53 protein-coding genes (1 of these 53 only partly in view) are annotated in these 56151 nt (G+C 67.7%); 15 read left to right on the top strand and 38 right to left on the bottom strand.

The features are described 5' to 3' along the window. Both MRBLST15_RS17180 and mgtE read right to left on the bottom strand, forming a co-directional pair. Positions 1–1875: the 5' portion of a bifunctional acetate--CoA ligase family protein/GNAT family N-acetyltransferase gene (locus MRBLST15_RS17180; protein WP_367786979.1), read on the bottom strand. The gene continues 852 nt to the left of window position 1, outside the view; the window shows 1875 of its 2727 coding nt (coding positions 1–1875); its start codon is at positions 1873–1875; its stop codon lies beyond the left edge, outside the window. 72 nt (positions 1876–1947) lie between these two features. Continuing rightward, positions 1948–3318 carry a magnesium transporter gene (mgtE, locus tag MRBLST15_RS17175; protein ID WP_265951655.1) on the bottom strand — a complete coding sequence of 457 codons (1371 nt, stop codon included), beginning with the start codon at positions 3316–3318 and terminating at the stop codon, positions 1948–1950. 345 nt (positions 3319–3663) lie between these two features. On the opposite strand from mgtE, the gene MRBLST15_RS17170 reads away from it, so the two are divergent. Next, a complete protein-coding gene (locus tag MRBLST15_RS17170; protein ID WP_180164995.1) occupies positions 3664–5442 on the top strand; it encodes a monovalent cation:proton antiporter-2 (CPA2) family protein in 1779 nt (592 codons plus the stop codon). A gap of 121 nt (positions 5443–5563) precedes the next feature. On the opposite strand, the gene MRBLST15_RS17165 is transcribed toward MRBLST15_RS17170, so the two are convergent. The 24 genes from MRBLST15_RS17165 to MRBLST15_RS17050 all read right to left on the bottom strand — a co-directional run bounded on the left by MRBLST15_RS17165 (position 5564) and on the right by MRBLST15_RS17050 (position 29396). Next, the gene (locus tag MRBLST15_RS17165; RefSeq protein ID WP_367786976.1) at positions 5564–8902 is read right to left on the bottom strand and encodes an ankyrin repeat domain-containing protein; all 3339 of its coding nucleotides are present in this window, start codon (positions 8900–8902) and stop codon (positions 5564–5566) included. Further along, a complete protein-coding gene (locus MRBLST15_RS17160; RefSeq protein ID WP_265951676.1) occupies positions 8895–9155 on the bottom strand; it encodes a YcgL domain-containing protein in 261 nt (86 codons plus the stop codon). The genes MRBLST15_RS17165 and MRBLST15_RS17160 overlap by 8 nt, the downstream gene beginning before the upstream one ends. A gap of 149 nt (positions 9156–9304) precedes the next feature. Beyond that, entirely contained in the window at positions 9305–9805 is a 501-nt protein-coding gene (locus MRBLST15_RS17155) for a hypothetical protein (protein WP_367786974.1), read from the bottom strand. 55 nt (positions 9806–9860) lie between these two features. Then, positions 9861–10301: a hypothetical protein gene (locus tag MRBLST15_RS17150; RefSeq protein ID WP_025877987.1), complete on the bottom strand. Its 441-nt coding sequence runs from the start codon at positions 10299–10301 to the stop codon at positions 9861–9863. Between the two features lie 37 nt (positions 10302–10338). Next, the gene (locus tag MRBLST15_RS17145; RefSeq protein ID WP_367786972.1) at positions 10339–11577 is read right to left on the bottom strand and encodes a beta-ketoacyl-ACP synthase; all 1239 of its coding nucleotides are present in this window, start codon (positions 11575–11577) and stop codon (positions 10339–10341) included. Further along, positions 11577–12308, bottom strand: a complete 732-nt coding sequence (locus tag MRBLST15_RS17140) for a 3-ketoacyl-ACP reductase FabG2 (RefSeq protein ID WP_099819873.1) — start codon at positions 12306–12308, stop codon at positions 11577–11579. Before MRBLST15_RS17140 ends, MRBLST15_RS17145 begins: the two co-directional genes overlap by 1 nt. Then, complete coding sequence (locus MRBLST15_RS17135) at positions 12305–12763, bottom strand: hotdog family protein (protein WP_265951660.1); 459 nt, start codon at positions 12761–12763, stop codon at positions 12305–12307. The genes MRBLST15_RS17140 and MRBLST15_RS17135 overlap by 4 nt, the downstream gene beginning before the upstream one ends. Continuing rightward, a complete protein-coding gene (locus MRBLST15_RS17130; protein WP_265951661.1) occupies positions 12760–13947 on the bottom strand; it encodes a beta-ketoacyl-[acyl-carrier-protein] synthase family protein in 1188 nt (395 codons plus the stop codon). The genes MRBLST15_RS17135 and MRBLST15_RS17130 overlap by 4 nt, the downstream gene beginning before the upstream one ends. Then, positions 13944–14498, bottom strand: a complete 555-nt coding sequence (locus MRBLST15_RS17125) for a DUF3261 domain-containing protein (protein WP_265951662.1) — start codon at positions 14496–14498, stop codon at positions 13944–13946. Before MRBLST15_RS17125 ends, MRBLST15_RS17130 begins: the two co-directional genes overlap by 4 nt. Further along, complete coding sequence (locus MRBLST15_RS17120; RefSeq protein WP_099559810.1) at positions 14486–15760, bottom strand: NAD(P)/FAD-dependent oxidoreductase; 1275 nt, start codon at positions 15758–15760, stop codon at positions 14486–14488. The genes MRBLST15_RS17125 and MRBLST15_RS17120 overlap by 13 nt, the downstream gene beginning before the upstream one ends. Before the next feature lie 62 nt (positions 15761–15822). Further along, positions 15823–18168: an MMPL family transporter gene (locus tag MRBLST15_RS17115; RefSeq protein ID WP_367786968.1), complete on the bottom strand. Its 2346-nt coding sequence runs from the start codon at positions 18166–18168 to the stop codon at positions 15823–15825. Beyond that, complete coding sequence (locus tag MRBLST15_RS17110) at positions 18161–18790, bottom strand: outer membrane lipoprotein carrier protein LolA (RefSeq protein WP_251474322.1); 630 nt, start codon at positions 18788–18790, stop codon at positions 18161–18163. The genes MRBLST15_RS17115 and MRBLST15_RS17110 overlap by 8 nt, the downstream gene beginning before the upstream one ends. Further along, positions 18787–19218 carry an acyl-CoA thioesterase gene (locus MRBLST15_RS17105; RefSeq protein ID WP_033832524.1) on the bottom strand — a complete coding sequence of 144 codons (432 nt, stop codon included), beginning with the start codon at positions 19216–19218 and terminating at the stop codon, positions 18787–18789. Before MRBLST15_RS17105 ends, MRBLST15_RS17110 begins: the two co-directional genes overlap by 4 nt. After that, positions 19205–20755 (bottom strand): HAL/PAL/TAL family ammonia-lyase, encoded by a 1551-nt coding sequence (locus MRBLST15_RS17100; RefSeq protein ID WP_265951665.1) that lies wholly within the window; start codon positions 20753–20755, stop codon positions 19205–19207. The genes MRBLST15_RS17105 and MRBLST15_RS17100 overlap by 14 nt, the downstream gene beginning before the upstream one ends. Further along, positions 20745–21686 carry an acyltransferase gene (locus tag MRBLST15_RS17095; protein WP_367786966.1) on the bottom strand — a complete coding sequence of 314 codons (942 nt, stop codon included), beginning with the start codon at positions 21684–21686 and terminating at the stop codon, positions 20745–20747. Before MRBLST15_RS17095 ends, MRBLST15_RS17100 begins: the two co-directional genes overlap by 11 nt. A gap of 1 nt (position 21687) precedes the next feature. Beyond that, on the bottom strand, positions 21688–22458 hold the full coding sequence (locus tag MRBLST15_RS17090) for a glycosyltransferase family 2 protein (RefSeq protein WP_367786964.1): 771 nt from the start codon (positions 22456–22458) through the stop codon (positions 21688–21690). After that, positions 22448–24133, bottom strand: coding sequence for an AMP-binding protein (locus MRBLST15_RS17085; RefSeq protein WP_312705390.1), 1686 nt, complete (start codon positions 24131–24133; stop codon positions 22448–22450). Before MRBLST15_RS17085 ends, MRBLST15_RS17090 begins: the two co-directional genes overlap by 11 nt. Continuing rightward, entirely contained in the window at positions 24126–24677 is a 552-nt protein-coding gene (locus MRBLST15_RS17080; protein WP_265951669.1) for a hypothetical protein, read from the bottom strand. The genes MRBLST15_RS17085 and MRBLST15_RS17080 overlap by 8 nt, the downstream gene beginning before the upstream one ends. A 22-nt stretch (positions 24678–24699) precedes the next feature. Further along, complete coding sequence (locus MRBLST15_RS17075; RefSeq protein WP_025878014.1) at positions 24700–24957, bottom strand: acyl carrier protein; 258 nt, start codon at positions 24955–24957, stop codon at positions 24700–24702. Positions 24958–24973: 16 nt separating this feature from the next. After that, positions 24974–25231 carry a phosphopantetheine-binding protein gene (locus MRBLST15_RS17070; protein ID WP_005411610.1) on the bottom strand — a complete coding sequence of 86 codons (258 nt, stop codon included), beginning with the start codon at positions 25229–25231 and terminating at the stop codon, positions 24974–24976. Then, entirely contained in the window at positions 25218–26015 is a 798-nt protein-coding gene (locus tag MRBLST15_RS17065; protein WP_089237756.1) for a lysophospholipid acyltransferase family protein, read from the bottom strand. Before MRBLST15_RS17065 ends, MRBLST15_RS17070 begins: the two co-directional genes overlap by 14 nt. Then, entirely contained in the window at positions 26008–26754 is a 747-nt protein-coding gene (locus MRBLST15_RS17060; RefSeq protein WP_367786958.1) for a beta-ketoacyl synthase chain length factor, read from the bottom strand. Before MRBLST15_RS17060 ends, MRBLST15_RS17065 begins: the two co-directional genes overlap by 8 nt. Before the next feature lie 229 nt (positions 26755–26983). Then, positions 26984–27997 (bottom strand): cytochrome d ubiquinol oxidase subunit II, encoded by a 1014-nt coding sequence (cydB, locus tag MRBLST15_RS17055; RefSeq protein WP_025878022.1) that lies wholly within the window; start codon positions 27995–27997, stop codon positions 26984–26986. Between the two features lies 1 nt (position 27998). Then, complete coding sequence (locus tag MRBLST15_RS17050) at positions 27999–29396, bottom strand: cytochrome ubiquinol oxidase subunit I (RefSeq protein ID WP_312705388.1); 1398 nt, start codon at positions 29394–29396, stop codon at positions 27999–28001. Between the two features lie 292 nt (positions 29397–29688). On the opposite strand from MRBLST15_RS17050, the gene MRBLST15_RS17045 reads away from it, so the two are divergent. The 7 genes from MRBLST15_RS17045 to MRBLST15_RS17015 all read left to right on the top strand — a co-directional run bounded on the left by MRBLST15_RS17045 (position 29689) and on the right by MRBLST15_RS17015 (position 38484). Then, on the top strand, positions 29689–32061 hold the full coding sequence (locus tag MRBLST15_RS17045) for a S9 family peptidase (protein ID WP_367786956.1): 2373 nt from the start codon (positions 29689–29691) through the stop codon (positions 32059–32061). Beyond that, complete coding sequence (locus MRBLST15_RS17040) at positions 32058–32477, top strand: NUDIX hydrolase (protein ID WP_367786954.1); 420 nt, start codon at positions 32058–32060, stop codon at positions 32475–32477. The genes MRBLST15_RS17045 and MRBLST15_RS17040 overlap by 4 nt, the downstream gene beginning before the upstream one ends. Before the next feature lie 30 nt (positions 32478–32507). Continuing rightward, complete coding sequence (locus MRBLST15_RS17035; protein ID WP_367786952.1) at positions 32508–33071, top strand: hypothetical protein; 564 nt, start codon at positions 32508–32510, stop codon at positions 33069–33071. Positions 33072–33105: 34 nt separating this feature from the next. Then, entirely contained in the window at positions 33106–34227 is a 1122-nt protein-coding gene (locus MRBLST15_RS17030) for a hypothetical protein (protein WP_367786950.1), read from the top strand. Between the two features lie 36 nt (positions 34228–34263). Then, positions 34264–35880, top strand: coding sequence for a hypothetical protein (locus tag MRBLST15_RS17025; protein ID WP_367786948.1), 1617 nt, complete (start codon positions 34264–34266; stop codon positions 35878–35880). 54 nt (positions 35881–35934) lie between these two features. Beyond that, on the top strand, positions 35935–36831 hold the full coding sequence (gene hemF / locus MRBLST15_RS17020; protein WP_265950990.1) for an oxygen-dependent coproporphyrinogen oxidase: 897 nt from the start codon (positions 35935–35937) through the stop codon (positions 36829–36831). Positions 36832–36966: 135 nt separating this feature from the next. Then, a complete protein-coding gene (locus tag MRBLST15_RS17015; RefSeq protein WP_367786946.1) occupies positions 36967–38484 on the top strand; it encodes a hypothetical protein in 1518 nt (505 codons plus the stop codon). A gap of 53 nt (positions 38485–38537) precedes the next feature. On the opposite strand, the gene MRBLST15_RS17010 is transcribed toward MRBLST15_RS17015, so the two are convergent. Further along, positions 38538–39020 carry a DUF421 domain-containing protein gene (locus tag MRBLST15_RS17010; protein WP_089237785.1) on the bottom strand — a complete coding sequence of 161 codons (483 nt, stop codon included), beginning with the start codon at positions 39018–39020 and terminating at the stop codon, positions 38538–38540. Positions 39021–39335: 315 nt separating this feature from the next. Next, positions 39336–42110: a DNA polymerase I gene (gene polA / locus MRBLST15_RS17005; RefSeq protein ID WP_265950993.1), complete on the bottom strand. Its 2775-nt coding sequence runs from the start codon at positions 42108–42110 to the stop codon at positions 39336–39338. A gap of 97 nt (positions 42111–42207) precedes the next feature. Between polA and MRBLST15_RS17000 the strand changes: the two genes are divergently transcribed. Continuing rightward, the gene (locus MRBLST15_RS17000; protein ID WP_265950994.1) at positions 42208–42492 is read left to right on the top strand and encodes a DUF2782 domain-containing protein; all 285 of its coding nucleotides are present in this window, start codon (positions 42208–42210) and stop codon (positions 42490–42492) included. 191 nt (positions 42493–42683) lie between these two features. On the opposite strand, the gene MRBLST15_RS16995 is transcribed toward MRBLST15_RS17000, so the two are convergent. Continuing rightward, positions 42684–43130, bottom strand: coding sequence for a universal stress protein (locus tag MRBLST15_RS16995; RefSeq protein ID WP_025878044.1), 447 nt, complete (start codon positions 43128–43130; stop codon positions 42684–42686). Positions 43131–43316: 186 nt separating this feature from the next. On the opposite strand from MRBLST15_RS16995, the gene MRBLST15_RS16990 reads away from it, so the two are divergent. After that, entirely contained in the window at positions 43317–43463 is a 147-nt protein-coding gene (locus MRBLST15_RS16990) for a hypothetical protein (protein WP_367786943.1), read from the top strand. 94 nt (positions 43464–43557) lie between these two features. On the opposite strand, the gene MRBLST15_RS16985 is transcribed toward MRBLST15_RS16990, so the two are convergent. Beyond that, the gene (locus MRBLST15_RS16985) at positions 43558–44112 is read right to left on the bottom strand and encodes a hypothetical protein (protein ID WP_367786941.1); all 555 of its coding nucleotides are present in this window, start codon (positions 44110–44112) and stop codon (positions 43558–43560) included. 141 nt (positions 44113–44253) lie between these two features. Between MRBLST15_RS16985 and MRBLST15_RS16980 the strand changes: the two genes are divergently transcribed. Next, entirely contained in the window at positions 44254–44880 is a 627-nt protein-coding gene (locus MRBLST15_RS16980) for a hypothetical protein (protein ID WP_367786939.1), read from the top strand. Positions 44881–44970: 90 nt separating this feature from the next. Here the strand turns inward: MRBLST15_RS16980 and MRBLST15_RS16975 are convergent, their stop codons facing one another. Further along, the gene (locus MRBLST15_RS16975) at positions 44971–45297 is read right to left on the bottom strand and encodes a low molecular weight protein tyrosine phosphatase family protein (RefSeq protein ID WP_367786937.1); all 327 of its coding nucleotides are present in this window, start codon (positions 45295–45297) and stop codon (positions 44971–44973) included. A 108-nt stretch (positions 45298–45405) separates the two neighbouring features. Here MRBLST15_RS16975 and MRBLST15_RS16970 point away from each other — a divergent pair, with 108 nt between their 5' ends. Beyond that, entirely contained in the window at positions 45406–46143 is a 738-nt protein-coding gene (locus MRBLST15_RS16970; protein WP_367786935.1) for a hypothetical protein, read from the top strand. Positions 46144–46242: 99 nt separating this feature from the next. On the opposite strand, the gene uvrD is transcribed toward MRBLST15_RS16970, so the two are convergent. From uvrD to dnaQ, 6 genes are all read right to left on the bottom strand, one after another. Next, positions 46243–48435: a DNA helicase II gene (uvrD, locus tag MRBLST15_RS16965; RefSeq protein ID WP_367786933.1), complete on the bottom strand. Its 2193-nt coding sequence runs from the start codon at positions 48433–48435 to the stop codon at positions 46243–46245. A 9-nt stretch (positions 48436–48444) separates the two neighbouring features. Continuing rightward, on the bottom strand, positions 48445–49866 hold the full coding sequence (locus tag MRBLST15_RS16960) for an FAD/NAD(P)-binding protein (RefSeq protein ID WP_367786931.1): 1422 nt from the start codon (positions 49864–49866) through the stop codon (positions 48445–48447). A gap of 24 nt (positions 49867–49890) precedes the next feature. Next, positions 49891–51309, bottom strand: coding sequence for a cardiolipin synthase (cls, locus tag MRBLST15_RS16955; RefSeq protein WP_340571080.1), 1419 nt, complete (start codon positions 51307–51309; stop codon positions 49891–49893). A 205-nt stretch (positions 51310–51514) separates the two neighbouring features. Then, positions 51515–51682: a 50S ribosomal protein L33 gene (gene rpmG, locus MRBLST15_RS16950; RefSeq protein ID WP_170272460.1), complete on the bottom strand. Its 168-nt coding sequence runs from the start codon at positions 51680–51682 to the stop codon at positions 51515–51517. 10 nt (positions 51683–51692) lie between these two features. Continuing rightward, positions 51693–51929, bottom strand: coding sequence for a 50S ribosomal protein L28 (rpmB, locus tag MRBLST15_RS16945; protein WP_005411638.1), 237 nt, complete (start codon positions 51927–51929; stop codon positions 51693–51695). Between the two features lie 323 nt (positions 51930–52252). Next, entirely contained in the window at positions 52253–52762 is a 510-nt protein-coding gene (gene dnaQ / locus MRBLST15_RS16940) for a DNA polymerase III subunit epsilon (RefSeq protein WP_089237855.1), read from the bottom strand. Positions 52763–52967: 205 nt separating this feature from the next. Here dnaQ and MRBLST15_RS16935 point away from each other — a divergent pair, with 205 nt between their 5' ends. Beyond that, positions 52968–54200 (top strand): glycosyltransferase, encoded by a 1233-nt coding sequence (locus tag MRBLST15_RS16935; RefSeq protein WP_367786928.1) that lies wholly within the window; start codon positions 52968–52970, stop codon positions 54198–54200. Here the strand turns inward: MRBLST15_RS16935 and MRBLST15_RS16930 are convergent. Then, the gene (locus tag MRBLST15_RS16930) at positions 54169–55062 is read right to left on the bottom strand and encodes a LysR family transcriptional regulator (protein WP_367786927.1); all 894 of its coding nucleotides are present in this window, start codon (positions 55060–55062) and stop codon (positions 54169–54171) included. The genes MRBLST15_RS16935 and MRBLST15_RS16930 overlap by 32 nt on opposite strands. Before the next feature lie 110 nt (positions 55063–55172). Between MRBLST15_RS16930 and MRBLST15_RS16925 the strand changes: the two genes are divergently transcribed. Continuing rightward, entirely contained in the window at positions 55173–55562 is a 390-nt protein-coding gene (locus tag MRBLST15_RS16925; protein ID WP_367786926.1) for a RidA family protein, read from the top strand. Positions 55563–55803: 241 nt separating this feature from the next. Continuing rightward, entirely contained in the window at positions 55804–56148 is a 345-nt protein-coding gene (locus tag MRBLST15_RS16920; RefSeq protein ID WP_165378463.1) for a hypothetical protein, read from the top strand. Positions 56149–56151 lie beyond the last annotated feature (3 nt).

Genomic DNA, 56151 nt, shown 5'->3' with positions numbered 1-56151 from the left:
GTTGATCACTTCCACCGCCGTGCCACCACGACCGACCACGATCACCGGGCCGAACGTGGCGTCGTCGGCGATGCCGACGATGAGCTCGCGTGCCTTCGGGCGGACGATGGTCGGCTGCACCAGCAGGCCGTCGATGCGCGCGTCCGGTCGCAGCTGTCGCGCACGGGCAAGGATCGCCTTGGCCGCGCTCTGCACCGCAGGCAGCGTTGCCAGATTGAGGCGCACGCCATCCACTTCGGATTTGTGCGGAATATCGGGCGACAGGATCTTCAGCGCGACGGTCGCACCACGCTCCAGCAGCGGCTGTGCCAGGTCCATCGCCTCGTGCGCATCGCGCGCGTGCATCACCGGCGCAGAGGGGATGCCGTAGGCCTTCAGCAGTTCGTGGGTGGCCAGCGGATCCAGCCAGCCTTGACCGTTGGCCAGCGCGGCCTCGACCAGCGCACGTGCACGCACGGTGTCCACGCTGAAGTCCTGCGGCAGGCTCGGCGGCGTTTCCATCAACGCATTCTGTGCTTCGCGGTAACGCACCAGATGCTGGAAACCGCGCACGGCCTCGGCTTCGGTGGGATAGGTCGGCACGCGCGCTGCATTGAGGGTGGCGGTGGCCTGGTCGTCGTTGCCCAGCCACACCGCGAATACCGGCTTGTCGCGGTGATGGCGCGGGCGCAGGCCGAGCGTGCGGGTCAGTGCCTGCGCGGCGTCGGCCGAGGAGGTGAACGCCGTGGGCACGTTGACCACCAGCACCGCATCGTTCTCGTTGTCGGCCAGCAGCGCCTCGATGGCCGTGGCATAGCGATCACCATCGGCATCGACCACGATGTCGACCGGGTTGCTGCGCGACCAGCCCTGCGGCAGTACCGCATCGAGCTTCTGCACGGTGCTGTCGGACAGCTGCGCCAGCGTGCCATGCAGGGCGATCAGCTGGTCCACCGCCAGGTGGCCGACACCGCCGCCATTGCTGAGGATGGCCAGGCGACGACCGGGGAAGGTACCGAGGCGGCCCAGCGATTCGGCCGCGGTGAACAGTTCGTCCAGCGCGCTCACCCGCAGCAGGCCGGCACGGTTGAATGCCGCGCCGTAGACATCATCGGCGCGCGCCAGCGCCTGCACGTGGGTATCGGCGCTGCCCGGCTGCACCCTTTCGGCGCGGCCGGACTTCACCACCACCACCGGCTTGGCACGCGCAGCGGCACGTGCGGCCGACATGAACTTGCGGGCGTCCTTGATCTGCTCGACGTAGAGCAGGATGGCGCGGGTGCGGTAATCGGTAGCGAAATAGTCCAGCAGGTCGCCGAAGTCCACGTCCATGGTGTCGCCCAGCGAAACCACGGCGGAGAACCCCACCGAACGTGCCACGCCCCACTCCACCAGGGCGGCGGCGATCGCCGAGGATTCGGAGATCAGCGCGAGGTCGCCGGCCTGCGGGAAATGCGCGGCGATGCTGGCATTGAGCCGTGCATGCGGTGCGATCACGCCCAGGCAGTGCGGGCCGAGGATGCGCAGGCCATGCGCGCGCGCGGCGGCCTCTACCTGTGCCCACGGCGAACCCGGGCCTTCACCCAGATGCGCGGTGAGGATGATCGCGGCCTGCACGCCACGTTCGGCGGCGGTGCGTACCACCTGCGGCACGATGGCGGCCGGCGCGGTGATCACCACCAGTTCCGGTACCCAGTCCAGGTCCTTCAACCGCTTTACCGTGCGGATGCCATCGATCTCGGCATGGCGCGGGTTGATCCATGCCACTTTGCCAGGGAAGCCGGTGCCACGCAGGTTGCGCATCACGGCGCGGCCGGCCGAGCGTTCACGCGGGCTGCCGCCGATCACCGCGACCGACTGCGGACGGAACACGGACTGCAGGTGGTAGGTACTCATGTGCCTACGGTACCCAAATTCCATGGTGATGGGGTCAGAGCCCTTCGCCAAGCGAAGGGATCCGACCCGCGCCTACAGCAGGGTGCCGTGCAGGATCATCGCGGCGATGCTGAAATAAATCACCAGCCCGGTCACATCCACCAGGGTGGCGACGAACGGGGCCGAGGCGCTGGCCGGGTCGAAGCCCAGCCGCTTGAGGATGAAGGGCAGCATCGACCCGGACAGCGAACCGAAGGTGACGATGCCCACCAGCGCGGCGCCGATGGTGATCGCCAGCAGGATCCAGTGCTCGCCGTAGTCATGGAAGCCACCAAGCTGCCAGATCACGATGCGTACGATGGCCAGGCAGCCGAGGATGGCGCCGAGCACCATGCCGGTGGGCACTTCGCGCAGGGCCACCTTCCACCAGTCGCGCAGGCGCAGCTCGCGCAGGGCCAGGCTGCGGATCAGCAGCGAAGTGGCCTGCGAACCGGAGTTGCCGCCCGAGCTCATGATCAACGGAATGAACAGAGTCAGCACCACCGCGCGCGCCAGTTCGTCCTCGTAGTGCTGCATCGCGCTGGCCGTCAGCATCTCGCCCACGAACAGCACGCTCAGCCAGCCGGCGCGCTTGCGCAGCATCTCGAAGAAGCCGATCTGCATGTACGGCTTGTCCAGCGCTTCCATGCCGCCGAACTTGTGCGCGTCTTCGGTGGACTCTTCGATCAGTGCGTCGAGGATGTCATCAACGGTGACGATGCCGAGCATGTGCTGCTGCGCGTCCACCACCGGAATCGCCAGCAGATCGTGGCGGCGGATCAGTCGCGCCACGTCTTCCTGGTCCATCTGCGCATCCACCATCACCGGCGGATTGACCTGGGCCACGTCCAGGATCGATTCCTCCGGCAGGCCGGTGATCAGCCGGCGCATGGTCACCACCTGCTGCAGCTGCTGGTTGCCCGGGTCCAGGACGTAGATCGCATACACGGTCTCGCGCGTGCGCTCGACCTGGCGGATGTGCTGCAGGGTCTGGGCCACGGTCCAGGTGGCGGGCACGGCGACGAACTCGGTGGTCATCAACGCACCGGCGGTGTTCGGCGGGTAGCTCAGCAGCTTCTGGATGGTCTGCCGGGCTTCGTTGCCCAGCAGCGGAATCAGCCGCGCGCGTTCTTCTTCATCCAGCTCGTGGACGATGTCGGTGGCACGGTCGTCGGCCATCAACCCCAGCAGCGCGGCGGCGCGTGCCGGCGGCAGCGCGGCAACCAGTTCGCCACTGCGGTGCAGCTCCGGCGCCTCCAGCATCTTCACTGCACGCGGCAACGACAGCGCAGCCAGCGTCTCGGCGGCGCGCTCCAGTTCGAGCGTGTTGAGGAATTCCACCGCGTCAGCGGTGTTGTAGTTCGCCAGCGGTGCCGACAATGCTGCGGCATCGGCCACCGGACGCAGCAATTGCTTCTGGTTCATGGTGATTCGCCTTCATGGGGTGCGACATCGCGCAACGCCAACGCAGGCAAACCGTCCCGATATCAGGCGGTGGCCATCGCTGGCGTCGACCGAGGTCGACTTCTACTGTCGCTGGACATGGGTTGGGGACTCCGGAGGGGTGTACTGACGGACATGCCGGCAGCGGCGGGCAGTCTGGACCGGCGACCGGTACAGGTCAACCCGCCGCCGGTGACCGGGCAAGGGGCCCACTGCCGTTCTCGTGCGTACACAGCCGCGCGCGCATAATGGCCAAGTGGCATCCGCCGCGCTCCCCCCCCCCGCCGAACGGACGCACAGCCGGCCTTCCGATGACCAGGTATTCCCATGCATAGCGGTGGTCTGGAACTGGCACTGGTGCTGCTGCTGGCCGCGGTGATCGCGGTGCCGGTGTTCAAGAAGTTCGGCTTCGGCGCGGTGCTGGGCTACCTGGCGGCCGGCGTGGTGCTGGGGCCGGATGGCCTCGGCTTCGTGCAGGATGCCGACCGCATCCTCGGCGCGGCCGAGATCGGCGTGGTGATGCTGCTGTTCGTGATCGGGCTGGAGCTGTCCCCTGCCCGGCTGAAGGTGATGCGGCGCTCGGTGTTCGGTGCGGGCGCAGCGCAGGTGGCGCTGTCCGGGCTGGTGCTGGGCGGCCTGCTGCTGCTCGATCACTTCCAGTGGAAGAGCGCGCTGGTGGTGGGCGTGGCACTGGCGCTGTCGTCGACCGCGGTCGGCCTGCAGCTGCTGTCCGAGCACAAGGCGATCAACAGCGACCACGGCCGGCTGGGGTTTGCCATCCTGCTGTTCCAGGACCTGATCGCCATTCCGCTGCTGGCTGCGATTCCGCTGCTGGGTGGGGTCAAGAACGAGACGCTGCGCTGGGAAGATGCGGCCGTCGCGCTGGGCGCGCTGGCGGTGGTGATCCTGTGCGGGCGGCCGGTGCTGCGCCGCTTGTTCGGCATCATCGCGCGCACCCGCAGCCCGGAAGTGTTCACCGCCACTGCGCTGCTGGTGGTACTGGGCACCGCTTGGTTCATGCAGGAAGCTGGCCTGAGCCCCAGCCTGGGAGCATTCCTGGCCGGCGTGCTGCTGTCCGATTCGGAATTCCGGCACGAGCTGGAATCGCAGATCGAGCCGTTCAAGGGCTTGCTGCTGGGCCTGTTCTTCATCGCCGTGGGCATGGGCATCGACCTGGACCGCATCGCCGCCGAGCCGTGGATGATCGCCGCGGGTGTGGCGATCCTGCTGGTGGTGAAGTTCAGCCTGCTGTACGCCATCGGCCGCATCGCCAAGCTCAGTTCCCGGCAGTCGCTGCTGCTGGGCAGCGTGTTGTGGCTGGGCGGCGAATTCGCCTTCGTGGTGTTCAACGAAGCGCAGCGTGCGCACCTGCTGGGCAATGCCAACCATGACCGGCTGGTGGCGATCGTCGGCCTGTCGATGGCGATCACCCCGTTGCTGATGATCGCCCTGATGCGCCTGCTCGGCGAAGAGAAGGCCGCGCCACGCCAGGCGGCGGAGGCCGACAAGGTGGCGCCGGACAATCGGCCGAAGGTGCTGATTGCCGGCATGGGCCGCTTCGGCCAGGTGATCGCGCGCCTGCTGACCGCGCAGAAGGTGCCGTTCGTGGCGCTGGAAGCGAACCCGGACACGGTGGCCGACCTGCGCCGCTTCGGCAACCAGCTGTACTACGGCGACCCGACCCGGCCGGAGATGCTGCGCGCCGCCGGTGGCGAGCACATCGACGTGTTCGTGATCACCGTGGACGACCCGGAAACCAACCTGCGCGCGGTGCGCATGGTGCGCCGCCTGTACCCGGATGCGACGGTGCTGGCACGCGCACGCAACCGCCAGCATGCGTGGCGGTTGATGGACATGTCGGCCGAACCGTTCCGCGAAGTATTCGGCACCAGCCTGGAAATGAGCGGGCGTGTGCTGACCGCGCTGGGCGTGGCCCCGAACGTGGCCGAGCGCCATGTGCAGCAGTTCCGCGAACATGACGAGAAGCTGCTGCGCGACCAGTACCTGGTCTACGACGACGAGGCGGCGGTGATCCAGACCTCGCGCGATGCCCGCAACGACCTGATGCACCTGTTCGAAGCGGACGCGGAAAGCGACGACAAGTAGATCCACGCCATGCGTGGATGTTTCTCTGTTTCGCCGCACGATCATCCACGCATGGCGTGGATCTACTGCGTGGTGGGGTCAGAGCCCTTTCCGTTGGAAAGGGATCCGACCCCCGGGCCGGTCAGCCGTTGTCGCGCAGGAACCTGGCCATCGACGATACGCCCGGCACGCGCGGCTCGAACTCGGCGGCGACGTCGATGAAGCCGCGCATCACCGCGATCTCGCGCGGGCTGCGGTTCAAGCCATCACGCGCTTCCGGATCGGCACCGGCGCGCAGCAGGCGCTGCACCAGCAGCGGCAGCCCGTGCAGGGCGGCCAGGTGCAACGGGCCGAAGCCACGCGGATCGCGTACATCCAGGCTTACGTCCTCATCCAGCAGGCGCTCGACAGCCGCCATCACCACCTGCTCATCGCAGGCGGTGCCCGGCTCGGCGCGCGCGCCCAACAGCAGCAGCAGTGGCGTGACCGCACCGGCGGCGGCCTGGTCCGGCTCTGCACCGGCCAGCAACAGGGTATCGAGCAGCGCCAGCAGGCGCGAACGGTCGCGCGCACTGAAGCCATACAGGGCTGCACAGTGCAGCGGTGCCAGCTGCTGGGCATCGCCAGCATGCACGTTGGCACCGGCGGTGAGCAGACGCGCCACGATGTCCGGCAGGCCCAGCGCCGCGGCCAGCATCAGCACGGTGACCCCGCCTGGCAGGCGGTGTTCAAGCTGCGCCCCGGCGTCGAGCAGGGCCGAGACGATCTCGACCTGGCGCATGCTGACCGCCGCCGACAACGGTGTCGCACCACTGGCAGCGGCGTGCTGCGGATCGGCGCCACGCGCCAGCAGCAGGTCGACCACGGCCAGATGGCCACCGCCGGCTGCGCGCAGCAGCGCGGTGCAGCCCTGCGCATCGACGGCGTCGATGGCAAAGCCCAGATCATTCAAACGACGCACGGCATCGACATCACCGGCCATCGCGGCGGCCGGCAGATCGCCTTCGCGCAGGGTCCTGCGCGGCAGCGGCCAGACCCGCCAGTCCAGCCAGTCGGCCAGATCGCGACGACCGATCGACAGCGCCACGCCCAGCGGCGTCTGCCCGTCGGCAGCACGGGCTTCGGGCGAGGCGCCGTGCTGCACCAGCAGCTTCAGGGCGCTTTCGCGCGCCAGTGCGGTGGCCAGATGCAAGGCGGTCATGCCATGGCTGTCGCGTGCTTCGCGGTCCACGCCAGTGGCAAGCAGCGCCTGCTGCAGGCGCAGCCACCCCAGGCGCACCGCCAGTGACAGCGGCGGATCACCGGCGGGCGAGGCGGCAAACGGATCGGCGCCACGTTCCAGAAGTTCCAGCGCCAGCTGTTCCAGGCCACGCGCCGCCTGGTCGTGCTGCGCACAGGCGGCCAGGAAACGCGCCAGGCCACCACGGCCGGCCGGCGACAGGCCATGCTGCAGCATCACCTGCAGGGCCGGCACGGCATCGATGCCACGCGACAGCAGCGCGAACATCGGTGTATCGGCACAGGCGTCACGCACGTACGGATCGGCACCGTGGGCGAGCAGCCAGTCGACCGCACGCGGCTCCAGCGCCAGCTCCGGATCGAGCAGCAGGCCACCCAGTTCTTCCGGCTGGCACAGCCTGGCCAGTGCGGCCATGCCATCGGTATTGCCGAACCCCAGCGCCTCGCGCAACAGGGTCAACGGCGGGCGATCGGGCAGCAGGCCGCTGGCACTGGCCGTCTCACCGCGCTCGGCCAGGCCATCGCTGACGGCGGCAGGCAGCGGATAGGACGGATCCAACAGGGCGACGATCGCCCAGCGACCGGCTTCGGCGGCGTAGTCCACCGCGCGTCGGCCGGCCGGATCGCTGCCGTCGGCAGCGATGCCCAGTTCCAGCAGGCGCTTGATCAACAGCGGCGAAACGTCCTCGGCCATCGTTGCCAGCAGCACCGCGTTGCGGCCATCGGTGTCGACAGCGATCAGGTCGGGCTTGTGCGGCAGCAGGTGCTCGACCACGGCGGCGCGACCGGCACGGGCCGCTTCCAGCCAGGGGGTACGGCCGAGCGCGTCGCGCGCTTCCAGGTTGGCACCGGCGGCAAGCAGCACGCCGATGATGTCCACGTGGCCGGCCAGTGCTGCTTCATGCAGCGCGCTGCGGCGCTGGCGGTCACGCGCGTCGGCGCGCGCCTTGTGCTTGAGCAGCAGCTGTACGCCGGCCGGATCGTCGTCCTCGGTGGCGGCCGCGGCCAGCAGCACCGGGGTGCCGTCGGCCGGTTCGCTGCGCGCGCCGCGCTCCAGCAGGAAGCGCGCCAGGCGCCAGTTGCCGACCTGGCAGGCCACCGCCAACGGCGACCAGCCATCACGGTTCAGCGCGTCGACTTCAGCCGCTGCATCGCGCAGCAGCGCGGCCACGCCCGGGTCGGAACTGCGGGCGGCGTGGTGCAGTGGCGTGTTGCCGTCGCTGTCGGTGGCGCGCGAATCGGCACCGTTGGCCAGCAGGGTCATCACCGCTTCCGGACGCCCATGCCAGCTGTCGCGGGTGGCGGCCAGCAGCGGGGTCATGCCGCGATGCGGCGCGTTCACATCGACGCCGCGGCCGATCAGCTCACGCAGCAGGCGCAGGTCCGGCAGGACAGCGGCGAGCACCGCCAGGCTGCGCTGGTCGCGCCAGTTCGGGTCAGGCAGGGAATACGGATCAGCGCCGGCCTGCAGCAGCTGCAGCGCACGGTCGATGCGGCCGTGGCGTGCGGCTTCGTACAGGGCGGGGGTCAGCTCCTGCGGCGCCAGGGCCTCCAGCGGCGTGGTGTCCACGACCGCGCTGAACAGCGTTTCGCGATCGACCGGCAGTTCAGCGCCAAGCGGACTGCGCAGCGAGACCAGCGGCGCCGGGGCAATGCGCTGCAGCAGCAGATGCAGCAGCGGCGACAGCAGCAGCACCGCCAGTGCCGACGGCCAACGCGCGCTTGCCGGCAGCAGGTCCGGCCAGGTCGGCAGTACCACCAGTGCCGCCAGGGCCATCACCAGTGCTGCCGCGCCAAGGCCACGCCAGGCGCTGAGGTCACGACCGGCCAACGCCTGCCAATGCTGGGCCAGGCCACCATCGAGACGCTCGACATCGTTCCACAGCGGCCAGGTGCGCCAAGCCGCCAGCAGGCCGGCACTGACCAGCACGCTCAGGCCCAGCACCGCGGCCAGGCTGCCGCTGTCGCGCAGCGCGGCCAGCGGCCAGGCCAGCAGCAGGGCCAGCAGCAACGGCGCGGCGGTCCACAGTGCCAGCAACGCCGGCAAGTCCTGGCGGGCGATCACCTTCGGCGGCAGCAGCGCACGGCTGCGCCGCCACCACGAGATCCCCAGCGCGAACGCCGGTTGCGCCAGCGCCGCCAGCACCGCGCCGGGCAGGCCACCCAGCGCAGAACCCAGCGCCAGCAAGGCACCGAGGATGAAGGCCAGCGACAGGGCGCGGGATCGGGAAAGCTCAGTCATAGTGGCGCAGCATCATGCTGCTCACCGACGGCGGCACCTGCAGGTAGAACCCGCGCTCGGTCAGTTCGCTGCGCACCTTGGCCGGATCGGCCTGGGCCAGCTGGCGCTGCGCGTCCAGGGTCACGTCCAGCACGAAGACGAGCGAACCCAACGACGCCGACAGCGGCGCAGGCAACGCGCTGAAGTCATCGCGTCGGGCGAGATAGACGTAGGTGTCCGGCTTGAGTTGGCTTTTATAGACGTAGGCGTGCATGTCCACGGGACGATAACCCGGGAAGAGCCGTGATTGTGTCGGAAAGCCGACACCGGGGAAAGGCGTCACGTGACGATGGCGGCGTGATCGACGGCGTTTCCCCGGTGAGGTTCAGCAATGTGGCGGCGCCGTTCAGCCAGCGGGCGCGCTCAGTTGGCCGCCACTTCTTCGGTCATCAGTGGATCGAAGGTGGGTTGTTCAAGCCAGCGCGCCACATCGCCGCCCAGCGCTTCGGCGATCAGCTTCAGCGTGGTGCAGGCGCGGAAGGTGAAGGGCCGGCTGGTGGTGCGCTTGAAGCTGAAATTGCCGACCACGCGGCCGTCCTCCTTCAGCTCGCCATAAATGCGGCCCCACTTCGGCCCGGAGATGGCACCGCCACCGGCGGCATGGGCCTTGGTCACCACGATGTCCAGGCGCCTGCTTTCGCTGCCCTCCTGCGGCGCGGCCACGACCTTGCCGGCAGCATGGCGCACGATGCTGTCGCTGAGATAGCTGCCAAACCGGCACTCGTTGCGGATCAGTTCGCCGCCCACGTCGGTGCGGTAGGGAATGTCGGCAGCGACGCGGATGGGTGCATCCGCAGCCCGGGCCTGCAGCGCAGGCGCGCACGCGAAAGCCGCTGCCAAGGCAGCGGCGGTCATCACATTCATGGTGTTCCCCCTGTGGAACGTTGCCCCGGCACCCCGTGCCGGGGACAGCGATGGCTTACTTGACCTTGGCGTAGGTGCCCTTCAAGGCCACGCCGGCGACGAAGGTGCCGGCCCAGCACTCGTAGTTGGTCGCGCTCTTGAACTCGTTCTTCTTGTAGTAGCTGACGATGTCGACCACGGCGTTGGCGCCGCGCGACTTGGCACCGTCCTGCAGCGCCAGCAGCGCCGACAGCGCGACCCAGTTGCAGGCCTCGACGTCGCTCTTGTTGGCGGCGTTGGTCTTCTTGTTGGTCACGTCTTCGCCCAGGCGCTGCTGCACGCTGACCGGCTGGCCGGCCAGGTAGAAGCGCACGCTGCCGTCGATGCCGGCATCTTTGGCGGCCTGCGAACTGATCAGCTCACGCAGGGACTGTTCGACGCGGGTATCGCGCGCCGAAGCGGTGGAAGTCAGGGCCAGCAGCGCGGTGGCAGTGGCGATCAGCAGGGTGCGGCGCATCGGAACGTCTCCTTGTTGAGGTGCGGGTACGGCGGGATCACGCGCTCCAGCGGCGGAACACCAGCGAGGTGTTGATGCCGCCGAAGGCGAAGTTGTTGCTCATCACGTACTCGGCCTGCAGCTCGCGGCCTTGCCCGGTGATGAAGTCGAGCTGGCCGCAGCGCGGGTCCACCTCGACCAGGTTCAGGGTCGGCGCGAACCAGCCGGCGCGCATCATCTCGATGCTCATCCAGGCTTCGAACGCACCGCAACCGCCCAGCATGTGGCCGACGTAGCTCTTCAGCGAGCTGATCGGCACGCGGCTGCCGAACACCTGGGCGGTGGCCTGGGTCTCGGCAATGTCGCCGTGGTCGGTGGCCGTGCCGTGGGCGTTCACGTAGTCGATCTGCGCCGGCTGCAGGCCGGCGTCTTCCAATGCCAGGCGCATGGCCTGGGCCATGGTGTCGGCGCTGGGCTGGGTGACGTGCTGGCCGTCGCTGTTGGTGCCGTAGCCCACGATCTCGGCAAGGATGGTCGCGCCGCGTGCCTGCGCGTGCTCCAGGTCCTCCAGGATCAGCGTGCAGGCACCCTCGCCCAGTACCAGGCCATCGCGGCCGGCATCGAACGGACGCGGGGTGGTGTGCGGCGCGTCGTTGCGCGTGCTGGTGGCGAACAGGGTGTCGAACACTGCCGCGGCAGTGGCGTCGAGCTGCTCGGCGCCACCGGCCACCATCACCGTCTGCTTGCCGCTGCGGATCGCTTCGTAGCCTGCGCCCACGCCCTGGCTGCCCGACGTACAGGCGCTGGAGGTGGTGTAGACACGCCCGGACAAGCCGAAGAACACGCCGATGTTGACCGGCGCGGTGTGGCTCATCATCTTCAGGTAGGTGGTGGCGCTGATGCCGTCGGTGGTGAACTCATGCAGCATGCGGCCGAACTCGCCGGTGGCCTCGTGGCTGCCTGACGATGAGCCGTAGGCCACGCCCGTACGGCCGCTGCGCAGCACCGGGTGCTCGAACAGGCCCGCCTCACGCAGGGCGACCTCGGTGGCGCGCACCGACATGATCGCGACCTTGCCCATCGAGCGGGTGGTCTTGCGGTTGTAGTTCGGCGGCAGCTCATAGTCCTGCGCCGGCGCGGCCAGCTTGGTGTTCAGGCCCGCATACACATCCCATTCCGGCATCGAACGCACCGCGTTGCGGCAGCTGCGCAGATGGGCCTGGATGGTCGGCCAGTCATGGCCGAGCGGACTGATGGCCGCGGCACCGGTGACCACCACGCGACGATCGACGGCCATCAGATCATCCCCCCGTTGACCGAGATCACCTGGCGGGTGATGTAGCCGGCCGGCTCGGACAGCAGGAACGCGACCGTGGCCGCCACTTCCTCGGGACGGCCGACGCGGCCGGCCGGGATCAGCTTCAATGCGTGTTCGACCACTTCTTCGTTGAGCATGTCGGTCTCGATCAGGCCAGGGGCCACGCAGTTGACGGTGATCTGGCGGCTGGCCAGCTCCAGCGCCAATGCCTTGCTGGCACCGATGATGCCGGCCTTGGCCGCGCTGTAATTGACCTGGCCACGGTTGCCGGCCACGCCGGACACCGAGGACAGGGTGACGATGCGGCCGGGCTTGCGCCGCCGCACCATCGGCATGATCAGCGGATGCAGCACGTTGTAGAAGCCGTCCAGGTTGGTGTGGATCACCTGGTCCCAGTCGTCCTCGGACAGTGCCGGGAAGGCGCCGTCACGGGCGATGCCGGCATTGCACACCACGCCGTAGTAGGCGCCATGTGCCTCCACGTCCGCTTCCAGCGCGGCGCGCGCGGCGGCACGGTCGGCCACGTCGAAGGCCAGCACGCGGGCCTGCTGGCCCAGTGCCTGGATCTCGTCGGCCACCGCCTGTGCTTCCTCCACACGGCTGCGGCAATGCACCACCACGTCGAAGCCATCGCGCGCGATACGCAGCGCAATGGCCCGGCCGATGCCCCGGCTCGCGCCGGTCACCAGCACGCTTCGATTTCCTGTCATGCCTGTCCACTCTCCAGATAGGCCATCGAGTCGGCCGGTTCGAACACCGACACGTTGGCAACCGCCCATTCTTCCCCGCCTGCCAGAATGCGGCAGGCGAACATCCCTAATCCATTGTCGCCCAACAGTTCGCAACGCGCCTGTACCTGCAGGCGGGTGCCGCTGGGGAAACTGCTGCGCGTGCTGGCATAGCGCCGGCTGCCGAGCAGGAAACCCAGCTGCGGCGGGTTGCCGGCCGTGCGCGCACGGCAACCGGCCCACGCCGCGATGGCCTGGGCCATATATTCGATGCCGACCCATGCCGGGACGGCACCGTCTTCAATGAACAGACCGGCCTCGGGCACCACCAGTTCCGCCTCGATGCTCTCCTGGTCCCAGCGCAGGATGCGGTCCAGCAGGCACATGTCCTGGCGGTGCGGCACCACATCTTCAATGGCATACAGCGGCAGGTTCATCGGCGCTCCAGTGCCAGCACGGCATTGCTGCCGCCGAAGGCGAACGAATTGCTCAGCACCCGCCGCGGCAGCTGCGGCAGGAAGGTCGCGGGCGCTACCAGCGGCAACGCCGGCAGCGCCGGATCGGCCACGCCATCCCACCAGTGCGGCGGCAGCTGCTGCTGCGGATTCTCGGCCAGCAGGATCCAGCACAGCGCCGCTTCGATCGCACCGGATGCACCCAGCGTGTGGCCGGTCAGTGGCTTGGTCGAACTGGCGGGCACATCGGTGCCCAGCACCTGTGCCACCGCCAGGCTTTCCATCGCGTCGTTGTGGCCGGTCGCGGTGCCATGCAGATTCACGTAATCCACTTCCGAAGGCGCCCAACCGGCGCGCTGCAACGCCTGCTGCAGGGCATCGATGGCGCCCAGACCCTGCGGGTCCGGTGCGGACATATGGTGCGCGTCGGCCGACTCACCCCAACCGGCCAGGCTGACCGCACCCGGTTCGCGGGTCAGCAGGAACAGCGCGGCGCCCTCGCCGATGTTGATCCCGCAGCGATGCTGCGAGAACGGATTGCAGCGCACTGCGGAGACCGATTCGAGCGCGCTGAATCCGGCGACGGTGAACCGGCACAGGGAATCGGCACCGCCAGCGATGACCGCATCGACGACGCCCGACCGCAGCATGCGCGCGGCCGACATCAACGCCTTGGCGCTGGACGAACAGGCCGTGGACAGCGTCCAGGCCGGGCCCAGCGCACCGCTGCGGGTTCGCACGAACTGCGCGGCGGTACCCATTTCCTGCTGTGCGTAATCGAACCCTTCGGGCCAATGGCCGTGTTCGGCGCGGGTACGCAGCGCCTGTTCGGATTCACCGATGCCCGAGGTGCTGGTACCCAGCACCACGGCCACGCGCTCGGCACCGTAACGGCTGATGGCATCGGCAATGGCCGGTGCGATCTGCGCCAATGCCACGTCCAGCAGGGCGTTGTTGCGTCCCCGCAGGGACACCGGCAGGGCTTCCAGCGTCGGCAGCGGACTGTGCACTTCGCCCAGCGCCAGGGTGCGACCTGGCAGCAGGGTGGCGTTGTCGCTCAGCCCGCCGGGCGCATCAGCGAACATCGCAGCGGCGACTGCGGCGCGGCCCTCGCCCAGTGCGCAGACCATGCCGAGGTCGTTGAGGAAAATGGGCGCACTCTTCATTGCTGGCCGGCCATGTCGATCGATTCGATGCGCAGCGTGTAGCCCTCGGCGCGGTTGTCCAGCTGCACGCTGCCATCGTCCAGGCGCTGCAGCTGCAGCCACACGGTGCCGTCGCGCGACAGGCTGCGCTGGCGGCCGTCATCGCTCACCTGCCAGCCGGCCGGCAGCGCGGCGGCAATCGCGGCGGTGGGCCACAGCGCGAACTGCAGATCGTCCAGCACGCGCTCGGCACGCACCTGTGGCGGCAGCCAAGGTGCACGCTGCTGGGTCAGCTGCTTGCCGTCCCACTGCAGGCGCACGCCGGTCTGGCCCATCGCCTGCACGGCCAGCTGCACCTGCTGCGCATCTGCCTCCAGCAGCGCGTCCAGATCACGCTCGTGGCTGCCGAAGCGGAAGTGCAGCTGCTGCTGCAGGGCCAACGGCGCCGGCAGGCTGGACGGCGCCAGCCGCAACGGCGGCAGTTCGACCAGCGGCCGCGGCATGCGGCTGGCACAGGCGGCCAGCAGCAGGCACAGCAGGACCGCAGAAAGGCGGACGATCAAGCGCTGCACAGTTCCTCCAGCACGCGCATGCGGCGGCCGCTGTCGTCGGCCACATACGGATTGTTGGTGTCCCAGGCGTAGCCGGCCAGGATGGAGCTGATCATGTCGCGCACCTGCGGCTGCTGGTCGGGGTGGTAGATGATCTTCTGGAAGCCGCCCTGGTACCAGCTTTCGACGAAGCGGCGGAAGGTTTTCACACCGGCACGCAGCGGAACCGAGAATTCACGTTCCCAGTCGACCGTTTCACCCGCGTAGCGGCGCTTCAGGCATTCGCTGGCCAGCTGCGCGGATTTGAACGCGATGGTGACGCCGGAGGAGAACACCGGATCCAGGAATTCGCCGGCGTTGCCCAGCAGCGCATAGCCCGGGCCCCACAGCGAGCTGACGTTGGCCGAATAGCCGGTGATGCGGCGCACCGGCAGCACGGCCCATTCGGCGTTGGCCAGCAGCGAGGTCAGGTTCGGGTCTTCGCCGACGATGGCCTGCAGCTTCTGCAGGTCGTCGCCTTCGTAGCGTTCGAAGAATGACGGTTCGGCCACCACGCCCAGCGAGCAGCAACCGTTGGAGAACGGGATCGTCCAGTACCAGACGTCGATATGCTCGGGATGGGTGGTGATCAGGATCTTGTTGCGGTCGAAATCCGCTTCGGCCGGGATGTTGTCACGCACGTGGCAGAAGATGGCGCCACGCACCGGGAAGTTGGACGGTGATTCCAGGTTGAGCAGGCGCGGCAGCAGGCGCGCGAAGCCGGAGGCGTCGAGGATGAAATCGGCTTCGATGCGGTACTCGCTGCCATCCGGGCGGCGCACGTTCACCACCGGCTGTTCGCCCGGCTCGACCGCCAGCACTTCGTCGCCGAAGCGCAGGGTCGCACCCATGCGCTCGGCACCACGCGCCAGCACGTTGTCGAAGTCGGCGCGCTGCACCTGGTAGGTGGTGCCCCAACCCGGCGAGAACTTCTTCCTGAAGTCGAACGCGGTGCGCGCGTCCCCGTGCACGAAGGCCGCGCCGTTCTTGTACTGGAAGCCCGCCTCGACCACGTCCTGCAGCAGACCGGCCGCCTCGATGTATTCCATGCTCTGCGGCAGCAGGCTCTCGCCGATGGAAAAGCGCGGGAACTGCTGGCGCTCCAGCATCAGCACCTTGCGCCCCTGCTGGCGCAGCATCGCCGCGGCCACCGAACCGGCCGGGCCGGCGCCGATGATCAGGATTTCGGTACGTTCCACGTCTTCGTGGCTGGAAGAATCAGCGGCATCCACAGCAGTAGTCATCGGTGCGTCCTTGTTGCTCGATCAGGTGGAAAAGCGGAGGAATCGGAATGAAGCGTGTCCGTTCAGGCCGGCGGCACGTCATGCGGTGGCGGCCGGAACAGCGGCGAGATCAGCCAGACCAGGCCGATGCCGAACAGCAGGGTGAGCCCGAACGCGCGCAGCGCCGGCGTCTGCGAAAGACCCAGCAGGCCGAACGACAGCCAGGTGCTGGCCGCACCCACGCACACCGCCAGCCACGCACTGGCATCGCCGCGGTGCTCGATCAGGAAGATGCCGTAGTCGATGCCCATGCCCAGCAGCAGCATCAGAGCCAGCACGTTGAACAGCTGCAGCGGCTGGCCGAACAGTCCAAGCAGGCCCAGAGTGAGCGCACCGGCCACCAGGGTGGGTGCGAACACGCGCCAGGCCTGGCGCCGATAGCGCAGCCACAGGGCGCCGAACACCAGCACGATGCCGACCAGCAGCAGGCCGCCCATCAGCTTGCGGTAATGGCCGAGCAGCTGCGAGAAATCAGCGGTGCGGTCGACCCAGCGCACGCCGTCCAGTCCTTCGGCAGCGCCACGCAGGGTGGCCAGCGCATCGGCACGTGACAGGTCATCGACCATCACCACGCTGATCATCTGCCCGCCTACGTTGCCCACCCACAGGTGGCGGAATGGCTGCGAGGCCGGCGAAGCGAGGAAGGCCTCGGCGCTCAGCGGCGCTGCTGCGAATGCAGGGCGCTGCAGGGGCTCGCCCACTGCTTCGCCAACCGCGGCCAGCACACCCGGTTCCACCCGGGCGGTCAGCGCCGCATCGGCCTGCTGTCGCGCGGGCGACGGCAGCCAGTCGCTGATCGCGCGGTAGCCGCCGATGCGCTTGTCGTGGGTCAGTTCACGCAGGCGCGTGGTCAGCGCTTCTTCGCGTTGCAACAGTTGTGCGGCATCGCGGCCCTGCACCAGGTAGAACTGCGCCGGGCTGGGCATGCCCAGCAGCTGGCTGAGGCGGATCTGCTGGGCCATCAGTGCCGGTGGTGACGACTGCAGGCTGCGCAGGTCGTCATTGCTCTGCAGGCGCGCGATGCCGATGGCCGACACCAGCGCGGCCATGCCGAGGAAGATCGCCACCGGGCGACGCCCGTGCAGGCGCGGGAAACGCTCCAGCGTATTGCCCAGCCACTGCGCGAAGCGGGTGGTACGGATCTCGCCACCGTCCAGCCACGGGAACCAGAAGATCACCGTGAGGAAGGCAGCGGCCAGGCCGACCACCGAGAACAACGCCATCTGCCGCAGGCCGGGGAACGGCGCCAGGCCCAGTGCCAGGTAGGCCAGCGCGCTGGTCAGCAGGGCAAGCCACAGGCCTGGCAGCAGATGCCGCAGCAGCTTCCAGCGGCGGTCGGCCGGCTCGGCCTGGCGCGAAGCGAACCAGTGGATGCCGTAGTCCTCGGCCACGCCAACCAGCGAAGCACCGAACACCAGGGTCAGCACATGCACCTTGTCGAACACCAGCACGGTGACCGCCAGCGCCACGCCACAACCGATCAGCAGCGAGGCGGCGACCAGCAGGATCGGCCGCAGCGAGCGGAATGCCAGCCACACCAGCAGCAGCACCGCGGCCAGCGAACCCCAGCCGATGGTGTTGATCTCCTGGTTGGCCTGCACCGCGGCCGCTTCGGCATGCAACGGCACGCCGGCATGCAGGATCTCCAGATCCGGCGCAGCGGCCTTGGCCGCCTGTCCGGCGCGTTCGAGCAGGCCGTCGAGATGGCGCTCGCCATCGAGCCTGAAGGCCGAGCCCGGCGTATCGAACTGCAGCGCCGCCCAGTGCTTGCCCTCGGCCTCCAGCAGACCGTCATCGCCCAGGCGCAGCCCGGAGCCCTGCGCCTGCTGCTGCCACCACTGTGGCCACAGCGACAGCGGATCCTGCCGCCACTCGGTCAGGCGCGGCGCGCCCATCGGGCCGTACAGCGCACCCAGCGCCTGTTCGGCCAGCGCAGCGGGTTCGGCCTGTTGCAGCTGCTCGCGCTGGGCCGGGGTCAGCAGGCGGTCGCGGTACGGTGCGTAGAACGCACGCGCGTCATCGAACCAGCCTTCGATCGAACCACTCGGCACCAGCAGCGCGCTGTCGGCATCGCTGGCCATCGCCGCAGCGAACGCCGCCTGCGCGCGCTTGGCAGCGGCTCCGTCGGTGCTGCCGAGCAGCACCACCACCTGCCGCGAGCTGCCATCGGCGATGCGCCGGGTGACGTCGCTGAGCAGACGGTCATGCGCGTCCTGCGGCAGCAGGGCGAGGATGTCGGTGTCGATCCGCGACTCCTGGCTCCACAGGCGCCACTGCTGCGCGCCCAGCACCAGCAACAGCAACAGCCAGGCGATGCCCAGCCAGTGCCACCAGCGGCGCAGGCGATCCGGTGCGGCGCTGTCACTCAAAGCGGCGCGCCTCGTCGGCGTTCAACGTGGCCGGCGCTTCGCTCAGCGCGGTGAACTGGATGCGGGTGCGATCCTGGTTGGCTTCGATGATCTCGACCTGGCGCACGTAACGGTCGCCCTGCAACGTCAGCGACTGGAAGGCTTTGGCCAGCATCGCCGACTTCGGCGTCAGTTTCAGGCGCCAGCCCTGCCCTTCACGCGTGGCCTCGACATTGAACTGGCTGGACAGTGCCTGCACGTCGCCGCTCATCAACGCGAACATGATCGCGTTGACCGAGCGCATCGCTGGCTGCTGGCGCGCGTCCAGTTCGACGCGGGTGCTGCCATCGCGCTGGCGGCTGAGGATGCGGTCGGCGGTGACCACTACCTCGGACGGGAACGGCTTGAGCGTGGACCAGATAACGCCATGCTTGCGCGCGACCACGAACTGGCCCTGCGAGCGCAGCGGGTTCTTGAAACCGCTGACCTGCTTTTCCTGGGTGAACTGCCCGCGCAGCACGTCCGGCCGGGCGACGGCCTGGGTGATGGCATCGACGGCGGGATCTGCCGCCTGCACCAACGGCGCGGCGACCAGCAGCAGCGCGCACAGCAGCACGCGCGGGAGACGAAGGGATCGGATCACGGGGCAGGCACTCCAAGACGCTGCCACAGCACCGGCGGGCACTGGTACAGCATTTCCTTGCTGGCCGCGTCGACCGCGACCTGGATGGTCATCGCGCGGGTCAGCACCTGGCCGCTTTCCGCATCGAGGATCTCGTATTCGATCTTCAGCCGGTTCTCCCACTCGACGATGCGCGAGCGCACGCGCAGCGCCTGGCCGAACAGCAGCGGCCGCACGTACTTCACCCGCGCATCGACCACCGGCCACAGGTAGCCCGATTCGAGCATCTGCGGATAGTCGTAGTCGTAGCGTTTCAGCAACGCACAACGGGCGATCTCGAAGTACTTGAAGTAGTTGCCATGCCAGACCACGTTCATCGGATCGCAGTCATGGAACGCAGGGGCCAGCTCGATTTCGCCGACCAGTTCGTTGCCTTCATTCACCGACATACAGCTCCCAGCGTTGCGCGCGGATCTCCACCAGCAGTTCCCGCAGTTCGCGATCCAGCGCGCGGTCTTCTTCGACCAGGGCGATGCGCTGCCCCAGGTCGGCGTACATGTCGGCCAGACTGCCATGCAACTGCGCGTTCATGCCAACCCGTTCGCGCAGTGCCAGCCCCTGGCGGGCGGCGATCAGCATCGCGGCCACCACCTGTTCAGTCAGTTCGATCACGCGCAGGCAGTCGCGCGCGGCGATGGTGCCCATGCTGACCTTGTCCTGGTTGTGGCATTCGGTGGAACGCGAGAACACCGAGGCCGGCATGGTCTGCTTCAGTGCCTCCGCCGTCCATGCCGAAACGCTGATCTGCAGCGCCTTCAGGCCGTGGTTGATCGCTGCGCGCGGGCCGGTGGCCGCCGACAGATTTGCCGGCAGGCCGTGGTTGTAGCGGGCATCGACCACCAGCGCCAGCTGCCGGTCGAGCAGGTCGGCGATGTTGGCCACGGTGTTCTTCAACGTATCCATCGCCAGCGCGATGTGGCCGCCGTAGAAGTGGCCGCCGTGCAGGATGCGCTCGCCGTCGGCATCGATCAGCGGGTTGTCGTTGGCGCTGTTCAGCTCGGTTTCGATCAGCTGGCGCAGGAACGGCAGCGTGTCTTCCAGCACGCCGATCACGTGCGGCGCGCAGCGCAGCGAGTAGCGGTCCTGCAGGCGCTGCTCGTTGCGCGGCGGGCGCTCGCTGTGCAGGTCGCTGCGCAGGCGCGCGGCAATGCGCGACTGCCCCGGGTGCGGCTTGGCGGCGAACAGAGTTTCATCGAAGTGGTGCGCGTTGCCGTCGCTGGACAGCACGTTGAACGCGGTCAGGCGCGTGGCCATGCGCGCCAGGTAGTCGGCGCGCTGCCAGGCCAGGCAGGCCAGGCCGGTCATCACCGCCGTGCCGTTCATGATCGCCAGGCCTTCCTTCGGCCGCAGCTTCAGCGGGGTCATGCCGATCTTCGCCAGCACCTCGGCCGCCGGCTGCACGCGGCCGTCGTGCAGCACCTCGCGTTCGCCGCACAGCACGGCTGCGACGTACGACAGCGGGGTCAGGTCGCCACTGGCGCCCACCGAACCTTCGGCGGGAATCAACGGCAGCACATCGTGCTGCAGCAGCGTGGCCAGGCCTTCCAGCAACGGCACGCTGACGCCGGACATGCCACGCACCAGCGAGGCCAGGCGCGCGGCGAGCACGGCGCGGGTCTCGGCCGGGTCCAGATAACGGCCCAGGCCGCAGCCATGGTAGGTGTACAGGTGGTGCGGCAGTTCGGCGACCAGTGCCGGCGGAATGTTCACCGTGCACGAATCGCCGTAGCCGGTGGTCACCCCGTAGATGACGCCATCCTCGCGCAGCAGGCGGTCGAGGAAGTCGGCACCACGCTGGATATGGGCGCGGAACGCCGGCACATCGCTCAGCGCGGCCTCGCATCTGCGCTGGGCCAGGGCGACCACGTCTTCGATGGTCAGCGGTGCATCGCCGAAACGGCACACGGGTACGGCGTCAATCGTCATGAGGAGCCTGATCCCAGAAGGGGAAGAAATTGAACCAGTCCAACGGGGACTGGATGACTTGGAGTTCCAGCCAGTGCGCGAAGCGCTGCGCCTGTTCGGCCAGTGCGGCATCGCGCGAACCGCGCGGCAGCACCACGCGCTCGGCGAACTGTTCGAATGCCACCCGATAGCCGTCGCCCTGGTGCAGGCACGACATCGTGTAGACCGGGCAGCCCAGCGCGGCCGCCAGCACGTAAGCGCCGATCGGGAACGGCGCACGGTGGCCGAGGAAATCGGCCATCACGCTGCGCCCGCCCTGCACCGGCACGCGGTCGCCGACGATGGCGACGAAGCCACCGGAGGCGACCTTTTCGGCGAGCATCACAGCCGTGGCCGGGCCCATTTCGGTGACCTGCACCAGCTCCACCGCAGCCAGCGGGTCCAGCCGCTGCAGCAGGCGGTTGAAGCGCTGCGCGTGCGCGGTGTGCACCAGCACGGTAATGCGGAACCCCGGCACCTGCTCGGCCAGCACCTGGCACAGTTCCAGGCAGCCGATGTGCGCGGTCAGGATCAGGCCGCCTTCGCGGCGCGCGATCTTGCCCAGCACCAGGTCGCGCTGCAGACGGATGCGCTCGGGCGGATAGCGGCCGCCAAGGCCCAGAATCTTGTCCAGCATCGTGTCGGCGAAGCTGAAGAAATGGCGCAGGCTGTCGCGCCAGGTCGGCGCATGGCCAAGCGCGCCGGTATGCGCCTGCAACCGCTGCAGGTACTGCATCGAGGCCTGGCGACCGACGCGGTTGCCGAGCCAATGGCAGGCCACCACCGGCCCTACGCACAGGCGGAACGGCCAGCGCCCGAACCAGCGGTGCACCCAGCACAGGAACAGTACGCCGGCCACCGAGGTGGACTCGCCGATATCGGCCCAGTGCGGGGCGTTCTGCGCGCGCCTCATCTCAGCCCCGCCCCTGCAGGCGGCGCCACAGCAGGCGCGGCGCACGCCAGAGCATGCCGAAGAACAGCCGGGTATGCATGCGGCTGATGCGCACGTTGTCGCGCCACACATCGAAATGCGAAACGCCGTCGGCCGGATAGGTCACGCGCGTGGCCAGATGCTCGACCGGTACCTGCCGCCAGTACAGGCGGACCATCACTTCGGTATCGAAATCCATGCGCCGGCCGATGGTCTCTTCGCCGATCAGGCGCAGCACCGGCGGCAGCGGATACACGCGGAATCCACACATGGTGTCGCGCAGGTGCAGCGACAGCGTGTTGATCCACACCCAGATGTGGGTGGCGTAGCGACCGTACAGGCGGGCCTTCGGCACGCTGGCATCGTAGGCGGGAATGCCGCAGATCACCGCGTCCGGGTGGGTACGTGCGGCATCGATGAAACGCGGCAGGTCGCCGGTATCGTGCTGGCCGTCGGCATCGATCTGCAGCACGTGGGTGTAGCCACGACGCTGCGCTTCAGCGAAACCGGCAAGCATCGCCCCGCCCTTGCCCTGGTTCACGTCCAGCCGCAGCAGGTCGACGCCCGCCCGCTGCGCCAGTTCCCGCAGCACCGCCGCGCACGAGGGCTGCGAGCCATCGTCGACCAGCAGGCAGGACAGACCCGCGGCCTGCACACCATCAACCACCGCGGCGATGGCGTGTTCGTGGTCGTACACGGGAATGACCACCAGCGGCGCGAACGCGCCGCCAGCGGTGGCCGGGTCAATGCGCATCGGCGAAGACCACCCTGCCGCTGGCGTGCACGCCATGCACGGAGGTATAGCGGAACGTCAGCACGCCGCGTTCGGCGTCCCACTGCAGTTGCAGGGTCAATTCGTCGCCGGGGCGGGCCACGCGCTGGAACTTCACCGCATCCATGCGCTGGAAACCGGTCGGCAGCACGAAGGCCTGACGACCGAAGCGCACCGCCCAATCCAGCTGGGCCACGCCGGGCAGGATCGCCGCCTGCGGGAAGTGGCCCTGGAACGCGCGCAGCGCGGGGTCCAGCGTCATCCGCAGAGTGGCCTCCGCCTCTTCGCGACAGTCCCAGACCGGCACCGGCATCAGCGGCTGGAACAGCGCGACCAGTGCCGCCTGGGTGACCTTGCCCTGGGCATTGATCGGCAACGATTCGACCAGGCGCCAGCGCCGCGGCCGGGTGACCGCATCATGGCCCTGCGCCAAGCGCGCGCCCAGCCGCTGCCCCAGCGCGCGCCGTGCGCTGTCGCCGGCACGTGCCAGCGCCGGATCAGCCGGCACCACCACGGCCGCCAGCTGCTCGCGCTGGCCCTGCAGCACCAGTACGCGCGCGTCCTCGACTTCAGGGTCCTCGCGCAGCGCGCGCTCCAGTGCGTCCAGCGAAACGCGCCGTTCTTCGATCTTGACGATGCGGTCGGCGCGGCCCAGCAGGCGGAAGCGGCCATCGGCCAGTGCTTCCACGCGATCCTGGGTGCGCCACCAGTCCGACGTCTCCAGGTGCGGCGAGGCGACCGCCAGGCAGTCCTCCTCGATCCGCCACTGCACGCCCGGCAACGGCCGCCACGGCGGTGCATCGGAGTCCCAGCGGCGCCATGCGATGCCGCCGGTTTCGCTGCTGCCGTACACCTCGGTGGGCGCCACGCCCAACCACTGGCGGACCTGGCGCGCGGCGTCCTCAGGCAGCGGGCCGCCGGAAGAGAACACCGCACGCAGGCGACCGTGCAGGCTGGCCCAGTCGAGCTGTTCGGGCAGGCGCTTGAGATGGGCCGGGGTGGCGACCAGCACCGTATCGGTACCGGCCAGCGCGCCCACCAGGTCTTCGTGGAAGAAGCGCCGGGGCTGGATCGCACGACCGGCAGCCAGCGGCCACAGCACGCGGAACAGCAGGCCATAGATGTGCTGGTGGGAGACGGTGCCATGCACCTGGGCGCCATCGAGCTGGGCGCCGAACGCGGCCTGCAGGGCATCGACCTCGCGCGCCAGCTGGTCCAGCCGCTTGCTGATCGCGCTTGGCTGGCCGGTGCTGCCGGAGGTGAACACGCACAGTTCGCAGCCCCGCTCGTCCAACGGCAGCAGCGCCGCATCGTCGGCAGCGTCAGCGGCCTGCAAGGGCTGGTAATCGGCCGACAGGTCACCTGCAAAACCACTCACCTGCGGCTGCAGCGCCAGCAATGTCGCGGGCAGGTTGTCGGCAGCCAGGAACACCCGCTTGCCGGCGTGCCAGGCACCGAACAACGCGGCAGCGAAGGCCACGGTGTCATCGAAGTAGAGCGCCCAGTCGCGGCCTTCGGCAGTGCTGAAAGCGTCACGCCAGGCCAGTACGCGCAGGCGGAAGTCGACGTGGTCGACGGCGATGCCATCGCAGACACCGATGTCGCGGCCGGGCTGCGCCGTGATCAGCAGCCGATCCAGGGCGATCCAGTCAGCCATGCGCGTGCGCTGCCTTGACCCGACGCCGTACCAGCCATTCGCCCCCGAACAACAATCCCATCATCACGTACGCCAACAATCCGTTGTAGAGCATCCAGACCCGGTCCGACGCATACAGCGCGGTGAGCAGGGCGAGACCACCATTGAGAACGAAAAAGCCACACCACACCTGGGTGACGCGACGGGTATAGATCACCGCGAACGGTGGCAGGTCCGGCTCCTGCAGGCGCGCCAGGCGTTCCACCAGCGGTGGACCGAAGCGCAGGCTGGTGGCGAACACCGTCAGCATCACCACGTTCACCAGCGCCGGGTACAGCTTCAGCGGCAGCGCCTGGTTGAGCACGGTGGCCAGGCCTGCCAGCAGGCCTGCGCCGGCGGCGGCAGCCCACCACAAGGGCTGGCGGGTGCTCAGCGCGCGCAGCAGGGCCAGCGCGAACAGCAGCAGCGCCAGCCAGCGCGGCTCAAAGCGGCCCATCGCCACGTAGACCAGCACCGGATAGGCAAGCGAAATCGCTGCCACCACGACCATGCGTGCCCGTGCCATGGTCGCGGCGTCCGTGCTGCTGTCAGGCAGCGGCCTGACCGGGCAGCAGGCCATGCACGACATCAACGATGTCCTGCACGGTGCGCACGGCCTTGAACGCTTCAGGCTGCAGGTTGCGGCCGAGCAGCGGCTTGAGCTGCACGATCAGGTCCACCGCATCGATGCTGTCGATGTCCAGGTCGTCGTACAGGCGCGACTCCGGGCTGATCCGCGCCGGCTCGATCTCGAAGCTGTCGGTCAGGATGCGGACGATGCGCTCGAACAATTCATTCTTGGTCATGGCAGTTCCTGGCGCCTTACGACTGGCGGGCGGCGACGAACTCGCCGAGCGCGCGCACGCTGGAGAAATGGCGACGGGTTTCTTCCGAGTCGGCCGAGAGGCTGACACCGTACTTCTTCTGCAGCGCCAGGCCCAGTTCCAGCGCATCGATCGAGTCCAGGCCGAGGCCTTCCACGAACAGAGGCGCGGTCGGATCGATGTCCTCCGGGGTGATGTCCTCCAGCGAAAGCGAGGAAATGATCAATTCCTTGATCTCGTGCTCAAGTGCTTGCACGGGTCGGATCTCCAGACAGGTCGAAATAACGAGTGAGGTGGTCGGTGACGCGACGGGCCGCCAGGGCATCCCCCCTTGGCGAGTCATCTTCGGCCAGGAACGGCGCGATCGGGATATCTTCGCCGATCTGCAGCTGAACGTGAAAACGACGTGAGGGTACACGATACCACTTCTGGCCCTTGGTCAACGTCGGCGGCGTGCAGGTGATGCGCACCGGGGTGATGTCCAGGCGCCCGCGCACGGCGATGTTGGCGGCGCCGCGCTGCAGCCGCAGCGGCTGCCCAGGCACGCTGCGGGTACCTTCCGGGAAGATGACCAGGGTGCCGCCGGCATGCACGGCCGCCGCGCAGTCATCGACCAGGCCGGCGCCGTCGTCATTGGAGATGTAGCCCGCCGCACGCACCGGGCCGCGCATGAACGGGTTGCAGGCCACCGCCCGCTTGACCACGCAGTCGGCGTTGGGCAGCAGGGCGATCAGGCAGACCACGTCGATCAGGGTCGGGTGGTTGGCCAGCACCAGCAGGCCATCGCGCTGCAGGCGCTCGCGCCCTTCCACCTGCAGGGTCATCACCCCCAGCCGGCACATCAGCCACACGTGGCTGGCGAAGGCGCGCTGGACCAGCCTGCGGGCCCGGCGGCGACGCGCCACCGGGTCGCGCATCAACAGCAGCACCGGCATCACCAGCACGCCCAGCAACAGGCCGCCGACGCCAAACGCGGCGAAGCTGAGGCCGGTGCCGAACACCCGCCAGGCATGATCGAGGCGGCGCAGCGCCTCAGCCACGGCGGCGCCAGGACCAGCGCTGGCCCTGGGTCACGTGCTGCAGCAGCGGATCCCCGGCCAACAAGAAGCGGTGCAGGTCCAGCGCATGCGGCAACACGCCCGGAGCGCTCGGATCGGCGTCGGCGGCGACCTGCCAGGACAGCGAAAGATCGGTGCCACCGGCGGTGCCGGCAGGCGCCAGACGCCAGCACCAGGCGAAGAACGGGTCGGGTTCGTCGGCGAATTCGGCGTAAACGTCGGGCAATGGCGACTCATACACCACGATCCGCACTTCACGGGCACCATCACCGAGCAGGCCGACGGTCTCCAGGCACGCCGCTTCCACCGTCGACTGGCCGGCCGACAGCGCCAGGTAGTTGCCACGGTGGCCGCGGGCGATCGAATACAGCGCGGCGATCGCGTTGTGCACCGACAGGCCGAAGCCGGTGGGCGACAGCGGCTGATCGGCCACCAGCGAGCCCAGCAGGTCCATCGAACGGGCAACATCGCCATGGCGGCTGGCGAACACCAGCGGCACCTGGCTGTCAGCGCCCTGCCCACCCTCGCACCAGCACGCGGCCTGGATCGCCATGCGGCCCAAGCGCTCGATACGGCGGCGCTGCATGGCCGGAATCTCGGCCAGGGCCGGCGTGTCCTCGCCCTGCGGCAGGAACGGCGACCCGGCCCAGCCCATCCATTGGCTACGCTCGGTCAGGCCAGGCGCCCAGGCGGCCCAGTCGACAACGGAAAATTCGATCATTACCGGTGATGTTTCGATGGGCGAACGAGAGTCTCGAGCCATTACGGCGACACGCGGCTGCCCCCCATTCCTGCAGCCATGCATCCGTCCAGGACGTCGCCGGCTGCCCCCCTGGCTGCCGGAAAGGAGCGCACGCTAGCACGTCCGACACAGGGATGACATGTTTCACAAAACACAACGGGGAACGGTCAGCGACCGTCCCCCGCGTGGATTGATCCAGCTAACGGATTCAGTGATAGCCGGCGTCGGCGCGCACCTTGCCGCGGAACACCCGGTAGGACCAGGCCGTGTAGCCCAGGATCACCGGCAACAGCACCACCAGCCCAACCAGTGTGAAGCCCAGCGAAGAGGCCGGCGCGGCGGCCTGCCACAGCGTCATCGACGGCGGCAGCAGGTACGGCCACATGCCCAGTACCAGGCCAGCGAAGCCGAGCACGAACAAGGCCAGGCTGAGCAGGAATGGCGGCAGATCGCGACGCGGATGGGTGGCACTGCGCCACAGCGCGATGGCCACCGCCAGGGTCAGCAGCGGCACGGGCGACAGCCACCAGAAATTGCCGTCGCTGAACCAGCGGTCCATCAGCCGCGACTGTAGGAACGGCAGCCAACTGCTGACCAGGCCCATCGCCGCGATCACCGCCACCACCAGCGGCCGGGTCATCTGCCGGGCCAGCGCCTGCACGCGCCCTTCGGTCTTCAGGATCAACCAGGTACTGCCCAGCAATGCGTAGCCGGCCACCAGCGCGGCACCGGTCAGCATCGCGAACGGGCTGAACCAGCCGAACGCGCCGCCCTGGTACACGCCATCGACCAGCGGCAGGCCCTGCACCAGCGTGCCGAGGATCACACCCTGGGCAAAGGTGGCCAGCAGCGAGCCGAGGCCGAACGCCACGCTCCACAGCCGCCGCGAACGGTGCGCCTTGAAACGGAACTCGAAGGCCACGCCACGGAACACAAGCGCCACCACCAGCAGCAGCACCGGCAGGTACAGCGCCGACAGCAGCACCGCGTAGGCCTTCGGGAACGCCGCCATCAGGCCGGCGCCGCCGAGCACCAGCCAGGTCTCGTTGCCGTCCCAGATCGGCGCGGCGGTGTTCATCATCAGGTCCAGCTGTTCCTCGTCCTCGGCGAACGGCGCGAGGATGCCGATGCCGAGCACGAAGCCGTCCAGCACCACGTACATCAGCACGCCGAAGCCGATCACCGCGAACCATGCCACCGGCAGCCAGGTCATCAGGTCCATGTCAGCGCTCCTCCAGCGGTTCGTCGGCGGCCGACAGCGGCCGCGCCGGGGTGTGGCTGCCATGGTCCAGCGACGGCCCTGCGTCGTACGGCTGTGGGCCATGGCGCAGGATCTTCACCAGGTACCAGATGCCCCAGCCGAACACGAAGGCATAGCCGACCACGTACACCGTCAGCGACAGCGCGGTCATCCATGCACTCTGCGGGCCCACCGCATCGGCGGTGCGCAGCACACCGTAGACGACCCACGGCTGCCGTCCCATCTCGGTGACGAACCAGCCCGATATCAGCGCGATGAAGCCACTGGGCAGCATCCAGTTCCAGCCGCGCAGCAGCCACGGCGAATCCAGCAGCTTCTTCCGCCACAGCTGGAAGGCCGATACCCAGGCCAGCACCAGCATCAGCGTGCCCAGCCCGACCATGATGCGGAAGGCGAAGAACACCGGCGTCACCGGCGGCCGCTCGCTGGCCGGCACCGAGGTCAGCGGATCAAAGGTGCCGTCCAGGCTGTGGGTGAGGATCACGCTGCCGAGCTTCGGGATGGCCACTTCGAAGTCGTTGCGTTCCTCCTTTTCGTTGGGCAGCGCGAACACCACCAGCGGCACGCCCTCGCCCTCCTTGGTCTCATGCCAGTGCGCTTCCATCGCCGCGATCTTCATCGGCTGGTGCTTGAGCGTGTTCAGGCCGTGCATGTCGCCAACGAAGATCTGCACCGGCACGGTCAGCGCGGCGAACGCGACGGCGGCGATCAGCATGCGCCGGCCCGCTTCCACGTGCGTGCCCTTGCGCAGGTACCACGCACCCACGCCACCAATCACGAAACAGGTGGTGATGAACGAGCCCAGCGCCATGTGCGCGAGGCGGTAGGGGAACGAGGGATTGAACACCACCTGCCACCAGTCCACCGGATGCACGATGCCGTTGACCATCTCGTAGCCAGCCGGCGTGTGCAGCCAGCTGTTGGACGACAGGATCCAGAACGTAGAGAACAGCGTGCCCAGCGCAACCATGCAGGTGGACAGGAAATGCAGGCGCGGCGAGACCCGGCCCCAGCCGAACATCATCACGCCGAGGAAGCTGGCTTCCAGGAAGAACGCGGTCAGCACTTCGTAGGTCAGCAGTGGGCCGATGACCGTGCCGGCGACCTCGCTCAGCCGCGGCCAGTTGGTGCCGAACTGGAAGGCCATGACGATGCCGCTGACCACGCCCATGCCGAACGACACCGCGAAGATCTTCTGCCAGAAGAAATACAGCTCGCGCCACACGGGCAGCTTCGTGCGCAGCCAGCGCCATTCGATGAAGGCCAGCCAGCTGGCCGTGCCGATGGTGAAGGCCGGGAACAGTACGTGGAAACTGATGACGAATCCGAACTGGATCCGCGACAACAACAACGCGTCCAAGGGACGCCTCCTGCCAGGTGCCGGTGGGATACCAGACCACTTTAGGGGGATATCGTTAAGCCGGGATGCGACCGGGTGACGCGCTGCTTCACTTTGTCGCAGGTTGATAAGGTGCCCGTACCAGCTCCTGCTTCAGGACGTGGTGCACGGTGCAGGTTCAGGAGAGTGGATGCGCGGCCCTGCCTGCCGGTTGCAGCGCTTTGCCGATCCCGCTGCCATGACCTGTGGCCCCTTCCCCCGTCCTTTGCGGCTGCTACGCTTGCCCGGTTTCCTCTTCTGGTGCTGTCCGCCCATGTCCCGAGTGCTGCCCCTGTCCCTCCTGCTGTCTGCCGTGCTGGCCGCTCCGGCCGCCCAGGCCGCGCCGACGCCGATCACCATCGAACAGGCCATGGCCGACCCGGACTGGATCGGTCCGCCGGTGGAGAAGGCCTGGTGGTCGTGGAACAGCCAGCAGGTGGAGTACCAGCTCAAGCGCAACGGCAGCCCGGTGCGCGACACCTTCCGCCAGCCGGTGGCCGGTGGCGTGGCCGCACAGGTGGCCGATGACCAGCGCGGCAGCCTCGACGTGGCCGATCCGGTCTATGACCGCAGCCGCAGCCGCAGCGCATTCGTCCGCAATGGCGATGTGTTCGTGCGCGACCTGCGCAGCGGCGCGCTGACCCAGCTGACCCGCAGCAACGAACGCGCCGCCGGCGTGAACTTCGCCGCCGACAACGGCGTGATCTGGCGCGTCGGCCAGAACTGGTTTCACTGGACCGCCGCCAGCGGTGTGCAGCAGGTGGCCAGCCTGAAGGCCGACAAGGATCCGAGCACGCCGCCGAAGGCCGACGTGCTGCGCGACCAGCAGCTGCGCACGCTGGAAACCCTGCGCCGCGACCGCGAACAGCGCGAGGCGCTGAAGGACCAGGACCAGCGCTGGCGCCAGGCCGACCCGACCCGCGCACCGGGCCCGGTGTTCCTGGGTGCCGACGTCGAGATCGTCGACAGCGTGCTGTCGCCGGACCTGGGCCACCTGATCGTGACCACCAAGCCGAAGGACTTCGATGACGGCCGCGGCGGCAAGATGCCGCTGTACGTGACCGAGTCGGGCTACGAGGAAACCGAGGACACCCGTCCCCGCGTCGGCCGCAACGGCTTCGAGCCGCACACCCTGTGGTTCGTGGATGTACGCAGCGGCAAGGCCGAGAAGCTGTCGCTGTCCAGCCTGCCGGGCATCGGCACCGATCCGCTGGCCGAGCTGCGCCGCAAGGCCGGCAAGGACGCGCTGAAGGGTGACCGCAGCGTGCAGGTGATGAGCGACTTCATGGGCGGTGGCATCCGCTGGAGCGCTGATGGCCAGCAGGCCGCGGTGATGCTGCGCGCCAACGACAACAAGGACCGCTGGATCGTCAGCGTTGCCGCTGCCGACGGCCGCGTGCAGAACCGCCACCGGCTGACCGACAACGCCTGGATCAACTGGGGCTTCAACGATTTCGGCTGGATGGCCGATGGCCGCACGCTGTGGCTGCTGTCCGAGGAATCGGGCTTCTCGCACCTGTACACCCAGGCCGGCGGCGGTAAGCCGCAGGCGCTGACCAGCGGCAAGTGGGAAACCTCGGCGCCGGTGCTGTCGGCCGACGGCAAGGGCTTCTACTTCCTGTGCAACCAGCAGGCCCCGCATGACTACGAAGTCTGCGCGGTCGATACCACTGCCCGCCAGGTGCGCGAGCTGACCAACCTCAATGGCGTGGAAGATTTCTCGCTGTCGCCGGACGGCCAGCAGTTGCTGGTGCGCTATTCCGGCGCCTACCTGCCGGCGCAGCTGGCGGTGGTGCCGAGCACCGGCGCTGGCCAGGCGCGCGTGCTGACCGATACCCGCAGCGCCGAGTACAAGGCGCGCCAGTGGATCCAGCCGAAGCTGGTGGCGGTGCCGTCCAAGCACGGCGCCGGCGTGGTCTGGGCCAAGTACTACGAGCCGGAAAACAAGGAACCGGGGAAGAAGTACCCGATCGTGATGTTCGTGCACGGTGCCGGCTACCTGCAGAACGTGCACCAGCGCTACCCGGCCTACTTCCGCGAGCAGATGTTCCACAACCTGCTGGTGCAGAAGGGTTACATCGTGCTGGACATGGACTACCGCGGCAGCGAGGGCTACGGCCGCGACTGGCGCACGGCCATCTACCGCAACATGGGCCACCCGGAACTGGAAGACTACAAGGACGGCCTGGACTGGCTGGTCGACACCCAGCAGGGTGACCGTGACCATGCCGGCATCTACGGCGGTTCCTATGGCGGCTTCATGACCTTCATGGCGCTGTTCCGCTCGCCGGGCACGTTCAAGGCCGGTGCCGCGCTGCGCCCGGTGGTCGACTGGCACCAGTACAACCACGGCTACACCAGCAACATCCTCAATACCCCGGACATCGATCCGGAGGCGTACCGCGTGTCGTCGCCCATCGAGTACGCACAGAACCTGCAGGACAACCTGCTGATCGCCCACGGCATGATGGACGACAACGTGTTCTTCCAGGATTCGGTGAACCTGACCCAGCGCCTGATCGAGCTGCACAAGGACAACTGGTCGATCGCGCCGTACCCGCTGGAGCGCCACGGCTACGTGCGTGCCGACTCCTGGCTGGACCAGTACAAGCGCATCCTCAAGCTGTTCGAGCAGAACCTGAAGTGAGTGCTGCCGCGGCCACGATCCACATCGTGGCCGCGGTCATCCTCGATGATCGCGGCCGGGCGCTGGTGGTGCGCAAGCACGGTGCCAGCCGCTTCATCCAGCCGGGCGGCAAGCCCGACCCGGGCGAGGCACCGCTGCAGGCACTGGCACGCGAACTGCACGAGGAACTGGGCGTGCGGTTGGATGCCGCCTCGGCCATCGCACTGGGCAATTTCGAGGACTGGGCGGTGAACGAGCCCGGCCACCGCGTGCAGGCACAGGCCTGGCGGGTGTGGATCGAAGGTGAGCCGTGCGCACGTGCGGAGATCGCCGAACTGGCCTGGGTACCGCTGCAGCCGCCGCACGGCCGGCCCTTGGCACCCTTGAGCGAACACCATATCCTGCCGGCGGTCGCTGCCCTGGCGACGGCCCGCTGACGAGGCGGGCATCGCTCACCCGGACAACGGATGTCAGCCTCGATTCCCCCGATTCCCGCGCCCACCCCACCGCCACCCAACAACTGGGTCGCTGCGGTGGCGCAGGGCTCGTTCTGGCTGAGCCTGCTGGTCACCCTCTACTTCGTCGCGCAGGCGCTGATGGCCGCAGTGCTGGCCCGCACCGGGTTCTGGACCACGCTGGTGACACTGGCGTGGGAGCAGCAGCTCGACGGCAGCCTGTTGTGGATGCTGAAACACCCAGCGGCCACCTCGCTGCTTGTTGCCCTGCTCTGCCTGGTCTCGACCCTGGCCAGCTGGGGCCTGTGGCGCGGTCGCCGGTGGGGCCTGTGGGCCTATGTGTGGATGCTGGGCCTGAGTGCGTTGGCCAACTTCGTGATCGCCTGGTGGCTGGACCGCCTGCTGCTGGTGTTGATCGCGCTGCTCGCCAGCGACCCGACGGCGCAGCATGAGCTGCAGGTGCAGCGCGTGCTGTTCACCATGACACTGGTCGGCACCTCGGTGTTGTTCGCGGGCCTGCAGGGCTGGCTGGGCTGGCGCCTGCTGCGGCCGGATATCCGCGCGCGTTTCCACTGAGTCGCGTCCGTTCCCGCACGACAAGGATCGTCGCATGCGTTTGTTGAACTTCCTCCCCACCTTGTTCCTGCTCATCGCACTGCCTGCCGGTGCCGATGCGCTGCGGTGCGGCGAATACCGCAGTACCGATGGCGGCATGGCGCTTGTGTTCACCACCCCCAGTACCGGCTACCGCCACAACGACATCGGTGAGCCGGAGCCGCTGTGGGTCGATCGCAGTGCGGCGCGAACCCGGCTGGTCATGCTCGACGATGGCGTGGCGGAGCCGTTCCGGATCAGTGCCGATGGGCAGCGCATCGAGGACGACGTCGTCACGGTCTACACCCTGCGCCAGGCGCGCGCCTGCGCCATCGAACCCACCGCGATGGACGGCAGCTGCCGCGCCGCCGGCAGCCACTGCATCGCGCAGCTGCCCACGGCCTCGCCCGGCCAGGCCAAACGCGCGTGCAACGAAGGCGTTGGCGCGGGCTGCTCGACGGTGCTGCGACAGCTGCGCGATGCAGTGACTGCGATGGGAAGCGACGACATCGGCCCCGCGCGCTTCGACCGCCCGCCCGTCTGCCGCGAACACACGCCCGGGCATGACCCAGCAGCCTGCGAGGCGCTGACCGATGATGCGCTGGTTGCCGCCGTGCAGCGGGTGGGTGAACGCCTGCAACAGGAAGACGAAGACACGCTGGATTCGCCCCTTCCGGCCGCTGCACGCGATCGCCTGCAGCAGCTGTGCCTGCAGCAGCGTAGTGGCCGCTTCTGCGTGGAAGTAGCCGCACAGCAGTTGGATGCACTGGAACCTGCGCTGGCGGTGCAGGCCCTGCAGGTGGTCTGCGATGCGGGGCGCGTCAGCGCCTGCGAACGTACCGCACCATTGCGTGAACTCGGTGCCGATCTGCGCCTGGTGCCGCTCCTGCAGGTGCCCTGCGGCCGCTATCAGGCCGACGGTGGCGTGATCGAAACGCTCGACTTTAGCGATGGCACACGCGCCCGCTTGCAGGAAGGCGCCGTCCACCTGCAGCAGGACGGTGAAACCCTTGTGCTGCGCCAGCTCGGCAACGGCGACCTGCTCGGCATGGACACGCAGACCGGCTACCAGCGCTACCAACCCGTGTCCGGCACGGCACAATGCACGCCCCCGCGCGAGGGCCGTGGTTCGCCCTAGCGCCTGGAGTGTCCCGTTCGATCGCAAGGAGACGACATGCCTTCACCCGTACCACATCGCCGCTGGCTGGCCTGGGCGTTGCTGCTGGCCACGCCGATGGCTGCTGCACAATCGCCACAATGCGGCCTGTTCAAGGCCGATGAAGGCAGCAGCACGCTGCGTATCAGCTCACCCAATCGCGGCGAGCAGAAGCATTTCGGCAGCGCGCCGTCTCCGGTCGCCTTCCAGCGGATCGACGGAAAGCTGCAGCTGGTGAGCCTGGAATACGGCCTGCCCAGCGCGCTGCAGGTGCGCGATCGTGGCCGCACCGTCGAAGTGGATGGCACGGTCTACAGCCTGCAGACGCCGGCACAGTGCGCTGCGGCAGCCGCACCTGCCGCTGGCAGCTGCCTGGCCGATGCGGCGGCGTGCCTGGACAATCGCACCATCGCCCCGCTTTCCGTTCTTGAATCGGCCTGCCAGGAAGGCGTGCCGGGCATGTGCCTGCAGTTGGCTGATCGTTGGCACGATGAGGCCAAACCGGCGGTCGACGCCGATCCTGCCGTGCAGAAGGCTGCGCTCGACGCCGCCCTGTCCGGCATTGACCTTCCTGCCGCCTGCCACGACGGCGGCTTCGAGCAGGGAACTCCGGCCTGTGCCGCAGCCCTGGAGGCCGCCCCTGCGGTGCAGGAGCAGCTGGTCAAGGCAGCGATGACCGCAGCCATGACCGAAGCAGTGGTGACGATGGCGGCGCCGACCGCGCCGGTGATCATTCCGGCTGAGCGCCGCCAACAGCTGCTGCAGCTGTGCCGGAAGGTACCGCACGGCGGCTTCTGTACCCGCGTGGCTGAGCTCTCCTGGGAAGCGGGAGATCCCAAGCAGGCGGTGCAGGCACTGGCTGCGGCCTGCACACCCGGCAATGAAACCTCTGCCTGCGAGCACCTGCCTGCGCTGCAGGCGGTGGGCGCATCGCTGCGACCGCAGCCCGCAACGGTCCTGCCCTGTGGCAACTACCGGTCCGACGGCGGCCTGATGGACACGCTGGATTTCGGTGACGCCGGTCTGGTCGGTGTTGGCTGGAGCAGCCAGCTGCGTGCGCGCGTCGAGGGCGGCGACATCCGTATCCGCCATGACAAGGGCGGTGACTTCGTGCTGCGTCCGCTGCCGGGCGGCCAATTGCTGGGCCTGGACAGCTGGACCCGCTTCCAGGTGTTCGCTCCCACGGGTGAGGGCGCAACCGGCTGCAGCGCACCGAAGCAGTACACGGTGCTGCCGCTGCCACAGGATTGCCCGCTGGCACTGGCCGATGGCGGTGGTGCCGAGGCCTGCTGCGCACAAGGCAAGCTGCAGGGCTGCAACATCCTCGGCAACCGCCTTGCGCTGTCCGGGAACTGGCTGCAGGCCGCCGAACACTACACCACGGTCTGCCGCGCCGGTGTCCGCGAGGGGTGCGAGAACCTGGTCACCGCGCAGGGCAACGGTGCCGGTGTGGACGCACGTGCAACCCTGGAACAGCTGTGCAAGGCCGACCGCAACGGCCTCCACGTGGCCTGCGACGTGCTCGAAACACAGAACTGGAAGCTGATCGTTCTGGGGGGCGCCCTGCAGAAGGCGGCCGACGAGGCGGCAGTGGAAGACACCCCAGTGCCGCGCAGTTCCAACCGCAAGCGCTGAGTCCGCCAGGGCCTGCCCGCAGCTTCGGGCAGGCCCTGCGGTAAAGTACGCGCCATGAACGAATTCGAGCGCGTGCGCGCCTACCTTACCGACCTGCAGGACCGGATCTGTGCGGCCATCGAGGCCGCCGATGGCCGGGCACGCTTCCAGGAAGACCTGTGGCAGCGTGCCGAGGGCGGTGGCGGGCGCACCCGCGTGCTGCGCGATGGCGCGGTGTTCGAACAGGCCGGCATCGGCTTCTCCGACGTGGCGGGCAGCCGACTGCCGCCGTCTGCCTCGGCCAACCGGCCGGAACTGGCCGGCGCCTCGTGGCGCGCCACCGGTGTGTCGCTGGTGTTCCACCCGCTCAATCCCTACGTGCCGACCACCCACGCCAACGTGCGCTTCTTCCAGGCGCAGCGCGATGGCGAAGTGGTGGCCAGCTGGTTCGGCGGTGGCTTCGACCTGACCCCGTTCTACCCGTTCGACGAGGACGTGCAGCGCTGGCATCGGGTGGCACGCGATCTGTGCGCGCCGTTCGGTGAAGAACGCTACGCCGCGCACAAGCGCTGGTGCGATGAGTACTTCTTCCTGCGCCATCGCAACGAAACACGTGGCGTGGGCGGTCTGTTCTTCGACGACCTGCACGGCGATTTCGAGCGTGATTTCGCCTACCTGCGCGCGGTCGGCGATGGCTTCCTCGATGCGTATCTGCCAATCGTGCAGCAGCGCAAGGACACGCCGTACGGCGAACGCGAGCGCGAGTTCCAGCTGTATCGCCGTGGCCGCTACGTCGAGTTCAACCTGGTCTACGACCGCGGCACGCTGTTCGGCCTGCAGAGCGGCGGCCGCAGCGAGAGCATCCTGATGAGCCTGCCCCCGCGCGTGCGCTGGGAGTACGGTTTTACCCCGGAAGACGGCAGCGCCGAAGCGCGCCTGGCCGATTACCTGGTGCCACGCGACTGGCTGTAGCCCCAACTGGCGCAACGTACCGACGCGCCCTCCGGCGATATGGTCCCGCCCCACGGGCGGCACTTTGCCGGGCGGCAGCCGTCGCTGCGTTGCTCAACCTGTTTCCCTCCCCCCTTTGACTCAAGGAAGACCGTGATGACTGTTGTTGTTTCACCGCGCCGCTGTAGGACAGCCGGGCGCGCTCTGCTGCTGATGCTGGCCGCGACAAGCCTGCCGGCAGCCGCGCAGTCGATGGCCTGCGGCGTCTACGCACAAGACGATGGCGCGGCCACCCTGACCATTGAAAGCGAGGCCCATGGTTTCATTTCCAGTCCGTACCAGGCAACCGAACGGCTTCGACTGGTGCGCCAGGATAACTTGCTGGGCACGGGGAACCTGTCCACCGGACGCCTGGAAAACTGGGAATTCAGCGACAGCGATCGCACGATCTCGGGCGGGTACCACACCTTTCAACTGAAGACGGCGGCGGTCTGCAAACCGGTACCGGAAATGGTCGAAGGCAGCTGCATGGCCGATACCAGCGACTGCCTGGAAGCACTGCCCGAGGCCGCGCCCACGCAGCTGCACGCCTGGTGCAGCGAGGGCGTGGAGGCGGCCTGCACCCAGTTGCAGGAGACCTACCAGCGCCAGGCCAAGGAGGCGCAGCCGCAGCGGGCCGGGACGGAGCCGCCCATGCCCGCCTTCTGCCGGGATGATGCGCCTGCCGATGAAGCCGAGGCCTGCCTGGCAGTCATGAAGGTCATGGCCAGCGAACTGATGGGGATGTCGGTGCTCGGCCTGGAAGGGTCGCCGGACGCACCGCTGCCTGCGCCGCAGCTGGATGAACTGGCGGCGTTGTGCGCGCAGCAGCAGGGCGAGGCGTTCTGCAGCAACGTTGCCGAAGCACTGTGGAACGGTGGGCGCCCCCAGCAGGCCGCCGAGGCGCTGCAGCGTTCCTGCGCGCAGCGCGCGGACACCTACGCCTGCGGTCCCGCCAAGGCACTGGCGATGGTTTCCCGGCAGCCGCCGTCGGCACTGGCTGCGGTGACAGCCACCACGCTTCCCTGCGGACGCTTCGAGGCCGGCTACGGGCTGCTGTCGAACCTGCGCTTCCTGGATGGCGGCCTGGTCGAGGTGGCGGGCATCGGCACCCGCCTGCGCGCGCGCGTGCAGGACGGGCGGATCCTGCTCCGGCGCGATGTCGGCAGCGATTTCGTGCTGCAACCCTTGGCCAACGGCAACCTCGTCGGTATCGACAAGGACAACCGTTATGGCTACTACGAGCGCATGGACAAGGCCGCATCAAGCTGCCAGCCGCCGGTGGCGTTCGTGGAAATCCCACAGCCGCTGGACTGCCCCACCGTGGCCCGCAAGGGCGGTGCCGCCGCCTGCTGCGACGACGGCAAGCTGCTGGGTTGCAAGGTGGCAGGTGAGGAACTGCACAGCGCGGAGAAGTGGGCGCAGGCCCAGCCCTATTTCATCAAGCTGTGCAGCGCCGGCGTGCGCGGTGGTTGCCTGGGACTGGCCGCAGGCTATGCCCACACCGGCGATCCCAAGGTGCCGCAGACGATGGCCGCCATCTGCGCCAAGGACGGCAAGGGCACGCATGTGGCCTGCGACATCGACGCGACCCGTGACTGGGCAGGCATGAAGGCGCAGGCGGCCGAACAGTAGACCGTATCGGCGTGGGTCGCAGGAATACTGCCTCCGGCCCACGCTGTGGCGCGTCAGTCGTCCTTGCGCTTGGGAATGATGGTGATGTGGCCGTTGGTCTCCAGCAGCGCCAGTTCCACCTCTTCCACGCCGATGCAGCTCTGCTGGCGCATGGCGACCTCGAAATCGGCGCGGCTGACCAGCTCGCGCCGCAGCACGCTGTCGAAGAGCTTGCCGTTGCGCGCGATCACCACCGGTTCGCCCTCGATCAGCCGTTCCATGCGGCGGCTGCGGGCGGTGATCCAGCCCACGCCGTAGTTCAGCAGGATCAGCGTAGCGGCCAGCAGCAGGCCACCGGCCAGCGACGTATCGGTGCCCAGCAACGCGTTCTGCACCGCGTTGCCGAGCAGCACGATCAGCAGCACGTCGAACGGCGTGACCTGCCCCAGCGCGCGCTTGCCGCTGAGCCGGACCATGCCCAGTACCACGGCATAGACCACCACCGCGCGCAGGATGAATTCCCACCAAGGCATTGCCAGGGCGAACAGGTCGGGCATTGCGGGTTCCCCTGCTGAGCAATGGCCCAGCGTGGCGCAGCAGCGCACAAATAAAAAGCCCCGCTGACCAGGGGGAGGTCAACGGGGCCGGGGAACGGGTGCTTGGGGAGGAGCCCCCGTTCCGAGATCTGCTCCAGGGGATGGGAGAGATCCACAACAGGCATTGCGCCTGTCGGGAGTTATAGAAGCACTCCGAACACTAACGGTTCGTGAAGGGGCCCAATTTAATAAACGACCATCAGGGAAACATTCATGTTCGAGTCAGAAATATCACGCAAATGAACGAATTCACGGCGTTTTCGGCCTGAATGCGACTCAGTGCGCCTCATCCCAGTTACTGCCGGTGCCGGTATCGACCACCAGCGGTACGCGCAATTGTGCTGCTTGCGACATGTGCTGCACGACATTGCTGCGCAGTTCTTCGATGAATCCGGTCTCGGCTTCGAATACCAGTTCATCGTGCACCTGCAGGATCATCCGCGCCGGCGCGCCACTGTCGCGCAGCCACTGATCCACCGCGACCATGGCGCGCTTGATGATGTCGGCGGCCGTGCCCTGCATCGGGGCATTGATCGCCGCACGTTCAGCGCCGGCACGCAGGCCCTGGTTGCGTGCATGAATGTCGTTCAGGTACAGGCGGCGACCGAACAGGGTCTCCACGTAACCCTGCTCCCGGGCCTGCTCGCGCATGCGCTCCATGAAGTCGCGTACGCCCGGATAGCGGCTGAAGTACAGCGCCACGTAGTCCTGCGCCTGGCCGCGGTCGATGCCCAGGTTGCGGGCCAGCCCGAACGCGCTCATGCCGTACATCAGGCCGAAGTTGATCGCCTTGGCCGCGCGACGCTCGTTGCTGGTCACTTCTTCCAGCGTGCGGCCGAACACCTCGGCGGCGGTGGCGCGATGCACGTCGGCGCCCTGCTCGAAGGCGCGCACCAGGCCCGGGTCTCCGGACAGGTGGGCCATGATCCGCAGCTCGATCTGCGAATAATCGGCCGCCAGCAGCTGGAAACCTTCCGGGGCGATGAACGCGCGGCGGATGCGGCGGCCGTCCTCGGTGCGGATCGGGATGTTCTGCAGGTTCGGATCGGACGAAGACAGGCGGCCGGTGGCGGCGCCGGACTGGTGGTAACTGGTGTGCACCCGGCCGGTGTCCGGGTTGACCATCTCCGGCAGTTTGTCGGTATAGGTGCTGCGCAGCTTGGCCAAGCCACGGTATTCCAGGATCACCCGCGGCAGCTCGTGCTGCTCGGCAATCGCCTCCAGCGCCTCTTCATTGGTGCTGGGCTGGCCCTTGGGGGTCTTCACCACCGCCGGCAGCTTCAGTTCGTCGAACAGCACCGCCTGCAGCTGCTTGGGCGAATCCAGGTTGAAGCTGCGCCCGGCCAGTTCGGTGGCCTTCTGCTGCGCGGCCAGCATGCGCGAGGACAGGTCCTGGCTCTGACGGCGCAGTTCGTCGGTATCGATCCGCACGCCATTGGCTTCGATGCTGGTCAGCACCGGCACCAGCGGCATCTCGATGCTGCGGTACACGCTGTCCAGGGTCGGTTCGGCCAGCAGCTGCGGCTGCAGCGCGTGGTGCAGGCGCAGGGTGATGTCCGCGTCTTCGGCGGCGTAGCGGCTGGCCTCGTCGATGCCCACCTGCGAGAACGAGATCTGCTTGGCACCCTTGCCGGCCACCTCCTCGAACTTGATGGTGTTGTAGCCCAGGTAACGCAGGGCCAGCGAATCCATGTCGTGGCGGGTGGCGGTGGAATTGAGCACGAAACTCTCAAGCATCGTGTCGTCGTGGTAGCCCTGCACGTCCACGCCATGGCGGCGCAGCACGTGCAGGTCGTACTTGCCATGCTGGCCCAGCTTCTTCTTCGCCGGATCCTGCAGCACCGGCCGCAGCGCGTCGAGCACCTGCGCCAGCGGCAGCTGTGCCGGCGCGCCTGGGTAGTCATGGCCGACCGGGATGTAGGCAGCCTTGCCCGGCTCCACCGCCAGGCTGATGCCCACCAGCTGCGCGCGCATCGCATCCAGTGCGTCGGTCTCGGTATCGAAGCTGATCAGATCGGCCTGCTGCACGCGCGCGACCCAGGCCTGCAGCTGCTCTGTGGTCAGCACGGTCTCGTACTCGCCGGGCGCTGACAGCGCAGGATCGAGCTCGCCCGCCGGCGGCGCTTCGGCGCTGCCGCGGGCAAAGCCGGCCGCGGTGCCGCGCAGGCTCGGGGTGGCCTCGCTGACCTGCGCCGGTGCGGCGATCGGACCACCCAGTTCCTTCAACGCCTGGGTGAAGCCGTAACGCAGGTACAGCTCGCCCAGCGTGGACACATCCGGGTCACGCAGGGCCAGCGTGGTCGGGCTGGCATCCAGCGCGACGTCGGTGCGGATGGTCACCAGCTCCTTGTTCAGCGGCAGCCGCTCCAGCGCGGCGCGCAGGTTCTCGCCGATCTTGCCCTTCATGGTTGGCGCGGCCGCGATCACCCCGTCCAGATGCTGGTATTCGGCCAGCCACTTCGCCGCCGTCTTCGGCCCGCACTTCTCCACGCCGGGCACGTTGTCCACGGTGTCGCCCATCAGTGCCAGCAGGTCGACGATCTGGTCGGCACGCACGCCGAACTTGTCCATCACCGCCGCGTCCGAATCCATGCGGCTGCCGGTCATGGTGTTGACCAGTTCGATGCCCGGCCGGACCAGCTGGGCGAAATCCTTGTCGCCGGTCGAGATGGTGACCTTCAGGTCCTGTGCCACGCCCTGCAGGGCCAGGGTGCCGATCACATCGTCGGCCTCCACGCCATCGATGCGCAGGATGCTGATGCCCAGCGCTTCGACAATGCGGCACATCGGCTCGACCTGGCTGCGCAGTTCATCGGGCATCGGCGGACGGTTGGCCTTGTACTGGTCGTACAGGTCGTCACGGAAGGTCTTGCCGGGGGCATCGACGACGAACGCGACGTAGGCCGGGCGTTCCTTCAGCGTCGAGCGCAGCATGTTGACCACGCCGAACAGCGCGCCGGTGGGCTCACCCTGTGCATTGGACAGGGGCGGCAGCGCGTGGAACGCGCGGTACAGGTAACTGGACCCGTCGATCAGGACTAATCTGCTCATGCGACGATTCTACGCGCCCACGCCTGCACCGAGGCGACACGGCGGTGACGCGGCGATGGGGCATAATCAAGGCTCTTTCCAGGCAAAGGCCCCGCCGATGAGAACCCTGATGCTGGCTTCCCTGCTCCTGCTCGCTGGCTGCGCCAGCATGGGCGGCGCCGGCGCGCCCCCGGTGGACGTCAAGGGCGCCGATGTCTCCAAGCGCACGATGGACAACGGCGACACCATCGAGGAGTACCGGGTGTCCGGCCAGCTGCGCATGGTCAAGGTGACGCCGGCACGCGGCGCGCCGTTCTACATGTACGACAAGAACGGCGATGGCCGCTTCGACAACGACAAGGATGGTGTGTCGCCGGTGTACTGGAAGCTGTACAGCTGGTGATGCGGCCGGGGTCGGATCCCTTTCCGCAGGAAAGGGCTCTGACCTCATCAAGGCGATCGGCGATGTCCATCCACCCATGGGGTGGATCTACTGGGTGTTTCGGTGGCCTTATCCGCCGGGCCCCGGAAAAAACAACGCCGGCGCGCGTCCTGCGGCCGGCGTCGGGTCCCCTCCCCGGGAACGCTTCTGTATCAGCGGATGACCAGCACCGGCAGCGTGCTGCGCGCCAGCACCTCGGCGGTCTGGCTGCCCAGCAGCACGCGGGTGACGCCGCGGCGGCCGTGCGAGGTCATCACGATCAGGTCGCTGTTGCGCTGGCCCGCCGTCTCGATGATGCCGTCGGCCGCGTAGCGGTCCAGCACATGCACCGGATTGGCGGTGATGCCCTGCTCGGCGGCCTTGGCCAGGGCAGGCTGCAGCACCTTCTGCGCGCCTTCCTCGCGGTCGGCCTTGTACTCCGGGCTGTTCATGTAACCCACGCTCCAGCCCATGGCGTCGTACATGCCGACGGCCCATGGCTCGGAGACGGTGACGATGTCGACCTCGGCGTTGAGGTCCTTGGCCAGCTCCAGGCCCTTGGCCAGGCCCTTGTCGGCCAGCTCCGAGCCATCGGTGGCGATCAGGATGCGCTTGTACATGGTGGGGCTCCGCGGTGATCCAGCCAGTGGGAACGACACCATTACATACCCGATGTGGAGATCGTGCCTTGCGCAGGATCAATCCGGCAGCGCGCAGCGATGTGCGCGCACCGCCAGCTTGCACACCCCGGCCACGGCGGCGCATGCTGGAAAGGCGGCGCTGCGCCGCTGCCAGGGATGACCCACATGCAGAACAACAGACCACCCGTCTGGAGCTCCCAGAAGTCCACCCTGATCGCCGCGATCATCGCGTTGGCGGTGCTGTTCGGTGCCTATCACGTCGGCAAGGACATGGCGCTGCGCGACAACGCTCGGCAGGCCGCAAGTCGGTAACGCCCTTCTGTAGAGCCGAGCCATGCTCGGCTGCTCTCCGCGACCGACGACATCGTGCCAACCAAGGTTGGCACCTACCGGTAGAGGCCTACGCTCAGGCGATCTGCACCACGCGTGCGTTCTGGCACAGCGGGTAGCTGCCGACGAAATCAGCGATCGCATCACGCATCGCCTCGAACGACTGGCCATACATGTACAGCGCGGTCTCGCTCGGCCCCTGCCACCAGCTGCAGATCTCGCCCAGGCCATCGATGCGCTCGGACAGCTGTTCGAACACATGGTTCGAATCGCACTGCTCGTACACCTCGTCCGGCAAGGTCAGGCCGTCGAGGTAGATGCCCAGGCCCTCGGTCACGCCGAAGCTGCGATCGGCCTCGCCTGCGCCCTGTATCTGCGAGCCCTTCGGTGCACCCAGCTGCTCCAGCAGGTCGACCAGCTTCGGCACGCCCGTGGCGTCGACCAGCGCCACTTCGATATCGCCGTATTCGACTTCGCCTTGGTCGGACATCGCGGTACCGCCTCCGGTGATCCCACCCAGCTCGGCCGCCTGCAGCAGCGCATCGAGCGGATCCTCGAACAGCTCATGGCGATGCTCGGGCTGCAGCCTGGCGTTCAACTTCACGGTGACATGCAGCGTGGGCTCGGTCATGAGGGCGTTCCTGGGAGATGTGGCCGCTATTGTAGAGCCGCGCCGTGCCCGGCTGCTTTGCGGCGTCGGCGCCCCGTCCTTTCAGGCGATATGCAAGCGATAATGCGCGGCGCAAGGACACCATTCCAACAGGGGGAATACATGAAGTCGATCATTACGCTGGCACTGCTGCTGTTGCTCACCGGCTGCGGCATCCGCACCGAAGTGGTGCGCGTGAATGTGCCCGATATCCGGGTGAATCCGGAACAGGGTCCGGTGGTGGTGGTGGCGCCGGTGCGCGACAACCGCCCCCAGTACTTCCCGCAGGTGCAATCGGCCGCGCGCGCGAAGAACATCGGCGGTGTCATCCGTGCTGGCAATGGTGTACTGGTGGAACTGGAAACGTCCACGGCCTCGGACAAGGCCCGCGAGATCATGATCCAGGCCCTGCGCAACATGGGCTATCGGACCGCCGACAATTGTGATGCATCGTGCACGCGCCTGGAGGCTACGCTGACCGATCTTTCGGTAAGTTCTCCGGTGAATGTTTGGCGCGCAGCGACGTACACCCAGCAGATGCTTGCAGACATCGCGGTACAGGTGACGGCGCGCAAGGATGGGCAGACACGCACCTTCACGGCTACCGGCCATGGCGCAAACATCTTCCAGGTAGCCTCGCGGGAGAACTGGGAGATCGCACTGGAACGCGCGGTGAAGAGCTTCACCAGCAGCCTGCAGCAATCCATGTCCGAACAGGATGCGGCCACCGGTTCAAAGGCGCAGGACTGACGCTCTGCCCTTCTAGTAGAGCCGAGCCATGCTCGGCTGCTTTTCCCGCCAGAAGCAGCCGAGCATGGCTCGGCTCTACAGAGCTGGCGGTCAGCGCAGGAACGGCGGCACTTTCCGTTTCAGCAGCTCCACCAGCACCGGGTCCATATACTCGTAGTCGTCCGGGATATCCAGGCAGATCACGCGCTTGCCCTTCAGCCAAGGCTTGTAGCGGCTGGACAGCCGGTTGCGGTGTGCCCGCTCCATCACGAACACCAGGTCGGCCCACTGCAGCAGCTCGGTGCTGAGCACTTCCTCGGCGTCGGCGAGCAACCCGGCCGAGGCGGTTTCGACACCCGGCCAATCGGCGAACACCTGCTCGGCCGTAGGGCTGCGCAGACGATTCTGGCTGCAGAGGAAGAGCACGTTGCGGGTCATGCCCGCAGCGTATCGGGGTCGGACCCCTTTTCCAACGGAAAAGGGCTCTGACCCCACTCAGGTACATTCGGACAAGTTGCATGGCCGGAAAACACTCGAAAGGCCATCATGGGCTTTTCCACCGTCCAGATGCCCATGATCACCAAGGATGACCTGTTAACGACGTTCGGAGAGGTGGCCGAAGTCTACGGCTGCTACTTCAGCAAGTACGTAGTCGCGACGTACGTACTCTATTGCTGCATGAGGAATGCCAAGGGACATGACCTCGCGATCGCGTCCAAGAATGTCGATGATCCGGAATTCGCCGCCAGCGTTGTGCTGAACGCACCGCACCGTCTTTCACATGATGGGCCAACGATCTTCGAGATTCCACCCAGCGCCTACGGGTTTACCCATGCGATGGCGGTTCCCAGCACCTATCACGGGCTTCTGAACCGTATCGAGAAGCGCACAGGTCTGTTCCTGTGCCTGCCAATCTTCCGGTGTGAGTTCACCGGCGAGGAATCAGCAGAGGATTTCAAGTGGTCCACACATCACATCGTTGACGTCGACAACTGGCATAGGACCAGGCAACCGAAGATAAGCGTGTACTTCGACAATCCCCGCACTGGCGGCGGAACGGACAAAGACGGCGCCATCGTGAGCCTGGAGACATTAATAGCCGAGATCGACAACCTTAGCGGAGTGAGCGATGGCTTCATCGAGATCACCAATTATCGCAGCGAGGTGATCGAGGTGCTGTCGCCGGAGGAAGGCAACTACGTGCTGATCCGCAACCGGCAGGACGAAGAGGTGATGGACCGTGCTCGGCTGGTGGCGGCAGTGGAGACGTTCACCACCGACTGACGGCCAGCTGCCGTTGTAAGGCCGGGCCTATGCTCGGCTGAGTTTTCCCGCGTTGGGGTCAGAGCCCGCCCTTCGGGAGGGATCCGACCCCGACGGTGATCAGATCACCGTCAGGTTGGCATACGCCATCACCAGCCACTTGCTGCCGGCGTCGGCGAACTCGATCTGCACGCGTGCGTGGGCGCCGTTGCCTTCGTAGTCGGTCACCATGCCTTCGCCGAACTTGGGATGGTTGACCAGCGCGCCCAGCTTGATCGGCGGCGCTTCGATGGCGGCGTGACCCATCACCCGGCTTGCGCCCATCGAGGCCGGTCGCGAGACCTGCACCTTCGGACGCACTTCATGCAGCAGCTCGCGCGGAATCTCGCGCAGGAAGCGCGACGGCAGGCTGTAGTTGTCCTGGCCGTGGATGCGCCGCGATTCGGCGTAGCTCAGCACCAGTTTCTGTCGCGCGCGGGTGATGCCGACGTAGGCCAGCCGACGCTCTTCCTCCAGCCGCCCGCTTTCTTCCAGCGACCGTGCGCTGGGGAACAGGCCCTCTTCCACGCCGGCCAGGAGCACCAGCGGGAATTCCAGGCCCTTGGCCGAGTGCAGCGTCATCAGCTGCACGCCCTCCTCGCCCGCCTGCGCCTGGCCTTCACCAGCTTCCAGCGCGGCATAGGCCAGGAACGCGACCAGCTCGTCCATGTCCTCGCCCACTTCCTCGATGTCGTCGGCACGGCGCACGAAGCGCGAGGCCACCGACACCAGTTCGTCGAGGTTGTCGGTGCGCGATTCCGAATCCAGCGCGTTGCGGCTTTCCTTGCTCCAGTGCTCGCGCAGCTGCGAGCGCACCAGGACATGGTCCACGCGCTCGGCCAAGGTCATCTGCAGGGTCTGCGCCTGCAGTTCATTGACCAGCACCAGGAAGCCGGCCAGCGCGTTGCGCGCACGCGCCGCCAATGCACTGCCCTGGGTCACCAGCATGGTGGCTTCCCACAGCGAGATGCCCTGGGTGCGTGCTTCGCGGCGCACTTCGTCCAGCGTGCGGTCACCGATGCCACGCGTGGGCGTGTTCACCGCGCGCTCGAATGCAGCGTCGTCGTTGCGGTTGGACAGCAGGCGCAGGTACGCCAGCGCATCCTTCACTTCGGCGCGCTCGAAGAAGCGCATGCCCCCGTACACGCGGTACGGCACCTGTTCGCTCAGCAGCGCTTCTTCCAGCGCGCGTGACTGCGCGTTGCTGCGGTAGAGCACGGCCACTTCGGTGTAGCTGCCACCGTCGCGCACCCACTGCCGCGCGCGCTCGACGATGTAGCGCGCCTCGTCCATCTCGTTGTACGCCGCGTACAGGTCGATCGGATCGCCGTCGCCGCTGTCGGTCCACAGCTGCTTGCCGATGCGGTCAGGGTTGTGCGCGATCACCGCGTTGGCGGCGTTGAGGATGTTGGCGGTGGAGCGATAGTTCTGTTCCAGGCGGATGGTCTGCGCGCCTGGGAAATCGCGCAGGAAGCCCTGAACGTTCTCGACCTTGGCGCCGCGCCAGCCATAGATGGCCTGGTCATCGTCGCCGACCACGAACACGTGGCCCTCATGCCCGGCCAGCACGCGCACGAAGGCGTACTGGATGGCGTTGGTATCCTGGAATTCGTCCACCAGGATCTCGCGGAACCGCGCACGGTAATGCGACAGCAACGGCGGATTGTCGCGCAGCAGTTCGTGCGCGCGCAGCAGCAGCTCGGCGAAATCGACCAGGCCGGCACGGTCGCAGCGCGCCTGGTACTCGGCATACGCCTGGCGCATGGTTTCCAGCCACGCGTCGTTCGGCTCGGGCTGGATGTGCTGCGGGCGGCGGCCCTCATCCTTCTGCGCGTTGATCCACCAGGCAATCTGCTTGGGCGGGTACTTGCCGTCATCCAGCTCCAGCGCCTGTACCACGCGCTTGACCAGCCGCAGCTGATCGTCCGAATCCATCACCTGGAAGCTTTCCGGCAGCTTGGCGTCCTGCCAGTGCAGGCGCAGCAGGCGGTTGGCCAGGCCGTGGAAGGTGCCGATCCACATGCCGCGGCTGCCATGCTGCAGCTGTGCGTCGATGCGATGGCGCATCTCGCCAGCGGCCTTGTTGGTGAAGGTCACCGCGAAAATGCCGTGGGTCGGCACGCCTTCGACTTCATGCAGCCAGGCAATGCGGTGGGTGAGTACGCGCGTCTTGCCCGACCCGGCACCGGCCAGCACCAGGTGGTGACCGAGGGGAGCGGAGACGGCTTCGCGCTGGGCCGGGTTCAGGCCATCAAGCAAGTGGGAGACATCCATGCCTCCATTTTACGGCATCGACGTCGCAGCTCCTGCGACCACCTGTGCGGCCAGTGCCTGTGCCTGCTGACGCAGTTCAGGCACCGCCAGGCTTTCCCACAGGTTGCCGATGCGCAGGCTGCCGAGCACCCCCAGACGCGCCTGCGGCTGGCCGCCCGCTGCGCACAGCCGGTCGCCCGGCACACTGCTGTCCAGGCCCAGCCCATGCGGGCCGGGACGGGCCAGTCCATCGGCCTGCAGCTGCTGCAGCAAGGGGTTGCGCAGCGCCGAGGCGCGGGTTTCCACGCCCGTGGCGTTGACCACCGCACCGATCGTCCACTGCACATTGCCGCCGCCCGCCTCGCGACCCGACAGCCACAGGGCGTCCCCGTCGCGCCACACGCGTTGCAGGCGGGCGCGGTGGACGCGCAGCTGGCCGCTGGCCTGCAGCGCCTGCAACTGCTCGGCCACCGGTTCAGCGATGCGGTGGCGGTGTACGTCCCAGTAGCGCACCACGTGGCGCAGGAAGCGACGCTGGTCGGCTTCGCCCAGACTGAGCCAAAGTGCCTGGCCGTGCGGACGGATGCGGTCCATCACGCCCTGCCACGGGATGCCATCGGCCTGAGCCTGCCGTGCGTGCTGGCGCAGTGCGCGCAGACGCTGGCGCAGGGTCATCGGCAGCAGCTCCTGCGGGTCGAACGCCGGCTGGCCACCATGTGCATGCGGCAACGGCAGCAAGCCATGGCGCGAGATCACGTGCAGCGGCCCGCTGTGACCTGCGGCCGCCAGCGCCAGTACGGTGTCGGCCATGCTCAGCCCGGAGCCGACGATGGCCAGTGCATGGCCACCGGCCAGCGTGCGCACGCCGTCGTAATCCCAGGCTTCGACCACGTCATCGGCGAGCAGCGCATTGGCGCCGTCCACCGGCAGCGGCCGCATGCTGTTGCCTGTAGCGATCACCGCCTGCGCTGCATGCAGCGTTCGGCCATCGCCCAGCTGCAATTGGTAACCGTGGTCATCGGCATGCAGCGCCAGCACCGGTTGGGCGATGACCTGCAATCGCGCTGCGCTGGCCGCTTCAGCCTCGCGCAGGCGCCGCTGCAGATAGGCGGCGAAGTAATGGCGGCACACGTAACGTTCGCCCAGCACCTCGCGCGCCTCGCCCGGGTAGGCGTTGGCGGCCATCAGGTAATCGAGGAAGTCGCCGGGCTGGTCGGGGAAGGCGCTCATCTTCGCCGCCGGCACGTTCAGCAGGTGCTCCGGCCACGGCGTGGCATAGGCGATGCCCTGTGCCAGCTGCGAGGCCGGCTCGAAGATGGCCAGCGCCAGCGGCGCCCGGGCCTGGCGCAACACCTGGATCGCCACCAGCACCCCGGCCGCACCACCACCGATGATCGCCAGGTCCAGTTCGCCATTACGCGGTGAATCAGTCATGCGCCGATTGTAGGCCATCGACCCTGCCCGGCTGGCGCCGGCCTACATCAGCGCATCGGCCAGCCGTGCGATGCCTTCGCGGCTGCGCAGCCACGCTGGGCGCTTGCGCCACTGCTCCAGGTCCAGCAGGCGCGACTGTCGCAGATAGTCGTCCTCGATGGCGCACAACTGCGTGACCAGTTGACGGTCGTAGCAGATCAGGCCGATTTCGGCATTCAGCGCGAACGAGCGGATATCCATGTTGATCGAACCGAGAACGGCGATGTCCTCGTCCACGCTCATGTGCTTGGCATGCAGGAACTGCGGCTCGTACAGCGCGATCTGCACCCCGCAGCGCAGCAGCTCGTCGTAGTAGGCTTCCTGCGCCCATGAGGTCAGCCGCTGGTTGTTGCTGGCCGACAGGATCAGCTGCACCTGCACGCCGGACAGTGCAGCGATGCGCAGTGCGCTCAACGTCGCTTCGTCGGGCACGAAGTACGGCGTCACCATCACCAGCCGCCGCCGGGCAAGATGGATCAGCGCGGCCACCGCATCGCGCGCGTTGCTGTAGGGGTAGGCCGGGCCGCTGGGCAGCAGCTGGGTGGCGATGTCCTCGCTGCACACCGGCACGTCGGCGATGACGTCCAGGCGCTGCCCGGTTTCGATGTACCAGTCGCTGGCGAACACCGCTTCAAGGTGCGCCACCGCCGGACCGCGTACGCGCGCCACCAGTTCGCGGTTGGGGTGGCCGGCCACGAATTCAGGCCGCGCCAGGTTCTGCGACCCGACATAGCCCACTTCGTTGTCGATCACCGCGATCTTGCGATGGTTGCGCAGGTCCATGCGTCCGCTGCGGCGCCAGCGAAGGCCACCGGGCAGCATCGCGCGCACTTCGACGTCACGTGATCGCAGCCGCTTGCTGTACGCACGCAGGCCGCGCTTGGCGCCCACCGCGTCCAGCAGCACCCGGCACTGCACGCCACGCGCTGCGGCGCGCTGCAGGGCTTCGACGATGGCCTCGCCCACCGTGTCATCGAACATCAGGTAGTACAGCAGGTGCACCCGGTCCTGGGCCTGGTCGATATCGGCGATCAGGTTGTGCAGTGATTCGTCGTAGTCGGTCAGCAGGTCGATCGCGTTGCCGTGCACCGGCATGAAATCGCCCTGGCGCTGCACCAGCGGCACCACTTCGGCGCTGGCCGAATCGGGCTGCGGCGTCCAGCGCAGGCGGCGCTGCAGCGCCTGTTCCTCGCGGATCACCTGCGAGGCCTCGGCCTGCCGGCGGATGCGCTCGCGCGACAGCCACGGATGGCCAAACAGCAGGTACAGCGGCAGGCCCAGCAGCGGCACGAAGCCGACCAGCAGCAGCCAGCTGCGCGCCGCGCCCGGCGTGGTGCGGGTGGGGATCCAGCACAGCGCCACCAGCCGGATCAGCCAGTCGATCAGCAGCAGATACGAACCCAGCAACCACTCGAACAGCATCAGGCGCGCCCGTCGGGAGGGTGATGGGCCATTCTGCCCAGCGGGGTGGGTGGAGTCGAGCCGCGCCAAGCGTGCCGACCAACGGTCGGCACCCACCGGGGTCGGAACGTGTCGACCAAGGTCGACACCTACCGGGGGCGGGGAGCCACAAAAAAACCCGCCACGAGGGCGGGTTTCTTAGGAGGCAATCAGCAATCCTTGCGGATTACTTGATCTTGCCTTCCTTGTACGGGACGTGCTTGCGCACGACCGGATCGTACTTGGAGAATTCCATCTTCCCCGGGGTGTTCTTCTTGTTCTTGTCGGTCGTGTAGAAGTGACCGGTACCAGCGGTCGAAATCATACGGACCTTATCGCGCTTGCCTGCCATGATCGTCTACTCCTCAGACCTTTTCGCCGCGCGCACGCAGCTCAGCCAGAACGGAATCGATACCGTTCTTGTCGATGGTGCGCAGTGCATGCGCGGAAACACGAAGCTTCACCCAGCGGTTCTCGCTGGCAACCCAGAAGCGGCGCTCGTGCAGATTCGGCAGGAAACGACGACGGGTCTTGTTGTTGGCGTGCGAGACGTTGTTACCCGTCTGCACTCGCTTGCCGGAAACCTGGCATACGCGGGACATGGCGCACCTCGATAGTAAGTTGTGTCAGCCCGTAGCCCGGGAGACGGCGGCCTCGATGGTTGCCCACCACACGTCAAGAGAATCAAAGGGTTACGCTGGCGTTGGGCGGCCGGGGACGTGCTCCCGGGGGCGCCGCCCGGTACGAAACCGGACACAGCGAGCCGCGCATTATGCACGCAATCAAGACCTTGCGCAACTTACCCACAGGGCAAGGCTGAACACGGCGACGGGGGCCCTTGTAGGGCCAAGCCCACGCTCGGCCGGGTCATACGGGGAGAAGCAGCCGAGCGTCGGCTCGGCTCTACAACAGCGACAGGGCCAGCTCAACGCAGGTGTGGCACCACCTGGGCCAGCAGGTGCGCATCCTTCAGTGCGCCATGCAGGCCGCGGGTGCCGGGAATACGCAGGCGCTGCAGCACATCGTCGAGCTTGTTGGGCATGCCGGGCCACCGGTTGCGGGCCAGCTTCAGGCTGCAGGTCACGCGGCAGTGCTGGGCCAGCCCATCGGCGATGCCGGCCAGGCGCAGCTCGTTGTCGAGGAAGCCGACGTCGAAGGTAGCGTTGTGCGCGACCATCTCGCTGCCACGCAGAAACTCCAGCAGCTCGGCGGCCTTGCTCGCGAACAGCGGCTTGCCCACCAGCATCGCGTCGCTGATGCCGTGCACGCGCTGCGCGCCCCAGTCCACTTTGCGCTGCGGCTGCAGATACGTGTGGAACTGGCGGCCGCTGAGCTGCCCATCGATCAGTTCCACCGCCCCGATTTCAATCACCCGGTGGCCCAAACGATGCGAGATGCCGGTGGTTTCGGTATCCAGCGCAACGACGCGGCTCATGCCGCACACCTGTGAGCAGCAACACGCAGGCAGGAGACAACGGACGGTAGTGAAGGGAGTGCGGTCATGCGGTGCTGGATCCTGTTGCGCGCGCCCCGTGCAGCGGGGGCAGATGATGCTGGATTGTCCCATGCCGTGCGCCAGCGGGAGCGCAGGGACGCGCGGTGTGATCCCGGCATACTGGCGCCTCACTGCGGAGCTTCCAATGCGATTGCTGGCCCTCACCTACGGCACCGAAGGCGATACGCGCCCGCTGGTCATGCTCTGCCACGGGCTGATCGCGGCCGGCCACGAGGTCATGCTGCTGGCCGATGGCGGCACTCTGGGCAGCGCGAAAACAATGGGCGTCCCGCACGCCGCGCTGGAAGGCGACATCCACGATGAAGTGGTGGCGCTGGTCTCACGCGGCAACGGCGTGGCCGCCGCCAGCACCGGATTAGCGCGGATGGCGCTGCAGCACGTCGCCGGCTGGATGCGCCAGGCCGATGCTGCAGCCGACGGCTGCGATGCGATCCTGACCGGCGGCCTGGCGGCGTTCGTCGGCATGAGCGTCGGTGAACGTCGTGGTCTTCCGGTGATCGGCGCCGGCATGATTCCGCTGACGCCGACGCGCGCATTCCGTTCGCCCTTCCTGCCACCCGGGCGCTCACCGGGATGGTTGAACCGGGCCAGTTACGGGCTGGTCAACGGCCTGATCTGGCGGCAGTTCCGCGGCCCGATCAACGCGGCCCGCCAGCACGCCGGGCAGCCGCCACGACGCTCGCTGTGGACCGGCCTGCCGATGCTGTACGGCGTCTCGCCGCAGCTGCTGGCACCGCCTTCGGACTGGCCGGCCGACCACATCGTGTGCGGCCAGTGGTCGGCACCGGCAGCGCCGTGGCAGCCGTCAGCCGAACTACAGGCCTTCCTCGATGCCGGGCCACCGCCGGTCTACCTGGGCTTTGGCAGCATGACCGGCTTCGACCGCGAACGCGTGCTGCCGGCACTGTTGTCGGCGCTGGCACCGCGCCGCGTGCTGCTGTTCCCCGGTTGGGTCGGCGTGCCCGACATGGCGTTGCCCGACACGGTATTTGTGATCGGACCCACCCCGCATGAAGCCTTGCTGCCGCGCTGCGCGCTGGCGATCCATCATGGTGGCAGCGGCACCACGCATTCGGCCTGTCGCGCCGGCATACCGTCGATGGTGATGCCGTTCGCCGCCGACCAGTTTTTCTGGGCCGATCGCCTGCAGCGGCTGGGCGTAGCGCCTGCGCCACTGTCACCCAAACGGTTGCAGCCGCAGGCGTTGGCCGATGCACTGGCGTTCGCCGAGCATGCGGATACGCGCGCGCGTGCAGCCTCGCTGGGCGCTGCAATGGCGAACGAGGATGGTGTGGCACGCGGCGTGACGGCGATCGAGCGGTGGCTCAGCCCAACGCCTCCACCACCCAATCAATGAACACGCGCAGCCGCTGGCTCATGTGCCGGTTCGGCGGGAACATGACGTGCATCGGCATCGGCGGCAGCTGCCAGTCGTGCAGCACCGGCAGCAGTTCACCGCGCGCCACGTGCGGTTCGGCCATGTAGCTGGGCAGCGCGACCACGCCGAGGCCGGCCAGACCCGCCGCCAGATAGGCATTGCCATCATCGAAGCCGATGGAATAGCGCCCCTGCACCTCGATGCGCTCGGCACCGCGCTGCGCGGTGAACACGCGGGCACGGCCACTGCGCGGGCTGAGGAAACCGACCGTGTGGTGGTCCGGCCCTTGCAGCGCGCGCGGGTGGTCCGGCGCACCGAACTGCTGCACATAGCCTGGGCTGGCATGAAAGCCGATCGGCAGGCTCGCCAACGGCCGCGCCACCAAGGCCGGGTCGGCCGGGGTTCCGCCGCGGATCACGCAGTCGACGTTGTCGGCGATCACATCGACCTCGCGGTCGCTGACCCCCACCTCTAGCTGGATCTCCGGATAGTGCGCCTGGAAACCGGGCAGCGCCGGCACCAGCCGCAGCCGCGCATACGGTCCGGGCACATCGATGCGCAGGCGACCGCGCGGTTGTGCGGCGGCATCGCCCAGGCCGCCCTCGACCTCCTCCAGCTCGGCCAGCAGGCGCACGATGCGCGGGTAATACGCCGCGCCATCGGCGGTGACACTGACCCGGCGCGTGGTGCGGTTGAGCAGCCGCAGCCGCAGATGTGCCTCCAGCTGCTGCACCAACTGGGTGACCGTGGTGCGGCTGAGCTGCAGGGTGTGCGCGGCGCGGGTGAAGCTGCCGGTCTCCACCACCCGGGCGAAGGCCCGCATCGCCTCGAAGCGGTCCATGTCAGCGGCCCTGATTATTTGGAATTACCAATCAATCTAGGCGCATCATCGCGGTTTATCCAGACAGCGGCAGCGGGGAGGATGGTCTCCCCCCCTCTGGAATCCTTCTTATGTCCCACCGTGATGTCGTCTTTCCCGCCGGCCGGCAGGCGCTGTACGAGCGCAATCGCTACTCGCCGGCCATTCGATCCAATGGCTTCCTGTTCGTCTCCGGCCAGGTCGGCAGCCGCGAGGACGGCTCGCCCGAGCCGGACTTCGAGAGCCAGGTGCGCCGCGCCTTCGACAATCTCAACGCCGTGCTGGCCGCGGCCGGCTGCACGTTCGACGACGTGGTCGACGTGACCGTGTTCCTGGTCGATCCGGAAAGGAATTTCGAGAGGGCCTGGGCGATCGTGCCGGAGTACTGGGGCGAAGCACCGCACCCGACCCTGACCGGTATCGGCGTGACCTGGCTGTATGGCTTCCAGTTCGAGATCAAGGTGATCGCGAAGCTGCCGTGACCGTCACTGTAGAGCCGAGCCATGCTCGGCTGACCACGCGAAAGCAGCCGAGCATGGGCTCGGCTCTACAGAAGCGCATCCCGGTGTCCCACCCCACGGGCCGGAAGGCGTGTCGACCAAGGTCGGCACCTACCAGAGCAGAAGTCCCGTGCGCGGCGCACCTGAACGGGAGGTTCCGACGAATTCCCGAGGTGCCCATTGATATTGTATCCACCGAAAACCGCTTGCTAGCCTCCCCTCCATGCGCCGGATCGCCCGCCACCTTCGTTCGTACCTGCTGATGCTGCTGATGGCGGCGTTCGTGGTCGTGCCGGTGGCCGATGTTCTGGCGTGCGCGGTGGAACCGCACGACAGCACCGTGGTGCATGTGGAGTCGGCTGCCGAAGAGCCCGACGGTGACAGTGACAACGATGGCAAGCACACCGGTGCCTGCAGTCACAACCACTGCCACCACTCCAACCTGAGCCTGCCGGCGAGCACCTTCGCCGCCTTTGGCACGCCGCAACCGGCGCGCTGGATGAATGCAGGTGACGCGGCGACCTATGCGGTCGCCCAGGACGAACTGGCACGTCCTCCCCGGGCGTGAGTT

Origin of the sequence: Stenotrophomonas sp. LST15-1-1.1 (genome assembly GCF_040815575.1) — a bacterium.
Classification (GTDB): Bacteria; Pseudomonadota; Gammaproteobacteria; order Xanthomonadales; family Xanthomonadaceae; genus Stenotrophomonas; species Stenotrophomonas lactitubi_B.
The sequence above is the reverse complement of the archived record's forward strand: the minus strand, read 5'-3'. Positions and strand labels throughout refer to the sequence as shown.

Bases quoted from the DNA above. Each gene is read 5' to 3' on its own strand.
- mgtE (WP_265951655.1), bottom strand. From the start codon at position 3,318: ATGAACCAGAAGCAATTGCTGCGTCCGGTGGCCGATGCCGCAGCATTG.
- MRBLST15_RS17170 (WP_180164995.1), top strand. From the start codon at position 3,664: ATGCATAGCGGTGGTCTGGAACTGGCACTGGTGCTGCTGCTGGCCGCG.
- MRBLST15_RS17165 (WP_367786976.1), bottom strand. From the start codon at position 8,902: ATGACTGAGCTTTCCCGATCCCGCGCCCTGTCGCTGGCCTTCATCCTC.
- MRBLST15_RS17160 (WP_265951676.1), bottom strand. From the start codon at position 9,155: ATGCACGCCTACGTCTATAAAAGCCAACTCAAGCCGGACACCTACGTC.
- MRBLST15_RS17155 (WP_367786974.1), bottom strand. From the start codon at position 9,805: ATGAATGTGATGACCGCCGCTGCCTTGGCAGCGGCTTTCGCGTGCGCG.
- MRBLST15_RS17150 (WP_025877987.1), bottom strand. From the start codon at position 10,301: ATGCGCCGCACCCTGCTGATCGCCACTGCCACCGCGCTGCTGGCCCTG.
- MRBLST15_RS17145 (WP_367786972.1), bottom strand. From the start codon at position 11,577: ATGGCCGTCGATCGTCGCGTGGTGGTCACCGGTGCCGCGGCCATCAGT.
- MRBLST15_RS17140 (WP_099819873.1), bottom strand. From the start codon at position 12,308: ATGACAGGAAATCGAAGCGTGCTGGTGACCGGCGCGAGCCGGGGCATC.
- MRBLST15_RS17135 (WP_265951660.1), bottom strand. From the start codon at position 12,763: ATGAACCTGCCGCTGTATGCCATTGAAGATGTGGTGCCGCACCGCCAG.
- MRBLST15_RS17130 (WP_265951661.1), bottom strand. From the start codon at position 13,947: ATGAAGAGTGCGCCCATTTTCCTCAACGACCTCGGCATGGTCTGCGCA.
- MRBLST15_RS17120 (WP_099559810.1), bottom strand. From the start codon at position 15,760: ATGACTACTGCTGTGGATGCCGCTGATTCTTCCAGCCACGAAGACGTG.
- MRBLST15_RS17105 (WP_033832524.1), bottom strand. From the start codon at position 19,218: ATGTCGGTGAATGAAGGCAACGAACTGGTCGGCGAAATCGAGCTGGCC.
- MRBLST15_RS17100 (WP_265951665.1), bottom strand. From the start codon at position 20,755: ATGACGATTGACGCCGTACCCGTGTGCCGTTTCGGCGATGCACCGCTG.
- MRBLST15_RS17095 (WP_367786966.1), bottom strand. From the start codon at position 21,686: ATGAGGCGCGCGCAGAACGCCCCGCACTGGGCCGATATCGGCGAGTCC.
- MRBLST15_RS17090 (WP_367786964.1), bottom strand. From the start codon at position 22,458: ATGCGCATTGACCCGGCCACCGCTGGCGGCGCGTTCGCGCCGCTGGTG.
- MRBLST15_RS17085 (WP_312705390.1), bottom strand. From the start codon at position 24,133: ATGGCTGACTGGATCGCCCTGGATCGGCTGCTGATCACGGCGCAGCCC.
- MRBLST15_RS17080 (WP_265951669.1), bottom strand. From the start codon at position 24,677: ATGGCACGGGCACGCATGGTCGTGGTGGCAGCGATTTCGCTTGCCTAT.
- MRBLST15_RS17075 (WP_025878014.1), bottom strand. From the start codon at position 24,957: ATGACCAAGAATGAATTGTTCGAGCGCATCGTCCGCATCCTGACCGAC.
- MRBLST15_RS17060 (WP_367786958.1), bottom strand. From the start codon at position 26,754: ATGATCGAATTTTCCGTTGTCGACTGGGCCGCCTGGGCGCCTGGCCTG.
- cydB (WP_025878022.1), bottom strand. From the start codon at position 27,997: ATGGACCTGATGACCTGGCTGCCGGTGGCATGGTTCGCGGTGATCGGC.
- MRBLST15_RS17045 (WP_367786956.1), top strand. From the start codon at position 29,689: ATGTCCCGAGTGCTGCCCCTGTCCCTCCTGCTGTCTGCCGTGCTGGCC.
- MRBLST15_RS17035 (WP_367786952.1), top strand. From the start codon at position 32,508: ATGTCAGCCTCGATTCCCCCGATTCCCGCGCCCACCCCACCGCCACCC.
- MRBLST15_RS17030 (WP_367786950.1), top strand. From the start codon at position 33,106: ATGCGTTTGTTGAACTTCCTCCCCACCTTGTTCCTGCTCATCGCACTG.
- MRBLST15_RS17025 (WP_367786948.1), top strand. From the start codon at position 34,264: ATGCCTTCACCCGTACCACATCGCCGCTGGCTGGCCTGGGCGTTGCTG.
- hemF (WP_265950990.1), top strand. From the start codon at position 35,935: ATGAACGAATTCGAGCGCGTGCGCGCCTACCTTACCGACCTGCAGGAC.
- MRBLST15_RS17015 (WP_367786946.1), top strand. From the start codon at position 36,967: ATGACTGTTGTTGTTTCACCGCGCCGCTGTAGGACAGCCGGGCGCGCT.
- MRBLST15_RS17010 (WP_089237785.1), bottom strand. From the start codon at position 39,020: ATGCCCGACCTGTTCGCCCTGGCAATGCCTTGGTGGGAATTCATCCTG.
- polA (WP_265950993.1), bottom strand. From the start codon at position 42,110: ATGAGCAGATTAGTCCTGATCGACGGGTCCAGTTACCTGTACCGCGCG.
- MRBLST15_RS17000 (WP_265950994.1), top strand. From the start codon at position 42,208: ATGAGAACCCTGATGCTGGCTTCCCTGCTCCTGCTCGCTGGCTGCGCC.
- MRBLST15_RS16995 (WP_025878044.1), bottom strand. From the start codon at position 43,130: ATGTACAAGCGCATCCTGATCGCCACCGATGGCTCGGAGCTGGCCGAC.
- MRBLST15_RS16990 (WP_367786943.1), top strand. From the start codon at position 43,317: ATGCAGAACAACAGACCACCCGTCTGGAGCTCCCAGAAGTCCACCCTG.
- MRBLST15_RS16985 (WP_367786941.1), bottom strand. From the start codon at position 44,112: ATGACCGAGCCCACGCTGCATGTCACCGTGAAGTTGAACGCCAGGCTG.
- MRBLST15_RS16980 (WP_367786939.1), top strand. From the start codon at position 44,254: ATGAAGTCGATCATTACGCTGGCACTGCTGCTGTTGCTCACCGGCTGC.
- MRBLST15_RS16975 (WP_367786937.1), bottom strand. From the start codon at position 45,297: ATGACCCGCAACGTGCTCTTCCTCTGCAGCCAGAATCGTCTGCGCAGC.
- MRBLST15_RS16970 (WP_367786935.1), top strand. From the start codon at position 45,406: ATGGGCTTTTCCACCGTCCAGATGCCCATGATCACCAAGGATGACCTG.
- uvrD (WP_367786933.1), bottom strand. From the start codon at position 48,435: ATGGATGTCTCCCACTTGCTTGATGGCCTGAACCCGGCCCAGCGCGAA.
- MRBLST15_RS16960 (WP_367786931.1), bottom strand. From the start codon at position 49,866: ATGGCCTACAATCGGCGCATGACTGATTCACCGCGTAATGGCGAACTG.
- cls (WP_340571080.1), bottom strand. From the start codon at position 51,309: ATGCTGTTCGAGTGGTTGCTGGGTTCGTATCTGCTGCTGATCGACTGG.
- rpmB (WP_005411638.1), bottom strand. From the start codon at position 51,929: ATGTCCCGCGTATGCCAGGTTTCCGGCAAGCGAGTGCAGACGGGTAAC.
- dnaQ (WP_089237855.1), bottom strand. From the start codon at position 52,762: ATGAGCCGCGTCGTTGCGCTGGATACCGAAACCACCGGCATCTCGCAT.
- MRBLST15_RS16935 (WP_367786928.1), top strand. From the start codon at position 52,968: ATGCGATTGCTGGCCCTCACCTACGGCACCGAAGGCGATACGCGCCCG.
- MRBLST15_RS16930 (WP_367786927.1), bottom strand. From the start codon at position 55,062: ATGGACCGCTTCGAGGCGATGCGGGCCTTCGCCCGGGTGGTGGAGACC.
- MRBLST15_RS16925 (WP_367786926.1), top strand. From the start codon at position 55,173: ATGTCCCACCGTGATGTCGTCTTTCCCGCCGGCCGGCAGGCGCTGTAC.
- MRBLST15_RS16920 (WP_165378463.1), top strand. From the start codon at position 55,804: ATGCGCCGGATCGCCCGCCACCTTCGTTCGTACCTGCTGATGCTGCTG.